Origin of the sequence: Agrobacterium sp. 22094 (assembly GCF_052046015.1) — a bacterium.
GTDB classification, from domain to species: Bacteria; Pseudomonadota; Alphaproteobacteria; order Rhizobiales; family Rhizobiaceae; genus Agrobacterium; species Agrobacterium cavarae.
On the sequence record NZ_JBQEPX010000003.1, the window covers coordinates 398,756 to 455,334 of the forward strand.

General features: G+C 58.3%; 53 protein-coding genes (2 of these 53 running past the window's edge). 26 read left to right on the forward strand and 27 right to left on the reverse strand.

Annotated elements, in window-relative coordinates; translation table 11 throughout:
• Window positions 1–22, reverse strand: partial view of a L,D-transpeptidase family protein gene (locus tag ACTJK5_RS16745; protein ID WP_440612862.1) — the 5' end (the start) only. 1,283 nt of this gene lie to the left of the window's left edge; the window shows 22 of its 1,305 coding nt (coding positions 1–22); the start codon lies at window positions 20–22; its stop codon lies beyond the left edge, outside the window.
• 125 nt (window positions 23–147) lie between these two features.
• On the opposite strand from ACTJK5_RS16745, the gene cls reads away from it, so the two are divergent.
• From cls to ACTJK5_RS16765, 4 genes are all read left to right on the forward strand, one after another.
• Window positions 148–1,608, forward strand: a complete 1,461-nt coding sequence (gene cls / locus ACTJK5_RS16750; RefSeq protein ID WP_062444955.1) for a cardiolipin synthase — start codon at window positions 148–150, stop codon at window positions 1,606–1,608.
• Between the two features lie 104 nt (window positions 1,609–1,712).
• The gene (locus ACTJK5_RS16755; RefSeq protein WP_440612863.1) at window positions 1,713–2,534 is read left to right on the forward strand and encodes an endonuclease/exonuclease/phosphatase family protein; all 822 of its coding nucleotides are present in this window, start codon (window positions 1,713–1,715) and stop codon (window positions 2,532–2,534) included.
• Window positions 2,535–2,852: 318 nt separating this feature from the next.
• Window positions 2,853–3,383, forward strand: a complete 531-nt coding sequence (locus tag ACTJK5_RS16760; RefSeq protein ID WP_062424001.1) for a DUF992 domain-containing protein — start codon at window positions 2,853–2,855, stop codon at window positions 3,381–3,383.
• Window positions 3,384–3,484: 101 nt separating this feature from the next.
• Window positions 3,485–3,871, forward strand: coding sequence for a c-type cytochrome (locus ACTJK5_RS16765; protein WP_440612864.1), 387 nt, complete (start codon window positions 3,485–3,487; stop codon window positions 3,869–3,871).
• Between the two features lie 8 nt (window positions 3,872–3,879).
• On the opposite strand, the gene recX is transcribed toward ACTJK5_RS16765, so the two are convergent.
• From recX to ACTJK5_RS16785, 4 genes are all read right to left on the reverse strand, one after another.
• Window positions 3,880–4,425, reverse strand: a complete 546-nt coding sequence (recX, locus tag ACTJK5_RS16770) for a recombination regulator RecX (RefSeq protein ID WP_440612865.1) — start codon at window positions 4,423–4,425, stop codon at window positions 3,880–3,882.
• A gap of 1 nt (window position 4,426) precedes the next feature.
• A complete protein-coding gene (locus tag ACTJK5_RS16775; protein ID WP_440612866.1) occupies window positions 4,427–5,674 on the reverse strand; it encodes an adenylate/guanylate cyclase domain-containing protein in 1,248 nt (415 codons plus the stop codon).
• Between the two features lie 184 nt (window positions 5,675–5,858).
• On the reverse strand, window positions 5,859–6,089 hold the full coding sequence (locus ACTJK5_RS16780) for a helix-turn-helix domain-containing protein (RefSeq protein WP_062444964.1): 231 nt from the start codon (window positions 6,087–6,089) through the stop codon (window positions 5,859–5,861).
• Window positions 6,090–6,301: 212 nt separating this feature from the next.
• Window positions 6,302–7,195, reverse strand: coding sequence for a helix-turn-helix domain-containing protein (locus ACTJK5_RS16785; RefSeq protein WP_440612867.1), 894 nt, complete (start codon window positions 7,193–7,195; stop codon window positions 6,302–6,304).
• An 86-nt stretch (window positions 7,196–7,281) separates the two neighbouring features.
• Between ACTJK5_RS16785 and ACTJK5_RS16790 the strand changes: the two genes are divergently transcribed.
• The 5 genes from ACTJK5_RS16790 to ACTJK5_RS16810 all read left to right on the forward strand — a co-directional run bounded on the left by ACTJK5_RS16790 (window position 7,282) and on the right by ACTJK5_RS16810 (window position 13,474).
• A complete protein-coding gene (locus ACTJK5_RS16790) occupies window positions 7,282–8,553 on the forward strand; it encodes an ABC transporter substrate-binding protein (protein ID WP_112360378.1) in 1,272 nt (423 codons plus the stop codon).
• Window positions 8,554–8,643: 90 nt separating this feature from the next.
• Window positions 8,644–9,504, forward strand: coding sequence for a carbohydrate ABC transporter permease (locus tag ACTJK5_RS16795; RefSeq protein WP_062600603.1), 861 nt, complete (start codon window positions 8,644–8,646; stop codon window positions 9,502–9,504).
• Window positions 9,501–10,337, forward strand: a complete 837-nt coding sequence (locus ACTJK5_RS16800) for a carbohydrate ABC transporter permease (protein WP_440612868.1) — start codon at window positions 9,501–9,503, stop codon at window positions 10,335–10,337. Before ACTJK5_RS16795 ends, ACTJK5_RS16800 begins: the two co-directional genes overlap by 4 nt.
• 15 nt (window positions 10,338–10,352) lie before the next feature.
• Window positions 10,353–11,435, forward strand: a complete 1,083-nt coding sequence (locus ACTJK5_RS16805) for an ABC transporter ATP-binding protein (protein WP_440612869.1) — start codon at window positions 10,353–10,355, stop codon at window positions 11,433–11,435.
• Window positions 11,436–11,470: 35 nt separating this feature from the next.
• Window positions 11,471–13,474 (forward strand): aldo/keto reductase, encoded by a 2,004-nt coding sequence (locus ACTJK5_RS16810; RefSeq protein ID WP_440612870.1) that lies wholly within the window; start codon window positions 11,471–11,473, stop codon window positions 13,472–13,474.
• 42 nt (window positions 13,475–13,516) lie between these two features.
• Here ACTJK5_RS16810 and ACTJK5_RS16815 read toward each other — a convergent pair whose 3' ends face one another.
• Complete coding sequence (locus tag ACTJK5_RS16815; protein WP_112952980.1) at window positions 13,517–14,557, reverse strand: LacI family DNA-binding transcriptional regulator; 1,041 nt, start codon at window positions 14,555–14,557, stop codon at window positions 13,517–13,519.
• A gap of 136 nt (window positions 14,558–14,693) precedes the next feature.
• Between ACTJK5_RS16815 and ACTJK5_RS16820 the strand changes: the two genes are divergently transcribed.
• From ACTJK5_RS16820 to ACTJK5_RS16845, 6 genes are all read left to right on the forward strand, one after another.
• Window positions 14,694–15,728, forward strand: coding sequence for a Gfo/Idh/MocA family protein (locus tag ACTJK5_RS16820; protein ID WP_440612871.1), 1,035 nt, complete (start codon window positions 14,694–14,696; stop codon window positions 15,726–15,728).
• Between the two features lie 8 nt (window positions 15,729–15,736).
• Window positions 15,737–16,669: a sugar phosphate isomerase/epimerase family protein gene (locus tag ACTJK5_RS16825; RefSeq protein ID WP_440612872.1), complete on the forward strand. Its 933-nt coding sequence runs from the start codon at window positions 15,737–15,739 to the stop codon at window positions 16,667–16,669.
• A 52-nt stretch (window positions 16,670–16,721) separates the two neighbouring features.
• A complete protein-coding gene (locus tag ACTJK5_RS16830) occupies window positions 16,722–17,927 on the forward strand; it encodes an ABC transporter substrate-binding protein (protein WP_440612873.1) in 1,206 nt (401 codons plus the stop codon).
• A gap of 123 nt (window positions 17,928–18,050) precedes the next feature.
• Window positions 18,051–18,953, forward strand: a complete 903-nt coding sequence (locus tag ACTJK5_RS16835; RefSeq protein ID WP_062424015.1) for a carbohydrate ABC transporter permease — start codon at window positions 18,051–18,053, stop codon at window positions 18,951–18,953.
• Window positions 18,943–19,773, forward strand: a complete 831-nt coding sequence (locus ACTJK5_RS16840; RefSeq protein ID WP_156462352.1) for a carbohydrate ABC transporter permease — start codon at window positions 18,943–18,945, stop codon at window positions 19,771–19,773. Before ACTJK5_RS16835 ends, ACTJK5_RS16840 begins: the two co-directional genes overlap by 11 nt.
• Window positions 19,770–20,846: an ABC transporter ATP-binding protein gene (locus tag ACTJK5_RS16845; protein ID WP_440612874.1), complete on the forward strand. Its 1,077-nt coding sequence runs from the start codon at window positions 19,770–19,772 to the stop codon at window positions 20,844–20,846. The genes ACTJK5_RS16840 and ACTJK5_RS16845 overlap by 4 nt, the downstream gene beginning before the upstream one ends.
• 3 nt (window positions 20,847–20,849) lie before the next feature.
• Here ACTJK5_RS16845 and ACTJK5_RS16850 read toward each other — a convergent pair whose 3' ends face one another.
• Together ACTJK5_RS16850 and ACTJK5_RS16855 are read right to left on the reverse strand one after the other, a co-directional pair.
• On the reverse strand, window positions 20,850–21,260 hold the full coding sequence (locus tag ACTJK5_RS16850; RefSeq protein ID WP_144620315.1) for a TIGR02588 family protein: 411 nt from the start codon (window positions 21,258–21,260) through the stop codon (window positions 20,850–20,852).
• 7 nt (window positions 21,261–21,267) lie between these two features.
• Window positions 21,268–22,116, reverse strand: coding sequence for a TIGR02587 family membrane protein (locus ACTJK5_RS16855; protein WP_440612875.1), 849 nt, complete (start codon window positions 22,114–22,116; stop codon window positions 21,268–21,270).
• A 209-nt stretch (window positions 22,117–22,325) separates the two neighbouring features.
• Between ACTJK5_RS16855 and minC the strand changes: the two genes are divergently transcribed.
• From minC to ACTJK5_RS16885, 6 genes are all read left to right on the forward strand, one after another.
• Window positions 22,326–23,057, forward strand: a complete 732-nt coding sequence (gene minC / locus ACTJK5_RS16860; RefSeq protein ID WP_162740995.1) for a septum site-determining protein MinC — start codon at window positions 22,326–22,328, stop codon at window positions 23,055–23,057.
• A 30-nt stretch (window positions 23,058–23,087) separates the two neighbouring features.
• Complete coding sequence (minD, locus tag ACTJK5_RS16865) at window positions 23,088–23,900, forward strand: septum site-determining protein MinD (RefSeq protein ID WP_062424020.1); 813 nt, start codon at window positions 23,088–23,090, stop codon at window positions 23,898–23,900.
• Window positions 23,897–24,157: a cell division topological specificity factor MinE gene (gene minE, locus ACTJK5_RS16870; RefSeq protein ID WP_062424021.1), complete on the forward strand. Its 261-nt coding sequence runs from the start codon at window positions 23,897–23,899 to the stop codon at window positions 24,155–24,157. Before minD ends, minE begins: the two co-directional genes overlap by 4 nt.
• 114 nt (window positions 24,158–24,271) lie before the next feature.
• Window positions 24,272–24,991, forward strand: coding sequence for a GntR family transcriptional regulator (locus ACTJK5_RS16875; protein ID WP_113261543.1), 720 nt, complete (start codon window positions 24,272–24,274; stop codon window positions 24,989–24,991).
• Between the two features lie 139 nt (window positions 24,992–25,130).
• Complete coding sequence (locus ACTJK5_RS16880) at window positions 25,131–26,066, forward strand: dihydrodipicolinate synthase family protein (RefSeq protein ID WP_440612876.1); 936 nt, start codon at window positions 25,131–25,133, stop codon at window positions 26,064–26,066.
• 326 nt (window positions 26,067–26,392) lie between these two features.
• On the forward strand, window positions 26,393–28,591 hold the full coding sequence (locus tag ACTJK5_RS16885; RefSeq protein ID WP_440612877.1) for a methyl-accepting chemotaxis protein: 2,199 nt from the start codon (window positions 26,393–26,395) through the stop codon (window positions 28,589–28,591).
• A gap of 129 nt (window positions 28,592–28,720) precedes the next feature.
• Here the strand turns inward: ACTJK5_RS16885 and ACTJK5_RS16890 are convergent, their stop codons facing one another.
• The 6 genes from ACTJK5_RS16890 to ACTJK5_RS16915 form a co-directional block, all read right to left on the reverse strand.
• Window positions 28,721–29,821, reverse strand: coding sequence for an RHE_PE00001 family protein (locus ACTJK5_RS16890; RefSeq protein WP_440612878.1), 1,101 nt, complete (start codon window positions 29,819–29,821; stop codon window positions 28,721–28,723).
• A 114-nt stretch (window positions 29,822–29,935) separates the two neighbouring features.
• Entirely contained in the window at window positions 29,936–31,249 is a 1,314-nt protein-coding gene (locus ACTJK5_RS16895) for an ATP-binding protein (protein ID WP_440612879.1), read from the reverse strand.
• 37 nt (window positions 31,250–31,286) lie between these two features.
• Window positions 31,287–31,940: a response regulator gene (locus ACTJK5_RS16900; RefSeq protein WP_062424025.1), complete on the reverse strand. Its 654-nt coding sequence runs from the start codon at window positions 31,938–31,940 to the stop codon at window positions 31,287–31,289.
• Window positions 31,941–32,007: 67 nt separating this feature from the next.
• Entirely contained in the window at window positions 32,008–33,663 is a 1,656-nt protein-coding gene (locus ACTJK5_RS16905) for a phosphoethanolamine transferase (protein WP_440612880.1), read from the reverse strand.
• 138 nt (window positions 33,664–33,801) lie between these two features.
• Window positions 33,802–34,818: a DNA topoisomerase IB gene (locus ACTJK5_RS16910; protein ID WP_062600597.1), complete on the reverse strand. Its 1,017-nt coding sequence runs from the start codon at window positions 34,816–34,818 to the stop codon at window positions 33,802–33,804.
• 112 nt (window positions 34,819–34,930) lie between these two features.
• The gene (locus tag ACTJK5_RS16915) at window positions 34,931–36,154 is read right to left on the reverse strand and encodes a PQQ-dependent sugar dehydrogenase (RefSeq protein WP_440612881.1); all 1,224 of its coding nucleotides are present in this window, start codon (window positions 36,152–36,154) and stop codon (window positions 34,931–34,933) included.
• A 183-nt stretch (window positions 36,155–36,337) separates the two neighbouring features.
• On the opposite strand from ACTJK5_RS16915, the gene ACTJK5_RS16920 reads away from it, so the two are divergent.
• Window positions 36,338–36,523, forward strand: a complete 186-nt coding sequence (locus ACTJK5_RS16920; protein WP_062424028.1) for a hypothetical protein — start codon at window positions 36,338–36,340, stop codon at window positions 36,521–36,523.
• Here ACTJK5_RS16920 and ACTJK5_RS16925 read toward each other — a convergent pair.
• Genes ACTJK5_RS16925 through ACTJK5_RS16935 form a run of 3 tightly spaced genes read right to left on the reverse strand, consistent with a single transcriptional unit; the run spans window position 36,520 to window position 38,466 of the window.
• A complete protein-coding gene (locus ACTJK5_RS16925; RefSeq protein WP_440612882.1) occupies window positions 36,520–37,149 on the reverse strand; it encodes a class I SAM-dependent methyltransferase in 630 nt (209 codons plus the stop codon). The genes ACTJK5_RS16920 and ACTJK5_RS16925 overlap by 4 nt on opposite strands.
• A gap of 8 nt (window positions 37,150–37,157) precedes the next feature.
• A complete protein-coding gene (locus tag ACTJK5_RS16930; RefSeq protein WP_440612883.1) occupies window positions 37,158–37,826 on the reverse strand; it encodes an RluA family pseudouridine synthase in 669 nt (222 codons plus the stop codon).
• A 52-nt stretch (window positions 37,827–37,878) separates the two neighbouring features.
• Entirely contained in the window at window positions 37,879–38,466 is a 588-nt protein-coding gene (locus ACTJK5_RS16935; RefSeq protein ID WP_440612884.1) for an IMPACT family protein, read from the reverse strand.
• A gap of 176 nt (window positions 38,467–38,642) precedes the next feature.
• Between ACTJK5_RS16935 and ACTJK5_RS16940 the strand changes: the two genes are divergently transcribed.
• Both ACTJK5_RS16940 and ACTJK5_RS16945 read left to right on the forward strand, forming a co-directional pair.
• Complete coding sequence (locus tag ACTJK5_RS16940; RefSeq protein ID WP_440612885.1) at window positions 38,643–39,854, forward strand: TIGR03862 family flavoprotein; 1,212 nt, start codon at window positions 38,643–38,645, stop codon at window positions 39,852–39,854.
• A gap of 140 nt (window positions 39,855–39,994) precedes the next feature.
• Window positions 39,995–42,946: a PAS domain S-box protein gene (locus ACTJK5_RS16945; protein ID WP_440612886.1), complete on the forward strand. Its 2,952-nt coding sequence runs from the start codon at window positions 39,995–39,997 to the stop codon at window positions 42,944–42,946.
• 66 nt (window positions 42,947–43,012) lie between these two features.
• Here ACTJK5_RS16945 and ACTJK5_RS16950 read toward each other — a convergent pair whose 3' ends face one another.
• From ACTJK5_RS16950 to ACTJK5_RS16990, 9 genes are all read right to left on the reverse strand, one after another.
• Complete coding sequence (locus ACTJK5_RS16950) at window positions 43,013–43,957, reverse strand: 2-hydroxyacid dehydrogenase (protein ID WP_440612887.1); 945 nt, start codon at window positions 43,955–43,957, stop codon at window positions 43,013–43,015.
• 124 nt (window positions 43,958–44,081) lie between these two features.
• A complete protein-coding gene (locus tag ACTJK5_RS16955) occupies window positions 44,082–46,430 on the reverse strand; it encodes a Wzz/FepE/Etk N-terminal domain-containing protein (protein WP_111847489.1) in 2,349 nt (782 codons plus the stop codon).
• Window positions 46,431–46,501: 71 nt separating this feature from the next.
• Window positions 46,502–47,494, reverse strand: a complete 993-nt coding sequence (locus ACTJK5_RS16960; RefSeq protein ID WP_440612888.1) for a glycosyltransferase family 2 protein — start codon at window positions 47,492–47,494, stop codon at window positions 46,502–46,504.
• Window positions 47,491–48,423 carry a glycosyltransferase gene (locus ACTJK5_RS16965; protein WP_440612889.1) on the reverse strand — a complete coding sequence of 311 codons (933 nt, stop codon included), beginning with the start codon at window positions 48,421–48,423 and terminating at the stop codon, window positions 47,491–47,493. The genes ACTJK5_RS16960 and ACTJK5_RS16965 overlap by 4 nt, the downstream gene beginning before the upstream one ends.
• On the reverse strand, window positions 48,420–49,436 hold the full coding sequence (locus ACTJK5_RS16970; RefSeq protein ID WP_440612890.1) for a glycosyltransferase family 2 protein: 1,017 nt from the start codon (window positions 49,434–49,436) through the stop codon (window positions 48,420–48,422). The genes ACTJK5_RS16965 and ACTJK5_RS16970 overlap by 4 nt, the downstream gene beginning before the upstream one ends.
• On the reverse strand, window positions 49,433–50,632 hold the full coding sequence (locus ACTJK5_RS16975; protein WP_440612891.1) for a glycosyl transferase family 1: 1,200 nt from the start codon (window positions 50,630–50,632) through the stop codon (window positions 49,433–49,435). The genes ACTJK5_RS16970 and ACTJK5_RS16975 overlap by 4 nt, the downstream gene beginning before the upstream one ends.
• 41 nt (window positions 50,633–50,673) lie before the next feature.
• A complete protein-coding gene (locus ACTJK5_RS16980; protein WP_062600105.1) occupies window positions 50,674–51,462 on the reverse strand; it encodes a glycoside hydrolase family 16 protein in 789 nt (262 codons plus the stop codon).
• Window positions 51,463–51,465: 3 nt separating this feature from the next.
• Window positions 51,466–52,575: an acyltransferase family protein gene (locus ACTJK5_RS16985; protein WP_440612892.1), complete on the reverse strand. Its 1,110-nt coding sequence runs from the start codon at window positions 52,573–52,575 to the stop codon at window positions 51,466–51,468.
• Window positions 52,576–52,968: 393 nt separating this feature from the next.
• A complete protein-coding gene (locus ACTJK5_RS16990) occupies window positions 52,969–54,453 on the reverse strand; it encodes a lipopolysaccharide biosynthesis protein (protein ID WP_113225269.1) in 1,485 nt (494 codons plus the stop codon).
• 120 nt (window positions 54,454–54,573) lie between these two features.
• Here ACTJK5_RS16990 and ACTJK5_RS16995 point away from each other — a divergent pair, with 120 nt between their 5' ends.
• Entirely contained in the window at window positions 54,574–55,539 is a 966-nt protein-coding gene (locus ACTJK5_RS16995; protein ID WP_113225250.1) for a glycosyltransferase family A protein, read from the forward strand.
• A gap of 52 nt (window positions 55,540–55,591) precedes the next feature.
• Complete coding sequence (locus ACTJK5_RS17000) at window positions 55,592–56,545, forward strand: polysaccharide pyruvyl transferase family protein (protein ID WP_440612893.1); 954 nt, start codon at window positions 55,592–55,594, stop codon at window positions 56,543–56,545.
• A gap of 23 nt (window positions 56,546–56,568) precedes the next feature.
• Here ACTJK5_RS17000 and ACTJK5_RS17005 read toward each other — a convergent pair whose 3' ends face one another.
• A protein-coding gene (locus tag ACTJK5_RS17005) for a glycosyltransferase family 2 protein (protein ID WP_440612894.1) crosses the window boundary here: on the reverse strand, window positions 56,569–56,579 show its end. The gene runs 979 nt beyond the window's last position; only the last 11 of its 990 coding nucleotides appear in the window; the start codon falls outside the window, past its right edge; its stop codon occupies window positions 56,569–56,571.

A 56,579-nucleotide genomic window follows, 5' to 3' on the forward strand; every position in this document is an offset into this window, starting at 1 on the left:
GAGCGATGTGTCTCAAACGCATGGGCGTCATACCGATTTGCATGATGTCTAATGCTCGTAAGGTAAATTGAATTTGATTACAAGTCAGTTGTTTTCTCTCGTGATTCAGGTCGTTGCGGCTTTGCTCTTGATCGCTATATTCAGGTCATGATCGCATTGTTCGAAGCCTACTGGCCCCACGTTCTCGCACTGCTCTCGCTTGTCATGGGGACCGTGGCTGCGGTCCATGCCACAATGACCAAACAGGAAGTGCGCTCAGCGCTGGGTTGGGTCGGCGTGATCGTGCTGTCTCCCATCATTGGCGCGTTGCTCTATGCCATTGCAGGCATCAACCGGATCAGGCGCAGCAACCTTGGGCAACAGCGGTCTTTGATGCATGGCACGATCATGGACAGGGTGGCGCGGTTCGACGCGGACAACGCCCTTGTCGTCGAGCGTTTCGGCCGACGCTTTGTGGCAATGAAGACCGTGGGTGACCGGGTGACGCGTGCGGCGCTGACCACAGGCAATACCATTGAGACCCTGTCCGATGGAGACGAGGCCTATGCGGCCATGCTTGACGCCATCGGTCATGCGCGCCGGTCGATCATCCTGGAAACCTATATTCTTGATCACGACCGGATCGGGCTTCGCGTCGTCGCGGCACTCGCCCGCGCCAAAGAACGGGGTGTCGAGGTTCGTGTGCTGGTCGACGCTGTCGGCGCGCGATACTCAGTACCAAGCATCCTCTCCAAACTGCGGCTGGAAGAGATCAAATCCGCGGTCTTCAATGGCAATGTGATCATGGGGCTGCGGCTGCCCTATGCCAATCTGCGCACGCACCGAAAGATCCTGATCGTCGATGGCAAGATCGCCTTTACCGGCGGCATGAATATTCGCGAAGGCTTCACCCGCGAGTTCCATGGAGACAAGCAGTCGCACGACACGCATTTCAAGGTCCAGGGCCCGGTGGTCGCCGATCTTTTCACGGTCGCAGCGGAGGACTGGCGCTTTGCCAGCGGCGAGCGTCTGGACGGACCTGTGTGGGATATCACCATTCCCGATGGCGTTCCCGGTCAGCCGATCCTGATGCGTGCGGTGGCCTCCGGACCGGATAACAGCATTGAGACGAGCCATAAGATGCTGATGGGTGCGTTCTCCATCGCCCGGTCCTCGATCCGCATCATGTCGCCTTACTTCCTGCCGGATCGCGAACTGATCTCCGCCCTGACGACGGCCGCGCGTCGAGGCGTCGCGGTCGACATCATCGTTCCGGCGACCAACAACCTGATGCTGGTCGATCGCGCCATGACGGCACAGTTCGATCAGTTGCTGAGGAGTTACTGCCGCATATGGCGCGCCACCGGCCAATTCAATCACTCCAAGCTTCTGGTGATCGATGATCGCTGGTCCTATGTTGGCTCGTCAAATCTCGATCCGCGTTCGCTTCGATTGAACTTTGAGGTGGATATGGAAGTTCTGGATGAAGGCTTTGCGAACACAGTGTCGGAGCGGATAGGTCTGGCACTCGAGAATGCAACGCCGGTGAAGCTGGAAGAGTTGAGGGCAAGGCCGTTCCTCGTTCGTCTGACGGAACGGATATTGTGGTTGGCCTCGCCTTACCTTTGACATCGGCATCGGCTTGAACCCATGACGCGACCACGCGTCAATTGAAGGAACTAGAGCGTCCCTTGTGCGTCCCAAAGACGCACGGCGCTTACGACAGGAAAACGATGCGACCGAAAAACGATAGTCTCCCTGCAGTTTTCATTTCGTCGCTGCGCAACCGCAAGAACCGGCGCTGTATAGACGAGGTCTCGATCGAGGAGACCTCTCCGGTCGTTGCCTCCTACAATGTGCACAAATGCATCGGTCGCGACGGCAAGTTTGACCCCGATCGCATATGCAGGGTCATTCACGAACTGCGAGCCGACGTGGTTGCGCTCCAGGAGGCCGATAGTCGATTTGGCGAGCGGACGGGCCTGCTCGATCTCGGGCGGCTCGAACGTGAGTGCGGGCTGACGCCGGTGCAGGTGGCAGGTGCCAGCAAGGCGCATGGCTGGCACGGCAATGTCGTGCTGTTCCGTGAAGGCGCGGTCCGCGATGTTCACACGGTCAAACTGCCTGGGTTAGAGCCGCGCGGCGCACTCGTAGTGGAGCTGGACCTGAAACTCGCGGGGACACTCCGCATTATCGCTGCGCATTTCGGCCTGCTGCGGCATTCCCGCGCTCAGCAGGCTAAGGCCCTGGTGGAGTTGCTGAACAAGCGCGAAGCGCAGCCAACGGTGTTGATGGGCGATTTGAACGAGTGGCGGCTGGGCAATGGCTCATCGCTCAATACCTTCCGCGAGGCCTTTGGGACCTTGCCGCCCGCGGTGCCGAGTTTTCCCTCCGGACTTCCCGTTCTTGCGCTCGATCGCATCATTTCCAATCGCGAAGGCATGATCGAGAAGGTTGAAGCCCATGATAGCGCGCTGGCGCGTGTTGCCTCCGATCACCTGCCGCTGAAAGCGACGATCAATACGGATCTTCTCAAGATGTCGGCTGCTGGCTAGATCGCTGCACTCCTTCGAACGTGCAACGATGCGCCCGCTCCGTGACGCTGGGCGCGATGCTTTGCCAACACCACGTTCAACTCCCCGGTCGACACGATAGAGCCGACTGACGCTTCCCTCTGAGATGCGGTATCTGGGTGCCATCATCCCGCCCAATTGGACTTCTACTCCATCATCTGTGCTGGGGCGATGGACGAGATTCTCTACCTGCTTGAAGGCTTTGGATCAAATCGTTGGAACCATTTTGGGTGTGCGCAATTGAATGTCCGACAAAGACTTCAGGGCTGTTGGGTCACAGAATAAAACAGGAGAAAACAGATGAAAAAGACTTTTGCCGTTACTTTTGCTGCCATGACACTTGGATTGAGCGGTCCGATCAGCGCAGTCGCAGCCGATCTGGCGCCGTACCGCGAAACCTACCAGGACAGCGACGACCGTAATGGCGTTAAGATCGGCTATCTGACCTGCGACGTTGGCGGCGGTGTTGGCTACGTGATCGGTTCGGCCAAGGAACTGGAATGCACGTTCAAGTCCACCGTCGGCGCGCGCCGCACCGACAGCTACACGGGCGTCATCCGCAAGATGGGGGTAGACCTCGGCTTCACCACGCAGGGCAAGCTGGTCTGGGCAGTGTTCGCCCCGACGGCTGGTTATCACCGCGGTTCGCTGTCCGGCCTCTACCAGGGCGCAACGGCTGAAGCCACCGTTGGCCTTGGCGTCGGTGCAAACATCCTGGTCGGCGGTACTGCTGGCTCGATCCAACTGCAGACCGTCAGCGTCACCGGCCAGGTTGGTCTGAACCTTGCTGCGACCGGCACATCCGTGACCTTGACGCCAGCTAACGGCTGATCGGCATCATCTCGGCCACGTCAAAATGCCGCATGAGCAACAATCGCCCTCTTCGCTATATAGCGGGGAGGGCGTTTTCGTTACCGGACCAGAGAAATCCCATGAAGCCAATCGTGTCGCTTGCCGTTTCGCTCGTCTTGCTTTTTACCACGGGGGCGTATGCCGATGGCGATCCGGCGGCGGGTGAACGCGCCTTTGGCAAATGCTCGAACTGTCACAACGTCGATACGCCCCGGACGCGTCTTGGACCACATCTGATGGGCGTTGTGGGAAGGCCGGCCGGTTCCGTTGCAGACTATCCGCATTACTCGCAGGCCATGAAGGATGCTGGGGCAGGTGGTCTTGTCTGGAATGAAGAGGCGTTACGGGAGTTTCTCTCAAGCCCGAAGAAGAAGGTGCCGGGCACTGCGATGCGTTTCTTCGGCCTCTGGAGTGAAACGGAGATCGACAACATCATCGCCTATCTCAAGACAAAACCGGCTCCCTGAGCCAGTTATCAACGCGAGGCGAGAATGTCTTCCGCCTCATCGAGAGCCATGGAATAGACACGGCTCGCCAACTCGAAGCTGTAACCGCCTCTGGCAAAAGCCGAGATCTCCTTGTTCATACGCTTCTCGTCCACCTCGTCTTCACGCCGGAACGGCCCGAACCGTCTCTTCCGTGCCAGCACGACGGCCGCGTAGAGATCGTCGCTCGCTTCAAGAGCGTGTTCTACAATGTCCTTGCTGACACCTTTCTGATTGAGCTTCTGCGCGATCGCCCGCCTGGATTTTCCACTCCGCACAGCGGAGCGAGTAGTGATTTCGGCAAAGGCATTATCGTCCAGTGCCTTGATCTCATAGGCAAACCGCACCGCGGAGTCGGCCAAAGCGCGGATCTGTTCTGCGGAGATGTCGTCGAATTTCTCTTTGGCCTTGCGGGAAATGGCATCGAAAAGCTGCCGCTCCGTCATCATCCGTCTTTCTAGACGGTAGATCGTGGAGTTCCTGGCCCATGTCAGCATGCGGCTTGTGGGAGCGGTCTCGGTCGGCTCGTCACTCATCTCAGGTCTGCGACGCCTCGTGCGGCAGGTTCTTCAAGGCGTAGACCCCCACCGGATGCTCAAGGCCGCGCAGCAGTTGCGGCCCGATGCTGTCGAATTCGCTCTCGTTGTCGATCATTGCGACGAAATCTTCGGAGAGCAGAACCTGCCTGCGAACCGTCTTGGTCAGGGTTTCCAGGCGCGAGGCAATATTGACCGCCGGGCCGATCACCGTGAAATCGAGCCTGCTCTTGGAGCCTATATTGCCATACATGACATCGCCGACATGAACGCCGATACCATAGCCGAACGGCTCGTGGCCCTTGTCGATATTGCTGGTGTTCAATTCCTCAAGCGCGGTCTGCGCCTCGCGAATGGCGGCGATAAGGTTTGGTCCTGCATCGGCATTGTTCAACGGAAAGATGGCCAGCAGACCGTCACCCATGAACTTCAAAATTTCGCCACCGTGCTTCTCGATCGGCTCCGCCAGCGCATCGAAATAGCCGTTGAGCAATTCGATGACATCGTCACGCGGCCAAAGGTCGGAGATGCGCGTAAAGTCGCGCAGGTCGCAGATCATGATCACCGCGCTCACCGTATTGCCGCTACCCCTTCGCGTCGCGCCCTCGAGAATTTCCTGGCTGGCATGCGGGCCGACATAGGTTTCCAGCAATGTGCGGGCCATGCGGTTCTTCAGCCGTATTTCCGAGACGAGAGAGATGGCCGGCACCAGGCTTTTCAACTGCTCGATTTCCGATTCAAGAAATCCGCTCGCACGATCGCTGGCAAAGGTGACCACGTGGCGTTTGCCGAATGTGTGCTCAAGCGGCCAGGCGACATATTCCGTCAGGCCTTCTTCGCGCAAATCCCGATAGATCTGGTAGTCCGGATCGATCGGGCCTGGCAGATAAAGCGCCTGTCGGACCTCGTCTGCGCCCTTGTGGATGTCATAGAGCGGGCTGTTCAGATATTCTGCCGTGGTTTCGCTGCCATAGGCATAGGTCGCAAACTCCGCTTCCTTCTCGCCCCGGTTCCACAAGATGCGCGCGCCGCGCCATTGCGGGTGTTGCACGAGAAAATTCATCGATGCCCGCGCAATCGAGATGCCCTGGCTTCTCAATCGCCCGCACATCTCGACGAAAATATTGTCGATGTAGCGGTTATCGCTCGTCCCAGTCACCAGCCAGTCGAGCACATCGCTTCGCTGATGTGGCCACAGCGCGTTCTCTTCGACAGGGTTTGGAATATCTACGGTTTCCACAAGAGCCATGTGCTCGCCTCTCCGCCTTTGCGTGATTGAAGAGGCGGCAGCGCTCCCACTTCAATGCAGGGCATTTGGTGCATCATAACGGAAAATGGAAGGGCGGGGAGGATAAGAAATATTGGATATAAAAAAGGGCGCCTGCATGCGGCATCCGCCGGCAGGCGCCCTTTTTCGATCTTGAAGGATCGTTTTAGAGAACGGCGGTCAACGGAAGCTGAAGCGCGTTCGCAACGCGTCTCAGTCGCGAGGGGTCGCTGTCTGCGCCCGTTTCGAGAGCCAGAATTTCCTGCGAGGTCAGCCCGCAGGTCAGGGCCAACTGATCGACCGTATAACCTGCAGCGTTACGCGCCGAGGCGATTTTGCCTGCAAAAGGGGCGCTGGTTTCATGTCCTGTAAAAGGTGTCGAGACGGAAATCGTCATGAATAAATCTCCCTAGAAGAATGGACACTGAATGTGCCGGCGGCGAATGCCGTCGCGTTGAATTGCATGCGACTGCGCTGCAAAGGAGAGATGAATGTTGCAGCGCAGCAGGGAAAATAGTCATCTTTGCCGCGCTTGCAATAGTTAAATTGCGATTAACGAATATGCCTTTGTCAGATTGTCGCACGCCTGCAATGGCGATGTCTGGTAACTCATTGGAAGTAGGCACTAGAGCCGCGGCGAAATCCCGATGGCGGAATGCCGGCAATCTGGCGGAAGGCCTTGTTGAAGGCACTCACCGAACCGAAGCCACTTTCCATCGCGATGCTGAGAATATTGTCCTTACCGTTGACGAGCATGGCCTGGGCGCGGGAGAGCCGGAGAAGTGTCAGATACTTCATCAGCGTCATGCCGGTCGACTTGCGAAAGACGTTCATCGCGTATTTTGGGTGCAGGTTCGCCACCCGGGCGATGTCCGTCGCATCGATATCTTCCAGAAAATTGGCGGCGATGAAATCGCACATCCGTGCCACGGCAACGGATGCGGCATTGTCCTGACTGGTCGTCTTCGAGGCCGAGGAGGCTGGGGAAATGACATCGTAAGGCTCCATGAACATGCGCTCGACGCGCAGGATCAGCTCCTGGACAGCATTCTCGGCCTTGGCGATGTCACCGGATTTCGCATAATCCCGCCATCGGGCGAAGTTCTCATCATCTGCCTTTCCCGTCACCTCCGTCAGCATGGTGGCACCGCCCATCAGCATGGCAGAGACGGCGGGTGGAAGACGCATGCGGAAGAAGTGGAAGAGCGGCAGATGTGCGCCGGCGTAAAAGGAATCGTCAGAGGATTCGTCCATCTGATGCGGCTGTCCGCCCCAAAACAGGCACATCTGTCCCGCGCTCATACGGAACGTGTGGTCGCCCATGCGATAGTGAACGCTGCCGGACATGACGTAATTCACTTCCACCTGCGCGTGCCAGTGGGGCATCAGCATGACGGGTGGGTGGGCGTAAAAAAACTGCAGAGTCGTCGGCCAACCCTCGATGCTGCTCGCACCCGGCTGATAGACGGCTTTTTCCTCGATCTTACTTTTCGACAAATTCACGTTCCCATTTTACGAGACAGATTTCGCCACCCCGCTACTCTGCACATGTTCGCTTAAGAACGGCAATTGAAAAAGGGAGGTTTTCAATGTGCTTTAAAATCACGGGCGTGGCGGTATCGCTTGCCCTGCTTGCGGCTGCACCCGCGTCTGCCCAAACCACCATCACAATCTGGAGCTGGAACGTCGCCGCATCGGCGTTGAAATCCACTCTGGAAGGCTTCAACAAAGCCAATCCGGACATCAAGGTGGATGTCCAAGATCTTGGCAACAACCAGGTTTATGACAAGGCGCTCGCCGCCTGCGCCGCCGGTGGCGAAGGCTTGCCGGATATCGTAACCGTTGAAAACTTTGAGGCGGAAGTCTTCTGGAGCCGTTTCCCCGATTGTTTCACCGATGTAAAGGCACTTGGCTACACGCCTGAAAAGCAGGCGCTTTTCCCCGAATTCAAGCGTACCGAACTGGAAGTCGATGGCGTTGCCTACGCCGTTCCGTGGGACTCCGGTCCGGTTGCCGTTTTCTACCGTCGTGACTTCTACGAGAAGGCCGGCGTCGATCCGGCCACCATCAAGACCTGGGACGATTTCATTGCCGCCGGCAAGAAGGTCATGGAGGCCAATCCCGGCGTGGTCATGACGCAGGCCGACTTCAACGGCGACAGCGAATGGTTTCGCATGATCTCCAACGAACAGGGCTGCGGTTACTTTTCGACAGATGGCCAGTCCATCACCATCAATCAGCCGGCCTGCGTTGCGACCCTCGAAAAGCTGAAACAGATGAAGGATGCGGGCATCATCACCGCCGCGATCTGGGATGAAAAGATCCAGGCCAATACCGCCGGCAAGGTCGCAAGCCAGATGTATGGCGGCTGGTATGAAGGCTCGATCCGCTCCGGCTCTCCGGACCTTTCCGGCAAGTGGGGTGTCTATCCGATGCCGAGCCTGACGGCAGATGGTCCACGTGCGGCAAACCTTGGCGGCTCGTCGCTCGCCATCAGTTCCGTTTCCCAGAACAAGGAAGCGGCCTGGAAGTTCGTAGATTATGCGCTGACGACGAATGAAGGCCAGGTCATGATGCTGAAGTCGTTCGGTCTCGTTCCCTCGCTTCTGTCTGCCGTCAACGATCCCTTCGTCAAGGAGCCGCAGCCCTATTGGGGCGGCCAGGCCGTGTGGACGGATATTCTGGCGACTCTGCCGAAGATCAAGCCAAGCAGAGGCACGGCCTACCAGTCCGATGCGGAAGGGATCTACCGCGCCGTCCAGACGAAATATCTGGCAGGCGGCTACCCGGACGCCAAGACGGCACTCGATGATGCCGCCAAGCAGATCGAATCCGCAACGGGTCTTCCCGCTGCACAGTGATCTCCCAAGCTGAACCAGAGCCGGGCGCCCCGTGCAAGGGGCGCCCGGATAGGGTCAGCCCTCATGTAAATTATCGTTCGGGAGGTGAAGATGCCCATCAGAACCAGGGTCGCCTATGCGTTTCTTGCGCCCTATCTCTTGATCTTCACGACATTCTGGCTCTGGCCGATCATCAACTCGTTTCTGCTGTCGTTCCAAAACACGCGCGTCAATCCATGGCGTTTCGCGCCGTCGATGAATTGGGGGCGCCTGATCGGCGATCCGGCCTTTTACAATGCGCTCTACAACACGCTGATCATTCTCGTCATTCAGGTTCCGATCATGATCGCACTGGCCACCATCATGGCCGTGCTGCTGAACTCGCCGCTTCTGAAAGCACGGCCGCTTTATCGCTTTGCCTTTTTCGCTCCGGTCGTCGTGGGTGAGGTCGCTTACGCCGCCGTCTTCCGCCTGATGTTCAGTGCCGATTTCGGCATCATCAACAAGATGCTCGTGAATGTCGGTCTCTCGCCCATCTCCTGGTTCGACAATGCGACTGCTGCCATGGCGCTGATCATCATCGCCGTGACGTGGCGATGGGCAGGCTACAACGCCATCATCATCCTGGCTGGACTGCAATCCATCCCCGGCGACGTCTATGAGGCGGCGCGGCTGGACCGGGTTAGCAAACGCCAGCAGTTTTTCCACATCACGCTGCCGCTTCTGAAACCCATCATCATCTTCTGCATGGTGCTTTCGGTCATCGGCACGATGCAGCTCTTTACCGAACCGTTCCTCATCACCAATCGTGGCGGCCCGGGTGGTGGCACGGAGACGCTCGGCATCTTCCTTTACCGCCAGGGCTTCACCTCGCTCAACTTCGGCTATGCCTCGGCGATTGCCTACACGATCGCAGCCCTTGCCATCGTCATATCGCTCTTCAATCTCTGGGTCGGGAGGGAGCAGAAATGAGATCGAAATCGAGATCGCTTCTCTGGCAGAAAATCGCGCTACATGCGGCGCTCACGCCACTTGCTCTGATCTGGCTTTTCCCGCTGTGGATGATGTTCGTCTTCTCGACCATGCCGGATTACGGCATCTTCAGTCCGAATATCGAGCTGATCCCGTCGACGCATTTCATCGAGAACTTCCAGAACCTGCAGGCAGACACCGATTTTCTGCGCGCGATGTTCATCTCGATCACGGTGGCAGTGATCTACACGGTCCTCTCCGTCATGCTGACGTCGATGGCAGGATGGTCCTTGGCACGCTATCGCTTCGCCGGACGCTCGGTGGTGGTTGCGATTATCATCGGCACCATCACCTTGCCCTATGCGGTCGTCGTCATTCCGCAATTCATCATGGTGGCCCGAGAGTTCAAGCTCGGGAATACATGGGTGGCGCTGATCGTCCCGCCTCTCTTCAACTCGCTCGGGGTACTCTTTATGCGCCAGTCCTTTTCTATGATGCCAGGCGAGCTGTTCGACGCCGCGCGTGTGGAAGGGGTGAAAGAGTGGCAAATCTTTCTGCGCATAGCGCTGCCGCTGGCGCGCCCCACCATGGCCGCTCTTTCGATCATCCTGTTTCTCGCCTCGTGGAACAACTATCTCTGGCCGCTGCTCATCAACTCCCGTCCAGGAATGATGACCGCACCCGTGGCGCTCGGCACGCTGATCGGTCTCACCAAGGTTTCGTGGGGCGGGATCATGGCCGGAGCGGTGCTGCTGACCGCGCCCATTCTCGTCATCTTCGTGGTGTTGCAGCGCCACTTCATCGCCGGCATTTCAGCCGGCGCCGTCAAGTAATCCGGGAGGAGCCGCATGGCGGGACTTTCACTTAAAAACGTCGTCAAACGCTATGGTTCGCTGGAGGTTATCCACGGCGCGAACCTGGAAATCCAGGATGGCGAATTCGTCGTTTTCGTTGGCCCCTCAGGCTGCGGTAAATCGACCCTGCTTCGCATGATCGCTGGTCTTGAGGATATCTCGGATGGCAAGATCGAGATCGGCGGCAAAGTCGTCAACGATGCCGAGCCAGCCGATCGCGGCATTGCCATGGTCTTCCAGTCCTATGCGCTCTATCCGCATATGACGGTCGAAGAAAATCTGTCCTTCGGCCTTCGCATGAATGGCAATCCCAAGGCTGATACGGAAGCGCGCGTTCAGCGTGCCGCCGAAATCCTGCAGATCAACGAGTTGATGCTGCGCAGGCCAAAGCAGCTCTCCGGTGGTCAGCGGCAGCGTGTTGCCATTGGACGTGCCATCGTGCGCGAACCGCAGGTGTTTCTCTTCGACGAACCGCTCTCCAATCTCGATGCGGAATTGCGCGTCCAGATGCGGGTGGAAATCTCCAAGCTGCACAAGCAGCTCGGCACGACGATGATCTACGTGACCCACGACCAGACGGAAGCCATGACGCTTGCCGACAAGATCGTGGTGCTGCGCGGCGGCAAGATCGAGCAGGTCGGCGCGCCGCTCGATCTCTATGACGATCCCGAAAACCGCTTCGTGGCAGGCTTCGTCGGATCGCCAAAAATGAACTTTCTGCCGGGCAAGGTCGCTCACGAGGCCGCTGAAGGCGTGACGATCACCCTGGACCACGCGCCGACCTTCTCATTGACCCTGACGGTTGCGGCGCGGCCTGGGATCGGCGCGCCCATCACGCTCGGTATTCGCCCGGAGCATTTCGAGGATGCCGGCAAGGCTGCAGATTTGACGGTTGCCGTCGATGTCGCCGAACATCTTGGCAATACCAGCTACGTCTATGCACATCTGGCGGAAGAGTTGCCGTTGATCATCGAGCGCCCCGAGTCCCGCCATGTGGGCAAGCTCGACCGGCTCACCGTCTCCGTTCCGGCCAACAAGGCCTTCCTGTTCGATAGCGACGGCACGCGCCTGCGCTAAACCCCATTTCACATCCAAAGCAGACGAGGAATATCATGCCCGACCTTCAACCTATCCGCTGGGGCATTATCGGACCCGGCACCATCGCAAAGACCTTTGCCGAGGGCGTTGCCCATTCGACGACCGGCAGGCTTGTGGCGATCGCAACGCGCAATCCGGATCGTCCGGGCCTGAGCGATGGCTTCCCCGGTGCCCGCATTGTCAATGGCTACGATGCGCTGCTGTCCGATGCAGAGATCGATGCCGTCTATATCGCAACACCGCACACCGGCCACGCCGAATGGGCGATCAAGGCGATCCGGGCCGGCAAGCACGTGCTGGTGGAAAAGCCGATTGCGCTTTCCGCTTACGATGCCGACGCCATTTTCCACGAGGCGAAGAAGGCAGGGGTTTTTGCCGGTGAAGCCTATATGTACCGTCTGCATCCGCAGACCGCCAAGATCGTCGAGCTGGTCAAGAGCGGCGCGATTGGCGAGGTGAGGATCATCCGCTCCAGCTTCGGCTTCAGCATGGGCAGCTTCCGCGCCGATCACCGCCTGTTTGCCAATGAGAGTGCTGGCGGCGGCATTCTCGATGTCGGCGGCTATCCGGTTTCTATGGCTAGGTTGATTGCCGGTGCCGTTTCAGGTCAGCCGTTTCTGGAGCCCACCAAGGTTTCCGGCGTAGCGCATCTCGGTCAATCGGGTGTCGATGAATGGGCCTCGGCCGTGCTGAAGTTTCCGAACGAGATCATCGCCGAAGTGTCCTGCTCGATCATGGCGAACCAGGACAACGTGCTGCGCATCATCGGGTCGGAAGGCCGCATTGAAGTGCAGGACTTCTGGTTTGCTTCCGGCCATAAGGGTGGGGTAGGCAAGATCGACGTGATCAAGGGCAAGGACCGCCAGACCATTGAGGTTGCCGAAGATCGTTATCTCTACTCCTTCGAGGTGGATGCGGCAGGCGAGGCCATTCGCAACCAGTCCCAGGAATTCGCCTACCCCGGCATGAGCTGGGCCGACACGCTCGGAAATCTGCGGGTCATGGATCAGTGGCGCGCCTCGGTTGGACTCGAATATGGCGTGGAGAGTGCTGCCAAGCGCGTTCTCAACATTGCAGGCGGCAAGGTTGCGCCGGGCAATTCCGTACCGACGCGTCAAATTCCGGGCGTCGCCAAGCCCGCATCGGTCGTGGCGCTCGGTTTCGAGTTCTTCCCGAACTTTGCTTCCGCATCGCTGACCCTCGACAGCTTCTATGAGGCCGGCGGCAATCTCTTCGATACCGCCTTCGTCTATGGCGGCGGCAAGACGGAGGCGATTTTTGGCGACTGGCACACCAGCCGCAACGTACTGCGCGAAGAGATCGTGCTGATCGGCAAAGGCGCGCATTCGCCGCTTTGCTATCCCGATATGATTGCCAGGCAACTCGACCAGTCTTTGAACCGGCTGAAGACGGACTACGTCGATATCTATTTCATGCACCGCGACAATACCGATGTGCCCGTCGGTGAGTTCGTCGATGCGATGGATGCAGAAGTAAAGCGAGGGCGCATTCGCGGCATTTTCGGCGGTTCGAACTGGACGCGCCAGCGCATGGACGAGGCAATCGCCTATGCTGAGAAGACCGGCAAGACCGCGCCGGGCGCGCTTTCCAACAATTTCTCGCTGGCCGAAATGCTGGACCCGATCTGGGCCGGATGTGTCGCAGCCTCCGACGAGCCTTGGAAAGAATGGGCGAAAGAGCGCCAGATCCCGAACTTCGCCTGGTCCAGCCAGGGCCGAGGCTTCTTCACCGACAGGGCAGGCCGCGACAAGCGGGACGATGAGGAGATCGTGCGCGTCTGGTACTCCGAGCGCAATTTCGAGCGCCGCGACCGGGCAATCGAGCTTGCCAAGGAGCTTGGCCGTCACCCGATCCACATCGCGCTCGCCTATGTGATCGCGCAGCCCTTCCCCGTCATTCCGCTGATCGGCCCGCGCACCATTGCCGAGCTGGAAGACAGCCTGTCGGCGCTCGACATCAAGCTCACGCCTGAGCAGGTGCGCTGGCTGGAAGCTTGATTGATCATAAATATCCGGCCGCGGAAACTGCGCGGCCGGATGTCACCTGGATTTCAGGTTGGTGATATCGCTGTCGCCCGGAATGAGCTGCATCGGCCAGACGATGTGTTTGGGCTGTTGCGGATAGAAGCTGCTATAGGCCGGCATGGTCGACAGCAGGGTCTTGCCGACGGAGACGCCGAGATCGCGCAATGACATACGGAAACTCGTCAGTCTCGGCTCGAGAAACTGGCCGCTCGGGCCCTCGCGAAATCCGATGACAGCGAGATCTTGTCCGGCGCGAAGTTTCACCTCTGCAAGGCGCCGGTAAAGACCGATCGCCATCAACTCGTAAATCAGGATCAGGGCCGTGGGGCGTGGCCGCATCTGCAACCATTCGCTTGCCGCGTGATAGCCACCCTGTTCGCTGGACCTGGCGCGAATGATGAGTTTTTCGTCATAGGGGAGAGACGCGTCCTCCAGACCCTTGCGATAGCCTTCCAGGAAAATGTAGCCGAGATTGATGTCGGTGTCGGGTGCTGCAACAGCGATCGACCGGTGGCCGGCGGCCGCAAGGCGAGCCACGGCGGTTCTTGCCACACCTTCGAAATCGAGATCGATCCAGGCGTGATCGGTGCTTGAGCCCGTTCGCCCTAGGGTGACAAAGGGCAGGCGCGTTTGCTTGAGGAAATCGACGCGCTTGTCGATCCGGCTGGTGGACGAAATGACCATCGCATCCACCATGCGCCTTGCCACCATGCGCTTCAAATATTCGTCGGGATCCTCTTCCGCAGGACAAGGCAGGACGATGAGGTCGAGATTGTGGGTCGAGAAAACACTCTGCAAGCCATCCGTCACGCCCAGGAAGAAGTTGTCGGCGTTTTCGACCGCTTGCGTGTCGGACCCGGTCATCAGGCCGATGACGTTCGTGGCACCCTGTCGCAGGCTGCGCCCGGACTGGTTTGCGACGTAGCCCAGCTTTTCTGCCGCCTCCAGCACCCTGCGACGGGTATCGTCATTCACATCCGGCTTGCCATTCAAGGCGCGGGATACGGTGCCGATAGAGATGTCCAGATAGTCTGCGAGCTGGCGGATACCCTTCATGCATGTCCTCCCGGCTCCAAACCAGAGAAGCCTTTCACTACGGTCTTGACACATCTAGCACCTTAAGCATAGTCTCGTAAACGTTTACGAAAGCTGGTTCCGCAAAGAGGAGTTTGCGGGCAGCAGGGAGGACAATGTGACATTGAATGCCGTTTTGTGCGGGTGCGGAGCTATGGCCAAAGGCTGGCTGCGCGCGATCGCCTCACATCCAGATTTGCAATCGTCGATCCGCATATGCGGTCTTGTCGATCTGAACGAGAACGTCGCCCAGGCGCTGGCCGACGAGTTCGTGCTCCAAGACGTCGTTATCGGCAGCGATCTCAAAGACGTTCTTACCAAGACCAAAGCTAATGTGGTTTTCGACGTCGTCATCCCCGATGCCCGTTTCGGCGTGGTTGCCGCTGGCCTTTCGGCTGGCTGCCATGTGTTGAGCGAAAAGCCGATGGCGCCTTCCCTGGAAGAGGCGAAGACGCTGCTGGAGCTTGCCAAAGGTGCTGGAAAAATCCACGCCATTGTTCAAAACAGACGCTATATCAGAGGGATACGCCGCTTGCATCGCGCCGTTCAAGATGGTGTTATCGGTGAGTTGACTGCTATTCATTGCGACTTCTTTCTGGCGCCGCACTTTGGCGGCTTCCGTGAGGAAATGCAAAATGTGCTGCTGCTGGATATGGCGATCCACACCTTCGATGCAGCGCGTTTCGTCGCCGATCAAAACCCGCTGTCGGTCTATTGCGTGGAGAGAAATCCAGCCGGCTCATGGTACGCCCATGGAGCATCGGCCAACGCCATCTTCGAACTTTCAAATGATGTGGTCTTCACCTATCGCGGCTCGTGGTGCGCTGAAGGCGAGCGGACAAGCTGGGAAAGCACATGGCGGCTGGTCGGATCGAAGGGCATGATCCTTTGGGATGGTGAGGATGGTTTCTCGGCAAACGTAGCGGGAAGCGACGAAGGGCTTCTGCGCGGAACTTCTGCCGTAAACGTTTCTGAAAACGTGAATGAAGAGCAGACGGAAGGGCATGCGAGCGTGCTGTTGTCATTCCTGCGTGCCATCGAAAATGGGACGGTTCCAGAGACCGTCTCCTCCGACAATATCAAAAGTCTGGCCATGGTCATGGGCGCGATTGAAAGCGCCCGCACCGGTCAGCGTGTTCTCATCGAGATTTGAGGTCTAATATGAGCGATCCAGCAAAATCCGTCCGCATCGGCACGATGGTCAGTGCCACAAAAGGGGATGCCGCCGAGCGAATCTCGGAAATCGGCGACCTTGGATTCGAGAGCTTCGAGCCGTTTTTCTGGCAGACGACCAATGGCCAGGATCTTGCGGAACTTGGCAAACGCTGCGTCGAAGCCATCGGCGACCGCGACATCACCATTTCGACGCTTGGCATGTTCGGCAATCCGCTGGAAGAGACGGAGATGGACCTCCAGACCCTTCAAGGCTGGAAGGACTGCATCGACAACGCCCATCATTTCGGCGCCACCTGCGTGGCAGGCTTTACCGGCCGCGTCCGCGGCAAGCCTTTGCCGGAAAGCCTGCCGCGCTACAGGGAAATATGGAGCGAGCTGGCGAAGCGCGCTGCCGACAAGGGCGTGAAGATCGCCTTTGAAAACTGCGCCATGGACGGCAACTGGCAAACGGGTGACTGGAACATTGCCCACAATCCGGATGCCTGGGAACTGATGTTCAACGAGACGCCGGATGATAATATCGGTCTGGAGTGGGAGCCCTGCCACCAGATGGTCTATCTGATCGACCCGCTACCGCAGATCCGCAAATGGGCGCACAAGATTTTCCACGTCCACGGCAAAGACGCGACCATCCGTTGGGATGTGATCAAGGAGCATGGCATCTTTGGCAAGCATCCCTTCGTCTTCATGCGCACGCCAGGCTTCGGCGACAGCAACTGGACCGACATCATTTCCGAGCTTCGGCTGGCAGGCTGGTCCGGCTCCATCGACATCGAAGGCTGGCATGATCCGGTTTATCGCGATCAGCTGGAAATGACGGGCCAGGTTCATGCGCTCAACTATCTGAAGCATAGCCGGGGAGGGTCCTTCGTCGATCTCGCCGCAGAATATGGAGGCGGCGACCCGTCGCTTTTGTAAGACTCAAGCCGGGGGGAACCGGCATCGCAATCATGATCAAAGGAGGAGTATCATGACTATTGCAAAGCTAATGGGTGCAGTTGCACTTGCCGCATTGTCGACGCCCGCATGGGCCGAGCAGGTTCAGATCAATCTTTGGACCGTCGATCGACCGGGCGAATATCATTACAAGATGGCGGAGGAATTTTCCGCCAAGAACCCGGATATCAAGGTCAACGTCCGATCGGTCCAGTTTCCGGACATGGTCAACGAGTTGGCCAAGGCCATGGCGACAGGCGAAGCGCCGGACGTCACCTATATCGACAACCCGGATGTCGCGCTCTTTGCATCGCGCAAGCTGCTGCTCGACATGAAGCCGATGATCGACAAAAGCTCGGTGATCAAGCTCAATCAGATCCTGCCTGGCCCGCTAGCCTCCGTGACCTACAAGGATGGCGTCTACGGCATTCCGCGCGGCGCAAACACCATCGCGCTCTACTACAATGCCGACATGTACAAGGCCGCAGGGCTCGACCCGGACAAGCCGCCGCAGACATGGAACGAGCTTTATGATGCCGCCAAGAAGCTGACGCAGCCTGATAAGGGCGTTTATGGCTTGGCATTCTCCGCCGCAGCGACCGAAGAAGGTACCTTCCAGTTCCTGCCATGGCTGCAAATGGCCGGCGGCGATTACAACAAGGTCAATGTTCCGGGCGGTGTGGAAGCGCTCACACTCTGGAAGAAGTTCATCGATGAGGGGCTTGCCTCCAAGGACACGCTGATCCGTGGCCAGTGGGATTCGACCGGTACCTTCAATGCCGGCAACGCCGCCATGAGCATTTCCGGCCCATGGGAACTGCCGCGCATGAGCAAAGATGCGAAATTCGATTATCGCGTCGCGATCCTGCCTGTTCCCAAGGAAGGAGCACCGCATGCTTCGGCTCTGGGTGAAGGCGACAACGTCATCGTTGCCAACTCCAAGCACCCGAAGGAAGCGTTCAAGTTCATCGAATATATGTATGAGCAGATGCCGCGCGTCTGGAACGACTTCGGCTATGTGCCCGCCTATCCGGTGAAGGTCGAGGATCCGAAATATCCACAGGCGTACAAGGTGTTCGAGGAGTCAATGAAGTTTGCGCGCAATCGCGGCCCCAGCCCCGATTGGTCGAAGATTTCAAAGGCGATCCAGACCGCGATCCAGACGACGCTGACCGGCCAGGCCACGGCGGAAAATGCGCTGACGACAGCACAGAAGTCGATCGACAAGATCCTCAAATAGGCTGGACGATCCGGTCCTTTGATCGAGAGGCTGCGGGCGCGTTCACGTCCGCAGCCAGTTTCCAAACTATGAAGCGCACGGTCCGACCTGGTGGAACGCGCATATGAGATGTCGGGAGGCGAAATGCTCCGTTTCAATCGAGTTTTCCGCGATGGTGGTGGGTTTGACAGCGCGCTCGTTCTGTTCGCGCTCGCCTATCTCGTTACCTTTTCCGCCTTCCCGTTGATCTACAATCTGGTCATCTCGTTCCAGAGCGTCGATCTCTTCACCATTGCCACCTTCGACCGCCCGTTTGTCGGTCTCGATAACTACCGCGAAATCATCGACGATCCGCTGTTCATGCCGATCGTGCGCAACACCTTTCTGTTTGTTTTCCTGTCCGTCATTTTCCAACTGGGGATCGGCCTGGCGCTTGCATTGTTCTTCCGGCTCGATTTTCCGGGCGCATCCTGGCTGCGTGGTCTGTTCCTTGCGGGCTGGATCATGCCGGGACTGGTGGTCGGTGCCATCTGGGGCTGGATTCTGGCCGGTGACTTCGGCGTGGTGAACTGGCTCCTGCAATCACTCGGTATCACCCAGCAGAAAATCTTCTGGCTCTCCGACCCATCGATCTCGATCTACTCCGTCATCATCGCCAATATCTGGCTCGGCGTTCCCTTCAACATGATCCTATTGTCGGTCGGTCTCGCCTCGATCCCCGATGACGTCTACGAGGCGGCGGAACTGGATGGAGCGACACGCTTGCAGCGCTTCTTCACCATCACCCTGCCGATGATGCGGGCGCAGCTCGGTGCCGTCATTTCGCTTGGCATCATTTTCACCCTGCAGCAGTTCGACCTTTTCGCGGCGCTGACACAAGGCGGTCCGTCGAATGCCTCCAACGTGCTGCAATATTGGTCCTGGGAGCTTGCCTTCCGCGAATACCGCATCGGCCATGGCTCGGTCGTTTCCGTCGTGATGACCCTTCTGGTCATCGTCGTCGCCACCGCTTATGTCCGCTCGACGAGGCACGAACATGTTGTCTAGCACCCCCTGGAAACGCTGGCTCCTGCTGGCCATCGCCGTCGCTATCGTCGCGATCTACCTCTTCCCGCTCTACTGGATGTATGTCACCGCGCTGAAGACTAACACCGAGACCTTCGCCAACCCGCCGACACTCTGGCCGCATCATCCCGAGTTGAAGGTTACCCGTGTCTGGAGCGACATGGGCATGGATACCTTCATCCAGAACTCGCTGGTCATCGCCTTCGGTACGGTCTCGCTTGTCGTGCTCTTCGGCACGGGTTGCGCCTACGCTCTGGCGCGTGTCCGCTCGGTCTGGATGGATCTGGCACTCTTCCTCGTTCTGATGCTGCAGGTCCTGCCGCCATCCCTGATGGTGACGCCGATCTTCGTCGCTTTCAGTCAGCTTGGCCTGCTGTCATGGCCGCGCACTGGCGTCATCCTGGCAACGGCTGCCAACAAGCTGCCGCTCTATATCGTTCTGGTGCGGGCAGCCTTTACCCAGGTGCCGCGCGAGCTCGAAGAGGCGGCGCTGGTGGATGGCAACAGCCGCATTGGCGCATTCCTTCGCATCTCGGTGCCGCTTGCCCGCAATGGCATACTGGTTTCGGCGATCCTCATCTTTCTTCAGTCGCTGGGCGAATATGTCTATTCGCGCTCGCTCATTACCGACAGGGCCTTCCAGCCTGCGACTGTCGGCCTGCAGTTCTTCGTCGGGCCGAATGCCTCCGATTGGACCGGCATCATGACCTTCGCGGCGATCTACGTAACGCCCATTCTCATCATCTTCGTCCTGCTTCAGCGCCGCATCGTCAGCGGCCTGACATCCGGAGCGCTCAAATGACATTGCAGATCGAACTGTCCGGCATCCAGAAACACTACGGCGCCTACCATGCGCTACGCGGCATCGATATCGCCATTCCGAAAGGCCAGTTCGTGGCGCTTGTCGGGCCGTCCGGCTGTGGCAAGTCGACGTTGCTGCGCACCCTTGCGGGGCTGGAAACGATCTCGAGCGGCATGATCCGCATCGAAGGCCAAGATATCACCCGCCAGCCGCCGCGCATGCGCGATATCGCCATGGTGTTTCAGTCCTATGCGCTCTATCCGCATATGACAGTGGAAAAGAACCTCACCTATTCGCTGCGGTTGAAGGGTGTTTCCAAGGCCGAGGCACGCCGCAAGGCGGAGGAGATCGCCCAGATCACCGGCCTCACCACGCTCCTTGCCCGCTATCCGCGCGAGCTTTCCGGTGGCCAGCGCCAGCGCGTCGCGATGGGGCGCGCCATCATCCGCAATCCCAAGGCGTTTCTCTTCGACGAGCCGCTGTCCAATCTCGATGCGGCGCTTCGCGTTCACATGCGCGCTGAAATTCGCAAATTGCACAACAGCCTCGGAGCAACGTCTGTCTATGTCACACACGACCAGATCGAAGCCATGACCATGGCCGATCACGTCGTCGTCATGCGCGCCGGCGTGATCGAGCAGCAGGGCGCGCCGCTTGAGCTTTACGATCGACCGGTCAACCTCTTCGTCGCAGGGTTTATCGGTTCTCCGGCCATGAACTTTGTAGCGGCGATCGCTGCGGAAGACGGGCGAACGCTGGTTTTGAATTTTGGTGGAAAGTCTGAACCTCAGACGATCATGTCCCCCGTTGCCTTCACGCCGGGCGCACGTGTCACCGTTGGTATCCGGCCGGAGCATATCACGCTCGCACCGCCCGGATCGTCGACGATTACCCTGCCGGTCGGCATTGTGGAAACCACAGGCTCCGCGACCACCGTGACCACGGCGACGCAACCGGAAATGACGGTGGCGCTTCAGGGAAGAAGCAATGTGAAAGCGGGGGACAGCGTCGGCTTCAATATCGATCCAGCGTCGTTGCATCTGTTCGACCATGAAACCGAACAGCGGCTCTGATCTTCAAGGATCGGTAAAGCCTCCAACGCGCAGATCCAGCGTGCCCGATTTCGGATCGCTCTTGAAGAAGAGCGTCCCGTTGTCATGGGATTCGGCTGCAACATAATCGAAGGTCACATCCGCCGTATCCGTTGTTCCGTCTGCGCTGCGCAGCGTGCCGACCACATGCACCGTTGCGGCGGTTGTCTGGCTGACATTGTGGATATCGAAGTTCACCCTGAAGCCGTTGCTGGCGGGCTCCATGGAGACAACGGACAGTTCGAAATCCGCTTTCGCATCGTCATAGCGATAGATGTCCCATGAGATCCAGCCGAGCAGTGCTATCACGAGCAAGGATGAGATGATGCCGGTGACCCACTCGATCCAGTGGGGCGAGGATGTTTCCATATGGCCGTCTGCGGAGGATTTGGTCATGGCGTTCTCATAGCACGAGGCGGGCCGAAGCAGCGCCGATGGCTGCAGGGAAACTCAAGATGACGACGGCTCCGACGATCTGCGACAGGGATGTTCCCGTCAGTCGTTCGAAGCTCCACAGGCAGTAGAGGCTGATGCCAAGCGCGATGACATAGCCCGGCATGGTAAAGCGGATGAAGGTGTGCCACCAGGCGCTATCTTCTGCATGGCCGTGCCCGCCCTTGAAGTGGAGAGCATAGACAAACCCATGCATCAGAGTGAGCGACAGGAGTACTGTTAGCAGCGTCTGATAGGGCGTGATCTTGTAGGCGATCAGGATCATTTCCTCAGTCGGCGCGACATTGAGTGCGAGGAAGAGGGCGCCGACCAGCATCATGAACAGCTCAATGAAGTAGCTGGTCTCCGTCTGGGCGTCGTCGCCTTCGTCATCGTCTTCGGAATGCATGCCAAGCTGGCTGCGGCCGAGAAGCGCGCCGATACTGGCAGGGACGGCCTGAAGCGCAATCTTTGCCACCGTCGTGCTCGTCGTCGCCTGGTCGTTGATCAAGCCGAAGAGGGCAAGAATGGCGGCGCTGACGATGATTGCAAGGCCGTAGGCCGTCACCGCATCTCGGATGACTTCGATCCAGGAGGAGGTTTTCTCAAAGCCGACACGCTTTGCCAGCACCACCAGAAGCGGGATGTTGAGAACGCAGAGCAGGAGCAGTTTTTCCCGCGACATGTAGAAGCCGAGAAACCACAGCTCCATCGTCATCAGCATGGGAAGCGCAAAGAGAAGCGCACCGCCCACGCCACGCGCGAGGCCAACCAGAAACTCCCGTTCCTTCGATGAATATTGCGTCGCGCTATCGGCCATCTTATCCCCCCGGAATAGGCGTATAACCTTCTGGATTAAGGCCGGTTCCCGCAGCCGCAAACGCAGGCTTTTTCAGAGGGATCGACCGACTCAGTCCGGTGCTTGGTCAAGGGGGTATCGAAGTTAATTTTAGCCGTGGCTAAGGGCGTGCGTTAACCATTTGTTAACCAAATCACCGCTACCTCTCTATCAACGATTTCTTTACCAAGATGACCAAAGTGCTAACAGACTCGCGTTCGATCCGTATCAAGGGCCGCTCATTTCTGGCGGTCGTTCTTTCTCCCGAGTCGCCGCTGGATGTCTGGCTGGAGCGGCTGGACGATCTGGCAGCGCGCTCTGCCGGGTTCTTTCTGTCACGTCCGGTGGTGCTGGATGTGGCGGATCTGAAGCTCGACAAGGCAGGCCTGAAGTCCTTGCTTGCCGAGCTTTACAATCGCAACGTTGCCATCATGGGCATCGAGGGCGCACGCCCTTCGATGATCGAAACCGGCATGCCGCCAGCGCTGAAGGGCGGAAAGCCGGCCTCCGATGTCGAGGTTGAGCCGGTGGCGCTTGCCGAGGTGGAAACGCCGGCGGAGCAAAGAGCACCCGTGACGGAAATCCGCAGCGTCGTGCAGTCGCTGATGATCAGCGAGCCGGTGCGCTCGGGCCAGTCGATCATCTTTCCCGAAGGCGATGTGACCATCGTCGGTTCTGTCGCCTCCGGCGCAGAAGTGATTGCCGGCGGTTCGATCCATATCTATGGCGCGCTGCGCGGACGCGCAATGGCGGGTTCACTTGGCAACGCTTCGGCACGCATTTTCTGCAAGAAGCTGGAAGCCGAGCTTCTTGCCATCGACGGTGTTTACAAGGTTGCGGAAGATATCGACCCGAAGCTTCGGGGACAGGCCGTCCAGCTCTGGCTGGAAAACGATACGATCAAGGCGGACAAACTCAATTAAGCCGTAAGCGGCAGGAAACAGGAGATCAGGATGGGGAAGGTAGTAGTCGTTACCTCCGGAAAGGGAGGCGTCGGAAAGACGACGTCGACCGCAGCCCTCGGTGCAGCGCTGGCACAGAACAAGGAAAAGGTCGTCGTCGTGGATTTTGACGTCGGTCTTCGTAACCTCGATCTGGTCATGGGTGCGGAACGTCGTGTGGTCTATGATCTGGTCAATGTCATTCAGGGCGACGCCAAGCTGACGCAGGCGCTCATCCGCGACAAGCGTCTCGATACGCTGTTCCTGCTGCCGGCCTCCCAGACGCGCGACAAGGACAATCTGACGCCGGAAGGTGTCGAGTGGGTCATCTCCGAACTCAAGAAGCATTTCGATTGGGTGATCTGCGATAGTCCCGCGGGTATCGAACGCGGCGCAACGCTTGCCATGCGGCACGCTGATATCGCCGTCGTCGTGACCAATCCGGAAGTCTCGTCTGTGCGTGACTCCGACCGCATCATCGGCCTTCTCGATTCCAAGACGATCAAGGCTGAACGGGGCGAGCGGATGGAAAAGCACCTGCTTCTGACCCGTTACGATGCCGCCCGCGCCGAGCGCGGCGACATGCTCAAGGTCGATGACGTTCTGGAAATCCTCTCCATTCCGTTGATCGGCATCATTCCCGAAAGCATGGACGTGCTGCGCGCTTCCAACGTCGGTGCACCGGTCACGCTGGCTGACGCCAAGTCGGCGCCAGCCATGGCCTATTTCGATGCGGCACGACGCCTGTCGGGCGAAGACATTCCGGTTTCCATTCCTGGCGAAAAGCGCGGCATCTTTGCCAAGATTTTCGGGAGGGCCGCATGAGCATCTTCAACCTTTTCCGCAAACAGAAGTCCGCACCCGTCGCACGCGAACGGTTGCAAGTCCTTCTTGCGCATGAGCGCACCAATCAGGGTTCGGATCTGGTCGTCATTCTGCGTGAGGAAATTCTGGCGGCGATCGCCAAGCATGTGCAGATCGATAGCGATAAGGTCCATGTCAAAATGGACAGCGACGAGCATATGTCGCTTCTGGAAATCGATGTCGAAATTCCATTGAGCGCGTCGCTTCGCGCTGCCTAACTCGATCAAGATAACGCCGGGCACTGTCCCGGCGTTATCGTTGGGCGGTTTGATCTTTCCATCAGGCGCGATTCTGGACTAAGCCTGTCTTGATCGAGACTGAAGGATGGTTTGATGGCAGAGGTGGAGAAGGCGGACGAGCGGGAAAAACAGACCCACCGAAGAGGCTTTGGCGTTTCCACCGTCTACGAGACGCTACGCAACGAGATCATCGAATTGCGGCTTGCGCCCGGCAGTCCGATCGATGAACTGCAACTCTCCGAACGTTTTTCGCTGTCGCGCACGCCCATTCGTGAGGCGCTGGTCCGTCTTTCCGCCGAAGGGCTGATCACGACGCTGACCAACCGCGCCACCATCGTCTCGCAGATCGATTTTCTCGGATTGCCGGAATTCTTCGACGCATTGACCCTGATGTATCGCGTTACGACTCGGCTTGCTGCGGCCAATCATACAGAGGCTGATATCGCGCAGATCCGCACCCTGCAAAGCGCCTTTGCCTTGGCTGTCGAGCAACGCGACGCGCTTGCGATGATTTCCACCAACCGCGATTTTCATGTCGCGATCGCGCAGGCTGGCGGCAACCGTCACTATGTCGAGCTCTTCACTCGGCTGCTCGACGAGGGACGGCGCATCCTTCGCCTCTACTACTCCTCGTTCAATGATGTCCTGCCCAACCAGTATGTCAGCGAGCATGAAGACATGATTCAGGCGATCATCGACCGGGACGTCGAAAAGGCGGACGCGCTTGCCAGGGCGCATGCCGATCAGATCGTCACACAGATCCGCTCCTACATCACGGCCGATACTCGCCAAAGCGCCAATCTCAGCCTTTAAATTCAAAAAGAGCGCCTTTGGCGGAACGCCCAGCATTTGCGCCCAGATTTCATGTATTTTATTTGTCGACAAGATCGAAATCCAATGCTACAAGGGCTGCATATCAGGCGGCTATGGTGCCGCAAAAGGATTGGAAACCATGGCCAGCACGATCTTCACCGGATGCATCCCCGCCCTCATGACGCCTTGCAAGGCGGACAGAACGCCTGACTTCGACCTGCTGGTGAAGAAGGGCAAGGAACTCATCGCGGCCGGCATGTCGGCAGTCGTCTATTGCGGCTCCATGGGCGATTGGCCGCTGTTGACAGACGAGCAGCGCCAGGAAGGCGTGCAGCGTCTTGCTAAAGCGGGTGTTCCGGTCATCGTCGGCACCGGCGCCATCAACACCAAGTCGGCCGTCAGCCACGCTGCTCACGCTGCAAAGGTGGGCGCCAAGGGCTTGATGGTCATTCCGCGCGTTCTCTCCCGCGGGTCTTCCGTTTCTGCGCAGAAGGCGCACTTTTCCGCCATTCTCGAAGCGGCAAACGGTCTTCCGGCGGTGATCTACAACAGCCCCTATTATGGCTTTGCGACCCGCGCTGATCTGTTTTTCGATCTGCGCTCGCGCTATTCGAACCTCATCGGCTTCAAGGAATTCGGCGGCAAGCAGGACATGACCTACGCTGCGGAAAACATTACCGCCGGTGACGATGATCTGACGCTGATGGTCGGCGTCGATACGGGCGTCTACCACGGCTTCGTCAATTGCGGTGCAGGCGGTGCCATCACCGGCATCGGTAACGCGCTGCCAAAGGAAGTGCTGCATCTGGTCGCTCTGTGCGAAAAGGCCGCGAAGGGCGATGCAGCGGCACGGGTTGAAGCGCGCGAGCTGGAAGAGGCGCTGACGGTGCTCTCGACCTATGATGAAGGTCCTGACCTCGTTCTGCACTACAAGTATCTGATGGTTCTGAACGGCGATACCGAATACACGCTGCATTTCAACGAGACGGATGAATTGAGCGCCTCGCAGCGCCGTCATCTGGAAAGCCAATACACCTTGTTCCAAAACTGGTACGCATCGCGTTATTCGGCGTGACTACTACCGACTTCGACGCATGACGCGATTGCCAAGAATTGCGCTGTGCATCAAGTCTCGTTCTTCGTGCTATACCTTACGGTTCAAACATCTAGCAGGCGGCCAGACAACGGCCGCCTCTTTTTTATTTCAGACCCGGACGCGGAAACTGATTTGCCGATCGCGATGGAATAGAGTTCAAGCAGAGAATCGCGCGTTTCGCTTAAGCTCAGAGGCGATCGTGCAAAATTCCTAAATGCCAGACAGCACTATTCTTTTCGCGGTTTGTTTGCGAATTGTTTAAAATCTTACATTAACGTCGCCCCAAAATTAGAGGGGCTCGTCGCATGAAGAAGATTCTCAATTCCGTTTCCGGAAAGCTTATCTTAGCTACCGGAACAGCTATTGCCGGCATCATGATTGCTTACACGGCGGTTAACGTGATGAACGTGAAGTCAGCGACCGAGCGTGACGTGATGGCGCTCGCAACCGAGAAGGCTGCTTCAGTCAGCGAGAAGATCGCTGGAGACATCTCCGTCGCAACATCCGCAGGCGCAACGCTTGCTGCCACGATCGGTGGTTTCATCGAAAACGGTTCGCGCAGCCGCGCCGACATCGTTTCAATGATCGAGACCGTCGCGCCGCAATATCCGAACGTGTTTGGCGCGTGGATGTGTGAACTGATCGACGGCAAGAGCCCGAAGCCGACGGTCGGCAAGGAAGCTCTGAACGAGGAGGGCATCTTCACGCCCTACTGGACAAAGGACGACAGTGGCAAGATCGGTCTCTCAACCTGGAAGATCAAGCCAGAGGACGAATATTACGGCGGTGTGGTGAAGACCGGTAAACCGCTCATCACCTCGCCCTATCTGACCAACACGAAGCAGCTCGTCACGTCCGTCTCCGTGCCAGTCAAGGCCGCAGGAACGATGGTCGGCATCGCAGGCGTTGATATCAAGCTCGGCGATCTGACGAAGAGCTTGGCGCAGATCAAGCCGTTCGAAGGTGGCGACGTCATGCTGGTCGCGAACAACGGTAAGTGGCTCGCCCACGACAACGCCGACAATCTGATGAAGGATTATTCCGATGTCGGCGCCGATCTCGTCAAGCAGGCCTTGGCCGACGGCAAGATGCGTGTGATCGAGGGTCTCCCGGACGGTTCTGTCCGTCTCGTCTACCCCTTCACGGCACCCGGCATGAACACCACCTGGGCGACGGTCCTGGATGTGCCTTCGGCCGTCTTCTCCGGGCCAGTCTGGCAGCAGATCTATAGCATGCTGATCGGTGGCCTGATCATTCTCGCAGTGACGCTTGGCGTGATCCTCGTTGCCACGCAGATCCTGATCAAGAAGCCTCTGACATCCGTTCTGGGTTCCGTCGGCAAGATGGCCAATGGCAATTACAAGGATCAGGTTGCCCAGACGGGCAAGCAGGATGAACTTGGCAATCTGGCCGCATCACTTGAAAAGTTCCGTTTTGCGCTTGCCCGCGGCGAAGACGTTCAGGCCGAGCAGGAAGAACTCCAGCGCCAGGTCGAAACCGATCGCAAGCGTCAAAGCGACATCGACAATGCCAAGGCTGAAGATCTTCGACACTTCGTCGAGCTGGTTCAGAGCCGCTTGAATTCTCTGGCAAGCGGCGACCTGACGGTTCGCATGAACGAGAAGGTCGCTCCTGAATTCGACACGATCCGCCAGAATTTCAACATCTCGGTATCTGCGCTGGAAGAGACGATCAGCAATGTCGTGAGCGCAGTCTACACGATTCGCTCCGGTCTAAGCGAAATCTCCACCGCGTCGAACGATCTGGCTCGCCGTACCGAACAGCAGGCCGCCGCTCTGGAAGAGACCGTTGCAGCCCTAAGCGAGGTCACTCGTGGTGTGAACGACACCGCCGATGGTGCAACGGATGCGCAAAAGACCGTTAATGGCGCCAGGGCGGATGCTGAAAAGGGTGGCGACGTCGTTGCCCGCGCCGTCGCAGCGATGACCGAAATCCAGGGATCGTCCAGCAAGATCGGCAACATCATCAGCGTCATCGATGAAATCGCATTCCAGACGAACCTTCTGGCGCTGAATGCGGGTGTCGAAGCCGCACGCGCTGGCGAAGCAGGCAAGGGATTTGCGGTGGTTGCGCAGGAAGTGCGTGAACTGGCGCAGCGCTCCGCCAATGCCGCAAAGGAGATCAAGGGCTTGATCTCCACCTCGTCCAGCCAGGTCGAAACCGGCGTTCATCTGGTTGAAGAAACGGGCGATTCGCTTGGCAAGATCGTCAAACAGGTTCTCGGCATGAGCCAGACCATCAACCAGATTGCAGCCGGCGCCCGTGAGCAGGCCGTCAGCTTGAAGGAAGTCTCGTCGGCCGCCGATCAGATGGATAAGGTTACGCAGCAGAACGCAGCGATGGTGGAAGAAACCACCGCTGCTGCTCAAAGCCTGTCGCAGGAAACCGAAAACCTGGCCAGCATGGTGGGACGCTTCCGCGTCAGCGGAGATACGAGGCTCGCCTCGAACCCGTCCCACGCACGCTACGCCATGGCGAGCTGATCTGCGATTTAGAAACGAGAGCCCCTTGCATCCCTTGGGACGCACGGGGCTCTATCTTTTTGACCCGACGCATCGTGCTTTCCAGAAATCGGTTCCGATTTTCGGGCCGATGCCGTAGTGGCAAAGGGCTTACAAAATCCCCCAGGCCCTAAAACGTCCGCGGCCTGTCATTTCGCGCAGCTCCAGCTGGTTGGCAAGGACCATCGCGCCCTGTGGCGTGGTACCAAGTTCCTTGACGATCATGGATGTGGAGACGACTGGGTTTGCCAGAACCAGTTCGACCAGATCCGGCAGTCGCGAATTTGACCGCTTTCCGACCAACCGTCTCTCCATCCGGCTCTTGCCGTTCAAAAGACGGTCGTGTTCCTTCATGCCGAGTTCGGCCGCTTCGATCATTCCATCGAGGATCGCGACCAGTCGTTCTTCCTGATCGCGCGAATGGCGCCGTTCTCTGTGAATGGCGCGAAGTCCGCTGTTGAGCGTCGGCAGGATTGTCAAACCATTGGCGCGCAGCGATGCGGCTGCGAGTTGCCGACCCAGCCACGGGCTTCGGTCCGACACCTGGATATCGCGCCAGGCATCGAGGAGAATGGCAGCCTGCAGCGGCGCCGGATAGTTGGAATAGCGATCGACAAGCTTCCGCCACAGATGCAGTCTTTCTTCCTCGCTATATTCATCGGAGTGTTCGACGGCAGGGCTGTGGATCGACGTCTCCGACTGACTGCGATAGCTCAAGGCATCTGCGACAAGGGCGGTGCTGCGTGACAGCACGGCGTCCATCTGAGCCAACTCATCGGCAAGAGCTTTGTCCGCATCGTCTGGCTCTTCGAAGTCCGCCTCTTCGCCATCCGAAACCAGGTTTGATGGGGCGGCCTGCGGCTGGACGTTTTTCCCGCGGAGGAGATCGATGCCGTGATCGCTCAGCGCCCATTGCGCCGGATGACTTTCCATCAGCCGCCTTGCCCTCAGAATACGGTGGGCATTGACGATCTCGTTCGTCGGAGCGCGAATGTCCATACGTGCATCGTGCAAGACGAGATCCTCGACATGGACCAGTTCCCCATCGACCCAAAGCGAGGAAACGGCATCGTGGAAATTCTGTCGCTGCAGAAATCCGTCTCTGATCGGAGATCGGCTGACCCTTTCATCGAGACGCGCCAAAGCCTCGCCAGCCCGCGTCAGGGACTGCAGGAGCCTTGTGGCTTTCAATAAAGAGAACTCATAGGTCATTGGAATCACTTAAAGGACAGACCGGAATGAAAGCAATCCTGGCTGTTCACTTTCAACCGATGTTTACATCCAAGAAGATTAAAGTCTAAGAGGCTTGGAGCTGTCTCCAGGGCCTCACGCCTGCTTCGGCAGATCGATCTTCGCTTCGAAGCCCTGTTCCCGACCTGGGGCGGGCGAGGATAGAGTGAGCAGCGCATTCATCCGCTTTGCCAGATTGTCGACGATCGCAAGGCCAAGGCCAGACCCAGACGCCTGGGTTTGGCCGCGCATGAAGCGGGTTGTCAGTCTCGGCAGAAGTGCTGGATCGATCGCCGTTCCGTCATTGACGATCCGAATGGACCTGTTCTTATCGACATAGATATCGACCGGCGAATCTTCGGGACTATGCGTCAGCGCATTTTCCAGGAGATTTCGAATAACGATACCGAAAGCGTCCGGATCGACCTTGGCTTTCAGCGGCCCGTCCTCTGGAAGATGCAAGTGAATGCGTCCGGCGCCAAGTTCTGAGCGGCTCATATCCTCCACCACGAGTTCCAGCACTGGGAGAAGATCGATGATCGTATCGGAGATGCCGATACCGGCCTCCGCGCGCGACATCTGCAAAAGCTTCTCGGACAGTTGCGCGAGATTGGAGAGCGACAATTCGATCTGATCGACGCGCGGGGCAAGGTGCGGTGGAATATCCGCCTTCAAGCGTTGCGCCTGGGCAAGCGCTCCGGCGATCGGCGTTCGCAATTCATGCGCGCTGTTGGAGGCAAAGGAACGCTCTGCTTCCAGCGCTGAACGCAACCTCTCCAGCAGCAGATTGACCGAGCGGGCGATCGGATCCAGTTCGGTCGGAAGGCAATCGGAATCGACCGGCGCGAGATTGCCGCCATCCTTGCGGGCAATGTCGTCTCTCAGCGTCTGGATCGGCACCAACGTACGACGGATGACGAGAATGACGGCAATGATGCTGGCCGGGATGAGGACAAGGACGGGAAGAATGAGTGCTGTGGATGCTTCCTCAATCGCTTCGCGGCGATTGGCGAAAGCGTCGGCCACCTGAAGATAGAGATCCCCCTCCGGCGTGACCACGGTGTAGATTCTTTGGGTATCCGTATCGGCAAAACCCGGCCTCAGTGGTACATCGAAGCCTTCTCTGGCGCTCTCATGAGAGTGCAGCAAAACAGCACCGTCGCGATCGCGCACCTGATAGGTCAGATATTCCGAGCCGGTCGTCGGCTGGCCGAGACGCCGTTGCGCTTCTGGGCTGCGTTCGCGAAGATCCTCTGCGACGAGCGGCAGCAGCCGGTCGGCTGTTTCCTGGACGCCGCTGTCGAAGATTTCCGCAAACTCTTCCTCCATGACCATCACGCCAAGGGCAGATGCGACCATCCAGGAAATAGCCAGCACGCTGACCAGCGCGAGCACCATCCGGCGCGTCATGCTCGTTTTACGAGGCCCCGTTCTAAACGGTATGAGATCAGCGAATTGTATAACCAAGCCCTCTTACGGTTTCCACGCGATCCGAACCGATCTTCTTGCGCAGCCGACTGATATAGACCTCGACTGTGTTGCTCTCGATTTCGGCACCGAACTCATACAAGGTTTCCTGCAGCTGCGCTTTCGAGATCAGTGCGCCCGGTCTCTCGACGAGCTTTTCCAGCACCGCCCATTCCCGCGCACTCAGTGTCAGTGAGCGGTCGTTGACCGTAATACTTTTCGCCGCCTGATCGATTTCAATACCGGGCAATCTGACGATCGGCGTCGAGCGTCCCTCATAGCGGCGGGACACGGCAAGCATCCGGGCTGTCAGTTCGCCAAGATTGAACGGTTTGACCAGATAGTCGTCCGCCCCGGCATTCAGGCCCTCGATCCGGTCGGAGACCTGATCATGGGCAGTCAGGATGATCACGGGGACGGCATTGTTCGCTTTGCGCAATGCCCGCAAGAGGCTGAGCCCCTCGCCATCGGGAAGACGCAAGTCCAGCAGGATGAGACCATAGCTCACGGTCTCGGTCGCCGCCATGGCTTCGCCCAATGTCTTGAACCAATCCACGGCATGCCCTGCTGCCGCCACGTGATCCCTTAGTGCTTCTCCCAGCACATGATCGTCTTCAACCAGCAGAACGCGCACACCGACCTCACTCCCGAACTGCCAATGCGTATCGCTTCGTGCGGTTCGTCGTCAAGGCACAGGCGCATCATGTCGTGGGCTTCGACTGGCAGGCGTGGAACACGTCGAGCGACGAGTCGTAGACGGAGGTGGAGACGTTCATCATCCCAAGAATACTATGGAAGAAATTGTCGTGGGACTTGCCACCAGCCTTTGCCTCATCGGCAAGGCAGGCCCGGTCCACACCCATGGAACGTGCGAAGTCATTGTCCATCCATACCAGGAAGGGCACGTGGGTCTGCTCTGCCGGTGCCAGCATGTAAGGCGCACCATGCAGATAGAGACCGTTTTCGCCAAGCGACTCGCCATGGTCGGATGCATAGAGCATTCCGGTCGCAAGCTTGTCGGAGCGGGCCTTCAGCTTGTCGATGATGGCAGAGAGGAAATGGTCGGTATAGAGAATCGTATTGTCGTAGGCGTTGACGATCTCTTCGTCCTTGCAATTGCCGAGTTCCGAAGTGCGGCAATCCGGCGTGAATGTCCTGAACTGGTCGCCATAACGGAGGTAGTAGGACGGACCGTGGCTGCCAAGCTGGTGGATCACGATGACGCTGTCCTTGGTGACGCGGTCGAGCCAGCTGTCGAGCCTGTCGAGGAAGATATCGTCACTGCATTCGCCGGTCTTGCAGAAGGTGGGATCGCGGGTGGCGCTGAGGTCGAAATAGGGAATGCGATCCGCTACGCCCTTGCTTCCAGTATCGTTGTCCAGCCACTGCGCGTCGACCCCGGCATGCACCAGAACATCCATGAGGTTCTCATTGGAGAGCGCCTTGCTGTGAGTATATTCCGAGCGCGTGAATTTCGAGAACATGCAGGGAAGTGAGATGGCCGTGGAGGTGCCGCAACTGACCGTGCTCGGAAAATAGAACACATCTCTCTTTTTGAGTTCGGGGTTGGTTTCGCGGCCATAGCCATTCAGCGAGAAATTGGCAGCACGCGCGGTTTCCCCTGCCACAACCACGGTCACGCGCGGCTTGCCGACCGCAACGACGGGAGGCTGTACCTTCGCGTCGAGACCGGTCTGCGTTACCGTCAACTGCGCTTCCTTATTAGCGATCTGGAAGTAATGCGCCGTGGCGAACATCGGCGAAATTGGATTGAGGCTTTTGACGATATCCCGGTGCTGACGGATCGCTGTGGTAAAGGTCTTAGAATTCATCGCGGCCATGCCGCCAATGATGAGGAGGCAGGCGATGACGCTCAGCGTATTCCAGAACAGCTTCCCAAGGATCGGCCGGTGGCGGATGCGCACGAAAGCAAGAAGGACGATGGGAAGCAGTGCGTAGATCGCCATGTGCAGAAGGAAGGCGGAGGTGATCAGATTGTTTGCTTCGCCGGTGGTGGTCTCGAAGGCATTGCGCACCATGTCGCGGTCGATCACCGCACCGAAGCGATCCATGAACCAGGAGCAGAGCGCGGAAATGACGATCACCACCATCAGAACCGGCTTCATGATGTACTTCGCCGAGAAGGTGATGAGGAGCGCGGCAAAGAGCGCTCCCATGGCCACATAGAGCGCGTAGATCGCGACGGGATAGGCAGACAGATGGGTGTTCACCTTCGACCAGAATGTCTGGTTCATGAAGAACAGCAAATACAGAGCGGTGATAATGCTCAATGTAATGCTGCCAATTTCAGGACGGCGAAGTTTGCTGCTGTCCAGGTGATCCGTCAATGGTGCCACGCGCCCATTCTCCTCGTGCCAATCAGTGTACCGGGCGCGCATGAGCGCTTTTTACTTTTCCGGCTAATGAAGGCCTTCTGGAGAGATTTGCTGACACGAGGCTGAACGGTTCAACCTGGTTATCAAGATAGTGCTTAATTAGGTGAGGTAGGAGATAAGCCGACGCTCGTCTGCCCTTAGCCCCGATATGGCTTTTGTCGGCGTTTCCAAAACGGTCTCAAGCCGTTTGATCGCTTTCGGCTCGGTGGCAAGATCCAGTACGGATGGGTGGACATAGCTTTTGCGGCAGATGGCTGGCGTGTTGGAAAGCTCTTCTGCCGCTGCTTCGCAGATGCTCTTGATGGTCGGCGCGCTGCCGCTCGCGAGGCGCTCTGCAGCGTGGCAAAAGCCAGCCAGCGTGCCGCCCCAGGTGCGGAAGGTCTTGGCTGAAATGCCTTCGCCCGCTGTTTCGGACAGGTAGCTATTGAGTGCGCTGGAATCGATGGGATGGACCATGTGGTTTTCATCCTGCCAAACGAAAAGCTGTTTGCCGGGCAGATCAGCGATCTCTTCCAGAATCTTTTGCAGCTTTGGGTGCCGAAGGCTGCGGCGCACCTTCTGTCCACCCTTGGCGATAAAACGAAGTTCAATCGTCTCGCCGAGCGACACATGGCGCTTCAGAAGCGTCGTTGCACCATAGGTGCCGTTGCTTTCAAGATAGGTCTTGTTACCAACGCGCAGGTAGGCCGCGTCAAGAAGAAGAACCAACGCTGCGAGCGTTCTGTTCTGGCTGTTGATGTCCTTCTCGATATCGGAGAGCGCCCGGCGGCGAATGGCGGGCAATGCCTCGCCGAACGACTTCAACTGGAAGAACTTGGTTTCACCGCGAAATGCGTGCCAGTCGACATGATAGCGATACTGCTTTCGCCCTCTCGCATCGAAGCCGGTCGCCTGAAGATGGCCCGAGGGCTCGATGCAGATCCAGACGCGTTGATAGGCGGGCGGGATGGCAAGTGACCGTATGCGTGTGATTTCGATCTTGTCGGAAAGCAGCGTTCCGTCTGGAAGCCGGTAGGAAAATCCCTTGCCACGCCGCTCACGGGCGATGCCGGGTTCCTGGTCGCTGACATAGGTTAAACCGATTTTCTTGAGGAGCCGGGCGGGATGCTGGTTCATGATTTTGGCGCTGCCTTCGAGTTTTCTCAAATAACTGCGCTGAACAGGTGTCCGTTCCAGAAAAAGGAGCGGGACATGCCCGCTCCTGTGAATTTGATCAGACTCCGGGCGATCAGGCGTCCGGCGCCAGACGGATGATCTGTGACTTGCCGCCGCCGCGCTCTTCGGTTACGGCGTAGATTGCGCCGTCCTTGCCGAGCTCGACATCGCGGATGCGCGCTTCCAGCGGCAGACGGCCTTCCGACACGACCTTGTCGCCCTCCATCTTCAGCACCACGAGACCCTGGGTGACCAGGCCGCCGATGAGGAACGAGCCCTTCCATTCCGGAATGGCATCGCCATTATAGTAGACCATGCCGGAGGGGCCGACGACCGGATCCCAGTAGTAGGTGGGCTGCTCCATGCCCTCCTTGGCGGTCGCGCCTTCGCCGACCTTGTCGCCGCTATATTCGATGCCGTAGGTGATGACCGGCCAGCCATAGTTCAGTCCGGCCTTTGGAAGGTTCAACTCATCACCGCCCTTCGGACCGTGTTCGACGGTCCAAAGACGTCCTTCGCCGTCGAGGGCTGCAGACTGAATGTTGCGGTGGCCATAGCTCCAGATTTCGGGCAGGGCGTTTTCGCGGCCGACGAAGGGATTATCCTGGAGCGCCTTGCCGCTGGTGTCGATGCGGAACACCTTGCCCAGTCCGCTGGAGAGATCCTGCGCCTGGACGCGTGGCTCCTTGTCGGAACGCTCGCCAACGGTGACATAAAGCTCGCCATTATTTCCGAAGACGAGACGAGAGCCGAAGTGCTTGTCTCCGTCATAGGTGGGCGTTTGACGGAAGATGACTGCGGTGTTCTCAAGCGCTGCCGTGCCATCCTTCTCCACCAGCTTTGCCGAAGCCACCGACGTGCCGTTGCCGCCATCGCGTGGCTCTGAAAAGGAGAAGTAGATCATTCCTGACGTTTCGAAATCAGGCGCCAACGCAATGTCGAGAAGACCACCCTGGCCGTCAGAGGCGACTTCGGGCACGCCCTCGATCGCAGGTCCTGCCTTGCCATCCTTGACGATGTGCATCGCACCTTCCTTCGCCAAGACGAGCATCCGGCCATCTGGCAAGAGAGCCATCGACCAGAGATGGGGAAGGTCATCGGCAACAACGGTCTTTTGCAGCGACGGCATCTTGTCCGGCTGTGGTGCGCGTGTCTGTCCTTCAAAAGCGGGCTTCTGGTTCGTCCCATGCGGTGGGTTCGTTTCTACAGGGCTCGCAGATTGCGCCAAGGCGTAGCCGGGAACGGCAAGGATGGCAGACAGAAGTGTGGTGGTCAGCAGGTGTCGAACGCGCGGCATGGAACTCCCTTCCGGTTTAATTGAGCCGACCGGGAACATTTCGGCGCTTTTTAAGTTGCATCAACGTCCGTCAAGAAAACTTGATCGGCGCGTGTACAGTCTTATGTAATTTCTCGTCCACACGATTTACCTTGGAACGTTCTTCTGCGAGCGGCGTTTAGCTGCGTCGGTTAGGAGGGCATTATGCAAAGATTGGACAAGGACGAGCTTGACACTACCGAGGTCAAGCCAATTTTGAGCGTGATGGAGTTTTGCCGTCGCTATCGACTGGATGAGACCGAAGAGAAGCGTCTTCGCAAACTTTTCGGTGATTTTGCCTCGCGTCACGAGCTTTTGATGAACGCGCAGCGCAAGCCGGTGTTCCGTTAATCGTCGGAAATCTCAGCTTTGAACACCATGAACACGTCATAGCGCGTGTTCTTTCCGCAAATCTGATGGGAGGGCTTTTGAAGCCCCTCCATAGGCGCCGCCCGAAGCGGCCACTTCAGGACCACTCTTTTGTTTGCGGACTGCAAAGCCGCTTCCATCAGTTCCAGCTGGTCCGGGTCTGAACCCACCACATCGCGCAGCACCCGCATTTCTTTTTTGACCAGCGCGCTGTTGTGGCGGGGCGGATGCATCGGATCGACCACCACCACGTCCGGCGACAAGGTCTTCAGCAACTCTCTGGAGTCCCCGTGAAGAAGCGTCATTCTGCAGGCGATCTCTTCATATATGCCGCCTGCAGCAAGCGCTCTGGCAATTCCATCTTGCAGATGGGCATGCATCTCCGGCGACCGCTCGATCAGCGTGACCTGCGCGCCAAGCGAGGCAAGCAGAAACGCGTCGCGGCCGAGACCCGCCGTCGCGTCGACGATTGTGGGCGTGCGGCCTTTGGTGAAACCGGCGGCCTTCGGCAAAGCCTGTCCCCGCCCTTCACCCGAGCGCAATCGGTGACCAACTGCTCCGCCGACGAAATCAACGACAAATTCTCGACTTTCATCTTTCCTTGCCATGGCTCGTCTCAGAAGGGCGCGGGGACGTGAAAGGTCACATCGTGACCGTCCGGATGTTGGAAGCTCAGTTCTTCGGCGTGCAGGAGAAGCCGCTCCGATGCGGCAAGGGCCTCGCCGCTGGCGTAGAATTCATCGCCAAGAATAGGATGACCAAGCGCCTTCAGATGCACCCGCAGCTGATGCGTGCGGCCGGTCAGAGGACGGAGTTCCAGACGTGTTGCGGGCAGCGGCAGGCGTTCCAGAACGCGCCACTGTGTCTGTGACGGACGTCCATTATCCTGGTCCACCCGGTGCCGCGGCTTATTATCCGGGTCGATCGCCAGCGGAAGATCGATCTCACCACTTTCGCCCGTCACTTCGCCCCAGACGATTGCCTGGTAGATTTTTTTCGTCGTCCGGCTTTCGAACTGGCTCGCGATGGCAGCATGAGCTTTTTTGTTCAACGACATCAAGACAATGCCGGAGGTATCCTTGTCGAGCCGGTTGATCATCAAGGCAGAGGGGAACTGTTTTTGAACGCGAGTTGCGAGGCTGTCGGCAAGTGCGGGATCTCGCCCTGGTACCGACAGCAGACCGCTCGGCTTGTCCAGCACCAGCAGGCTCTCATCCCGGTGAATGATCGAGATATTGGGTTCCAGCGGTGGATTATAGATCGGGTTGTGCAATTGGCCAGCCATGCGAAGCCTCATAGCATGATTTGCGCCACACGCCAGCGCGGCGCGAGATGGCCTATTCCGGCAGCGGCAGAAGGACACGCCCACTGGTGATGTCCTGGATCATGCGCGCAACGCGTTGCGCCTCGCTTGATGGTACACTGACGCTGAGGTCTGCCCCCGAGCCCGTGAATGTCTCGGCCTCGATGACCAGATGCTCAACGGATAGAAGGCGGGACTTGACCAACGCGAGGTCGGAAAAGCCGCAGGTCAAAGTCAGTTGATAGGCAGGAATGATGGCGGTCTTCTCGGCATCCTTCAGACAAGACGCCGCCGTTCCGCCGTAGGCGCGCACAAGTCCGCCACTGCCCAGCAGAATTCCGCCGAACCAGCGTGTGACGACGACCGCGATGCTGTCGAGTTCGTTCCCGTCGATCGCCTGGAGGATTGGCTTGCCCGCTGTTCCTGACGGTTCGCCATCATCGTTGAAGCGATAACTTTGGCCGATGCGCCATGCCCAGCAATTGTGGTTGGCTGCCGGGTCCGAATGGTCGGCGATGAAGCGTCTTGCGGCTTCCTCATTGGCAACAGAACCTGCCGTCGCGATAAAGCGGCTCTTCTTGATGTCCTGTTCGAAAGTTTCCGTCCGGATAAGCGTGAACATGACGCCTCAATAGCGCATATACGCGTTGCGGCAAACGTTCGAAAGCACGTGGTGATCTGTGAGATTCACCCCTCACGCCTTCGTTGTTTTGTCGCATGTCGTTCTCGCAAAACCGCTGCACAGTTTTGCGCGACATGCTTTAAGAGGGCCGAACGGGCGAAGGATATTAGTTGGCAATGCAAAGAAAACAGATTGCGATCATCGGTGGAGGCCCGGCAGGTCTGATGGCTGCCGAGGAACTATCCACGTCGGACATGGACGTCACTGTTTATGAATCGATGCCGACCGTCGCACGCAAATTTCTGATGGCTGGAAAGTCCGGCCTCAACATCACCCATGGCGAGGATTACGCCCGCTTCACAACGCGCTTCGGCGCTTCAGAAGCCCGCCTTAAAAGCGCGCTGGACACGTTCACACCGCAGATGCTGCGCGATTGGGCGGAGGGGCTGGGACAGGAGACTTTCGTCGGAACCTCTGGCCGTGTCTTTCCGAAGGCGATGAAAGGCTCGCCTTTGTTGCGGGCGTGGCTCAGCCGCCTCACAGAGCGGGGCGTCGCGATCAAGGTGCGCCATCGCTGGGCCGGGCTGCGTGACGGCGCGCTTCTTTTCGATACGCCGGATGGGCAAATCGAAATCAAGCCGGATGCTGTTTTGCTTGCGCTCGGTGGCGCAAGCTGGCCGAGGCTTGGCTCGACGGGTGAGTGGGTGCAGGGTTTGCGGGAGGCAGGCGTGGATATTGCGGATTTCCAGCCGGCCAATTGCGGGTTCGACGTCGCCTGGAGCGAGCATTTTCGCGAGCGCTTTGCCGGCGAGCCGCTCAAATCCGTTGTCACCTCGTCCGATGCGGGGCGCTTCGAAGGGGAGTTTGTCATCACCCGGCATGGGGTGGAGGGTGCTCTTATCTATGCGCACGCGGCCGCCTTGCGAGACAGTCTGCGAGAAGGCTGTCGGACTGTCCTCACGATCGATCTGGCCCCTGGTCGCTCGGAGGAGCGCATCGCGCGGGATCTGGCGCCGGCATCCAGCAAGGACAGTTTCTCGAACAGGCTGCGTAAAAGCGTGGGGCTGTCTCCCGTCAAGGTCGCGCTGTTGCGCGAATGCGCATCACCACAGCAGATGTCCGCCAGCGAGCTGGCTCGGTTGATCAAGGCGGTTCCACTTGCTGTTTCCGCACCTCGTCCAATTGCCGAGGCGATATCAAGTGCTGGTGGGATTCGCTGGGAAAGTATCGATCAGAATTATATGCTGAAATCCTTGCCGGGATTCTTCGTCGCAGGCGAGATGCTGGACTGGGAGGCAACCACTGGTGGATACCTCCTAACAGCCTGTTTTGCCACAGGAAAGGCGGCAGCCAGAGGTCTGCTGAACCGGTTGACAGACATCGGTTAGTCATATGATCGTCATACCTCTTGCATCGCACATGAAAAAGCGCTTGATAAGTCCATTCAAATGGATAAGCGAAAGCCTGCTTCCATTTCCTGTGTTCAAGACTTGGCGTGGCAAGTCGAAGTTCTTGTTGGTGAATTTGCATGACTGATATGGGTGCGTTTGCGAGTTGGCCTGTCGGCGGCGGAGAGGCGGGTGCCTTGGTACGCGCTTTTGACTGGTCGAAGACGTCGCTCGGGCCGATTGCCGAATGGCCGCAGATCCTTCGCCTGAAGGTGAACTCGGTGGTCAATTCGCCCATCCCCCAGGTTTTGATGTGGGGGCCAGATCATGTGATGATCTATAATGACGGCTACACTGAAATTGCCGGGAACTATCATCCGCACGCACTCGGCGGCACGGTCAACGGCATATGGCCGGAAATCTGGGACTGGAACGAAAAGATCCTGGAGGCAGGTTTTCGCGGAGAGGTGCAGTCCTTTCGCGATCAGAAAATGGTCCTTAACCGCAACGGTATGCCGGAGGAGGTCGTCTTCGATCTCTTCTATACGCCGATCTATAATGACGTCGGCATCGTCGAAGGCGTCCTGTGCACTGTTCTTGAAAACACCGAGAAGGTGAAGACCGTTCAGGCACTGGCCGCTAGCCGCGAAGAACTCAGCCGTCTCACCTCTGCCTTGCCGATCCTCGTCGGTTTTATCGACCTCAACTACACCTATCGCTTTGCCAATCAGGGCTATCTCGAATGGTTCGGCTGGGCACCGGAAGACGTGCTTGGCAAGCGCGTCGTGGACGTCGTGGGCGAGGCATTCTTCAACGAGCGCAAGCCATTTATTCAGCGCGCCATGGCTGGCGAGCATATCGTCTCCGACACCAGCATTCAGCGCCCGGATGGGGCGCGGCATGCGGCTGAAATCCGATACGTGCCGAGACGCGACCACAGGGGCGAGGTGGACGGCTGTTACATCCTCATCATCGATATCGAGACGAGGAAGCGGGCGGAGCGCGAAATCCTCCTCAGCAACAGTCGGTTCAAGGCTGCCGTCGAGGCCGTCCACGGTGTTCTATGGACGAACAGCCGAGAAGGCCGGATGAGCGGCGAACAGCCTGCCTGGTCCCAACTGACCGGTCAAAGCTACGACGAATATCAAGGCTTCGGTTGGGCAGAAGCAGTTCATCCTGGAGATCGTGAAGGATCGATCGACAGCTGGAACCGCGCCGTCGCAGCCAAGGCAACTTATGTCTGGGAGCATCGCGTCCGCCGGCGTGATGGCGTCTATCGCACCTTTGCCATTCGCGGCGTGCCGATCATCGATGCGCATGGCGAGATCACCGAGTGGGTGGGCGTTCATACCGATATTACCGAGCAGCGCAGCGCCGAGGTGGCGCTGAAGGAGCATGCCGCCAGTCTTGAGCGCGAAATCCGTCACCGGATTCGCGCCGAAGACCAGCTTCGTCAGCTGAACGAAGGTCTTGAGGCACGCGTCGAAAAGGAAATTGCCGAGCGTCGTCAGACGGAACTTGCGTTGCAGCAGGCGCAGAAGATGGAAGCGATCGGCCAGCTGACCGGCGGCGTCGCGCATGATTTCAACAACCTGCTGCAGGTCATTGCCGGAAATCTCCAGCTTCTTGCCAAGGATGTGGCCGGCAATGAAAGGGCAGAACGCCGCGTCGGCAATGCGCTTGCTGGCGTCAGCCGCGGTGCAAAGCTTGCAAGTCAGCTTCTGGCCTTCGGTCGTCGTCAGGCACTTGAGCCACGCGTCATCAATGTCGGTCGCTTCGTCGCTGGCATGGACGATCTTTTGAGACGCTCGCTCGGCGAGGCCGTCGAGGTTGAGGTCATCACCGCTGGTGGCCTGTGGAATACCTATGCCGATCCGACCCAGGTCGAAAACGCACTTCTCAACCTTGCGATCAACGCGCGCGACGCCATGGAAGGGACAGGCAAGCTGACGATCGAAGTTGGCAATGCCTCGCTTGATATGGACTATGCGCGCAACCATGCGGAGGTGGAGCCTGGCCAGTATGTCATGCTTGCGGTGACCGATACCGGCTCCGGCATGAAACCGGAAATCCTTGATCGCGTCTTCGAACCCTTCTTCTCCACCAAGCCGGAAGGCAAGGGCACGGGCCTTGGCCTCTCGATGGTCTATGGGTTCGTCAAGCAGTCGGGCGGCCATGTGAAGATCTATTCGGAGCTGGGGCAGGGCACGACGGTGCGCATCTATCTGCCGCGCTCCATGGCGGACGAAGATAGAGAGATTGTCGTTCACAACGGGCCTGTCGTCGGCGGCTCGGAAACGGTGCTTGTCGTGGAGGACGATGACGAAGTCCGCGGCACCGTCGTCGAGATGCTGACCGATCTGGGGTACCGGGTTCTGACAGCGCGCGACGCGCAGGCCGGTTTGACGGTTGCCGAAAGCGGCGTGCCGATCGACGTCATCTTTACCGATGTGGTCATGCCTGGGCCGTTGAAGAGCAGCGAGATGGCGCGCCGCGTCAAGGAGCGCATGCCGCATCTCGCCATCCTCTTTACCTCCGGTTACACGGAAAACTCCATTGTCCATGGCGGCAAGCTGGATCCTGGCGTCGAGCTCCTCTCAAAGCCCTATACGCGCGAAGCACTAGCACGCCGACTGCGCCACGTGATTGCGAACCAAAAGCAGAGAGCCGAATCCACCCGTGACCGAGCTCCTGATCAGGCGGTGGCGAGCGAGCCGACTGCCAAGGTAGAGCCCAAGGACGCGTTGCGTGTCCTGCTGGTCGAGGATGACGACCTGATCCGCATGAACACCACGGACATTCTGACCGAAGTCGGCCACGCGGTGGTCGAAGCCGCGAATGCAACGCAGGCGCTCGACCTGCTGGATCGGGAAGAGATCGACATTCTGGTGACCGATCTCGGGCTGCCGGATATGGGCGGTGCGGAGCTTGCCGTGCTGGTGAAACAGCGCAAGCCGGAAATCGCCGTGGTCTTCGCCACGGGGGACAATTTCCTGCCGAAGAATGCGCCAGCGGGTGCGGTCCTGCTTTGCAAGCCTTACAACGAAAACGATGTGCGCTATGCCATCGGTCAGGCGATGAGCAACTCCTGATCCGTCATGAGCGCGTATCGCGGTCTTTCAGATCGCGATACGCTTGAGGCCGATGCCTTGCCTGCGTCAGTAGCCTTTTTGCATATCGACCGTCGTCGGCAATTCCCCCGTCCTCCGCCAGGTGCGAATATTCTGCGCGACGATTGCGGCAGAGGAACTGCGGTCGGTCGGTGCCGAGATGTGGGGGAGGACCGTAACGCTCGGATGGCTCCAGAACGGTGAACCTTCGTCGAGCGGTTCTTTCTCGAAGACATCGAGCACGGCATGCGCGACATGACCGCTCTCAAGCGATGCCAAGAGATCATCGGCGACGAGAACGGCGCCTCTGGCAAAGTTGATGATCGATGCGCCTGCCTTCATGCGCTGCAAACGGTCGGCATTGATGAGGCCGCGGGTCTCGGAGGTCAACGGAACGAGGCAGATGACGATATCGCTTTTTTCGAGAAGCTCGTTCAGCCCATCTTCACCAGACAGTGTTGTCACACCTTCCAGGTCTTTGAGCGAGCGGCTCCAGCCCATGACATCAAAGCCGGCGCCCCGCAGACGTTTTGCAGATTCGGTGCCGAGCAGGCCTAGCCCGATAAGGCCAACCGTCACGTCTTTCGGATGGCGGTATTCTAGATCTTTCCAGACCTTCTTTTCCTGCTGCCGGCGGTAGGCGGGCATGTCGCGATGCAGGTAATAGGTCCATGCGAGCACCGCCTCTCCCATGACGCGCGCCAGTTCAGGATCGGTCAGACGCACAATGGGCGGCGCTGTCGGTCCGAGTTCCGAAACAATCCGCTCCACGCCCGCCCACAGGCTGTGGATCCATGTCAATCCGGGGAGCCTGGCGATATCGGCTGGATCAGGATTGGCGACGATGGCGACCTCGGCGGCTTGACGTTCGGCGTCCGTCATCTGTCGAATGGAGACGATCTTTTCGTTCGGCATTGCCTTCGCCAAGGTGTCGATCCAAGTCGCCTCCTCGTCATCGGCTGCGCGAGAAACGTAAGCGATAGGGGAGGTCATGGTCATCATCCTGCGTGAGATCGGCTGAGCCGACATAAAGTCGAAAATAACTAGAAATCCACCCCGCGATAGCGCTTGGAAACAAAAAAATGCCCGCTTGAGGGGCGGGCATCTTGTTGCTTGATCAGACCGTTTCTGGCACTGGTTTTTTGGCGTCGCCATAATAGGCGCCGAACTGCTCGTGGTAATGTTCCGAGCCGCCCGGGTCCGCATAGCGCTGAAGCTCTGTCATATCCGTCTTGTTCAGAACGATGCCGAGCGTCTTGCTGGCGATTTCCGGTTCGTGGTTCATCAGGTTCTGAACCATCTGGATTGGCGTCTTGCCCCATTCGGTGACGAAGACGAAGCCATCCACCTGCGAGGCGAAGGCCTTGGCATCGATCACCGGAACGACAGGCGCCAAGTCGACGATGATATAATCGCAGGCTTCGCGCGCAGATTCCATGAATTTACGCATGCCCGCGGATGCCAGCAACTCGCTCGAATGGGCAAACTGGTTGCTGACGGAGACTGGCAGAATGCCCATCTTCGTGCGGCTATCGACCTTGACGGCTTTGGTCCAAGGAACGTCATCGAGAACCACTTCGACAAGACCGGCCGACTGGCGCGTGGTCAGCATACGGCTGAGACCAGGATTGCGAATATCGGCATCCACCACCAGCGTGCGCTTGCCAGTGGTGGCAATGAGACCCGCGAGATTGAGTGCGACGACCGACTTGCCTTCATTCGGCAGGCAGGAGATCACGCCGATCACGCGGCACTGCCGCTCCTGGATCACCACATCGGCTGTCAGTTTCACGTTGCGCAGCGTCTCGGTGAAGCTGGAGCGCGGGCTGTCGACCGCAAGCCTCAGCATCTTTTGGAAAGAGACCTGCCCGTTGTCTTCGATATTGGTATCAGGCACATCCGGTGTGGCGGCGCCCGTTTCCGACTTTCCGGTCTCGACCCCCTTCTCACCAATGAACGGCAGGTAGCCTAGGAAGCGCATCCGCAGATTGTCACGCACGTCGGCGCCGGTGTGGAAATAGCGATCGCGGAATTCCAGCACCGCCGCCAGACCGCCACCCAGCATCAGGCCCAGCACGATAGAAAGCGCCATCGTCATGGTCTTCTTCGGGCTGGAGGGCGATGTCGGCAGACCGGCTTCTGAAATAACGCGCGCCTTGGCAATCGGGAAGGATTGCTTCTGCGATGCCTCTTCGAAGCGACCGAGATAGGACTCGTAGAGTGTCTTCAGCGCGGTTGCCTGCTGTTCCAGTTCCCGAAGCTTGACCATTGTCATATTGGTCTGGGAGTTGCGGCCGGCAACGCGGTCGATGTTATCGCGCAGCGATTGTACACGTGACTGGGTGACATCGAATTCGTTCTTGAAGCTACCAGTCAACTGCTGAAGTTCCTGGTAGATCTGGCCCGCCAGATCCTTTTTCTCGGCTTCGAGAGCGATGGCCTGCGGGTGATCCTTGCCAAATTGCTGGATCACGCCGCGCTCTCGATCCGAAATGCCGATGTAGCGTTTGCGCAGATCCTGAATGACCGTGTTGTCCGTGTCGCGTGCCGAGACCACAGCGTTATTGACCGCATTGTCCGGGCCCTGATCGATGATCGACTTGTACTGAGAGTAGCGGGCCTGTGCCGTCGCCGCATCGGCCTGGGCAGCAATGAGTTGCCCATTCAAGTCGGCAAGTTGACCCTCCGACATCAACTCCCCGCGTGAGGATACAATGTTGTTGTCGGCCTTGTATTTCTCGACCGCCAGAGAAGCGGCCTGTGCGCGCTGGTTGAGATCCGTCAGACGTTCCTGCAGCCAGACCGAAGCGCGTTCCGAAGCATCGAAATTGGCGTTCAATTGCTCGGTCAGATAGGAATTCGCATAGGTCTTTGCGATGTTGGCGGCAAGCTGGCGGTCCGTGGAGCGGATCGAGATTGCGATGACCGAGCTTCGGCCGACGCGCTCCACCGTCAAAGCCTGCTGGATCACGGCAGCCGCCTTTTCCCGTTTGCCGTTACGGATCGCCTCTTCCGACGCGGGGGTGTCGCTCGGTGTCACGAGATCGACCACGGCCTTGACGGAGGATTTGACGAGATCGACCGGGCCGGTCGGCGGGTTGACGATGGTGTCGTTCTCGTCAAGCCTTGCCTTGTCCACGACCGTCAGAGCCATCTCTTTCGACTTTAGGATTTCGACAGCGCTGGCAATCCGGTTGTCGATCACCTGGGCCGCAGGGACAGGGCTTTCCTCCTCGGCATAGCGAGACAGGCTTTCGTCGAGAAGGACCTGAGTCATCGCGGTATAAACAGGGGTTGCCAGAACGAGATAAAGCCCAGCCAGCACCATGCTTGCAACGACGCAAGCGCCAATGATATTGGCCCGGCGCACCACAGCAGCCCATAGGCGGTCGAGGTCGATAAAGGTGTCGGAATCCTTTGCAGGGTCCGGGAAATGGCCGTTCGATCTAAAGGTTTTCTGGTTCATGGACCTACCTTGTCATTTTTATGGGCGCGGGACGCGCGGCATTTTGTTGCCTCGCTTGGTCACCGCAGCGTTCAGTTTCTGGCCGGCGTTGCCGAAGATAAGGCTGAAGGAAGAAGCGTTTTCTTGAGCTTTTGCAGTCTGACGGAAATCGGCATGCGGAGGTGTTTGAGTGCGGCAGGGTCGCGAAGCGCGATCCTGATCGTGTCTGAGACGGAGCGCCGTTTGATGCTGTCGACCAGCATCAGGAAGTGCCTCGCCTGAATAAGACTTTTTGTTCGCTCGGCCTGCGCATCCCTCGCCGCCGGCAGAAGCGTGAACTGACGCAGGAATTCCTTGTCTGCGGCGATCATCGCATCGACATGATGGAGTTCGAGCACGCGCGAAATGGAGCCCTGCCGGATATTATAAACATATCCCGGCATCGGCTCGATGACACAGGAGGCACCGGACGCGAGCGCTGACGCCAGAAGAAGGTAATCCTCGCCGATGCGCAGGTCATGGCGGAAGCGAAGGCCGTGGTCGTTGAGGAAATCACGACGGAAAATCGGCTTTATGTAGCCAAAATTGAAAGTGGACTTGAAGAGGATGTTGGAGCGGATGAAGTCTTCAAGTGTGAGGACCCGTTTCGCTTCAAGAAAGGCGGGTTCGAACATCGTCTCGCGCGGGCGTCCGTCGCTGTAAACGACATCCAGGTTATCGACGGCGATATCCGCATTGGCTTTTTCAGCACGCATGATCATCTGCGCCATGCGATCCGGATAGACCACGTCGTCGGAATCGAGCACCGCAATCCAACGCCCCTGCGCAGCATCGATCCCGGCATTGCGCGCGCCGCCGGGGCCAAAATTGTTGTCGAGGGCAATCAGCTTGACACGGGGATCGCGCTCGACAACTGCCTGTACGACAGCGCGCGTATCGTCCGGCGAGCAGTCATCCACCACGACGACCTCAAGCGTGACATTGTCTTGCGCAAGAGCGCTGTCGATGGCAGCGACAATCGTGTCGGCGGCGTTGTAAGCCGCGATGACGAAGGTCACATCAGGTTCGGTTTGCAATGCGCTCATGCAGCCTCCACGGCGCCGTATTGGCGGATTTCACGAACGCCAAAGATGCCGCTCAGCGATCCGGCATGAAGTGCGGTGCGCAGAGCCGAACGGCTGCGACGGACGGGATCAAAAGCGGTGACCAGCGTGGCGGCGGCGCAATAGGTGATCTTCGCCGCCGTCGAAACGATCAGCGGCAAGCGCCGGAGCCCTGTCTTCTGCTCCGCTTGCAACCGTCCATGCGTCTGGCCCGAGCGAAAACGCCGCTTCGCAAGCCACATGAAGCTGGCACGGCTTTGGGGCACGGGTTCTGTCAGCAAGGCGTTTTCCGAGTAAGCGATACGTCCACCGTCCAGATGCATATTCGTGAAAAAATGCGTGTCTTCCCCGCCGCTCTGCCCGAGCGACAGGGCGAAGCGCCGACCGTTCACCGCAGGAGACGCCATGCGCAGCAGTGTGTTGCATGTGTAGCCGGTGATGATCTCCCCACTCACCCAGACAGGCCGGGTGGAGTGGAAGTCGCCCTTCTTCATCCAGCCCGGCGCATCATCGGCATAGAGCGCTGTCACAGGACCGAGCACGGCATCGGCTTGCGTCTCATGCGCCGTCTTCAAAAGCTCGGTCAGCCAGTTTGCCGGCGCCGTTTCATCGTCGTCGATGAAGGCCAGAAAATCGGCTTCGCATTCGGAGAGGCAGGCATTGCGGGCAATGGAGATGTTGGACTTCGGGCAATGGACGTAATGGATCGGGAAGGGTGAACGCTCGCGCAACGCGTCTATCAACGCGCGCGCCGAGGGTTCGGCGTCATTATCCGCCACGATCAGGCGCACCGACACGCGCTGCGGAACGTCAAGCCGAAACAGCGAGAGCAGCGTATCCATCACCGTCGGGCGGCGATAGGTGCAGATGCCAATATCGACTTTTACAGGAGTTGTGGGATCATACGTCACGAGACAGCCTTTCCTGCCAGTGGCTGGGGCGTGGTGATGGAGCCCAGAAGCTCACGCCAGAAACCTGTCGACCAGGCCAGATGCATGGTCATAGCCGAGACGGCCGCAAGCGGCCCGTAGGGGTTCTTCTCTGCAATTGCCATCCACACCCCATAAGCCAGACATGCGGCAATCCAGAGGCAAAGCGGGATAAGGGCGATCCAGTGGACAAAGCAGAAGAGCGCAAGGGCGGCACAAGGCAGCACCGCAAGCGGGATCATCTGGCGGATTTTTGGAATGGTGCGGTGCTTCAAGAGGTTCTTCGCCCTGCCTCGGCCATAGGCCATATATTGGCGGAAGAGCGGACCGATGCTGGCACGCGGGTAGTAGGTCATGCGCGTCTTGTCGGTCATCCAGATACGAAAGCCCGCCTTGCGCAAGCGATGGTCCAGTTCGGCGTCTTCATTGTGACTGAAGCTTTCATCATAGCCGCCGACGGCCTTGAACGGCTCGATCCGCATCAGGGCATGGTGGCCGTGGTCGATCCAGCGACCCTTGGCGCCTTCGCGATGCTTCGAACCGCCATTGCCGAGCTTGGAATTCTGCGCAACCGCCGTGGCCTTCTGGAACGTGCCATGGCCGACCGTATCCATGGCTACAACAACGGAATCCGCACCCGTCGCGACGGCATCTTCCAGCAGTCTATGGCAATAATCGTCAGGGTAGTCGCCATGCGCATCGATACGGATCATATAGTCGTAGCCCTCTCCAAAGACTTCGACCGCAAGGTTGATGCCCGCGCTCTGGATGCGCTTTGGGTTGGCAAGCAAAATGACGCGCTGATCCTGCCGGGAAAAATCGGCAACGATGTCACGCGTCCCATCCGTGCTGCCGCCGTCTGCGACGATGATGCGATCTTCCGGATGGTTCAACGTGCTGGAAAATTTCAACAGCAGATCATCGATCGTTCGTGCCTCGTTGAGGCAGGGAATGACGATCAAAGTCTTCACACCGGGAATAGAGACTGATTTCATGGTGTCCTCCCGCTTAAAGCCATCGAAGGAACTGCATCGACCGGCCGACCGTCGGTTCGCATGGTCAAGGATTGAAGCACGCGGACAAGCTCGCGGCAGTCGTTTCGATCCGTGATCCATTGCTGCCGGTCGATTGCTGCCAGCGTTTGGAAGCTTTGGAGATAGGAGGCGTCGCTCAATTCGGAAAACAGCGTTTCAAGCGAGGCGACGTCGGCCGTCTCGAGAACATGCCCGATCTTTCGCTGCTGCAAAAAGCGCGCGGTTTCGGTACCGGCGACCGCAATTGGCAGGGCACCATGGAGACAACCTTCATAAAGTCTGTTCGGCAAGAGCCAGCTTGAATTCTGCCCTTCTTCGAAAAAATCGATGGCCCATGTGAACTGGACATCGTTGTAGATCAACGCCAGATCCTCCGGATTTCTGTAGGGGCCATGAAAAGAAAGATGAGGCGCGCGTTCAACGAAGCCGTCGAAGTCATCGAATTCGGAATAGGCCGGGCGGCCGCGCAAGACCACTTCGACCTTGCCGTCCATCTTTGCGGCGAAGTCGGCCAGGATCTTTAGTGATTTGCGGCAGCGCAACGCCCCGAACCAGCCGATCTTCCACGGTTCTCCCGCTTGCGGCAGGCGCGGGGAGGGGGCGCTCATGTCGTCGCCATCCAACGCCAGGACCTTGTTTTCCTGCAAAAGGACGGGAAGGTTAAGACCGGAACGCGGCTTGAAATAATTCTCCATGAATGCCGGTGAGCTGGTGATGAGGAGTTTGACGTTCCGGCCAAGCGCACGCTGAACAGCGTTCAGCAGTTTGCCAGGCAGCCCGTCGTTCAAAAGAAGCCTGTGGATGTCGAGACACTCGTAGACGACCGGGACATCCGCACCGAAATGGCTCACGGCGCGCCGGGCAAGCGCCAGCATTTCCAGATTGCGGGCGATGATGACGTCGGGCTTTTTTACGGACGATAGTTTGCTCGCAAGCGTAAGGCTTGCTTTTGCCACGCAGGCGATCCGCTGGGCAAAGCGGCCATCCGCCGTTTGTCCGAGATCGATCGGGGCAAGGCCATCGACGTCGGCCAGCCCGTTATCCGCGCGCTTGAAACCCGCGAGGCTGACGGTCGCGCCACCGGCCCGCAGCGTCATGACGCGACGACGGATGGCAGGGTCTGCCAGATCATGCGCAAAATAGAGAATGTGGGTCATGTCCGATCCGTTCAGCTTCGTCTGACTTTGGGCAGTCTGCATCAGTTGGTTTGGCAGGCGACGGATTCCGAAAACTGGCACTTGTCGCCGAGCGCGGTGAAGGCGAAGCGATCGACCTGCATGGTCACCGGACCGGAATAGTCGAACTTGCCCATCCAGCTTTTCAGCGTATCGGTACCCCATAGGCTGAAGAAGATTTTCTGGGCGTTTTGCGGGATCTTCGATGGGTCTGTGACCTCGTGAACCATCTTTCCGTTCACGTAGTAGCGCAGTCGCTGCGGCTCCCAGACGAAGGCGTAATCATTAAAGCCCTTGTCGGCACCACCCGGCACATCCACCAGCTTTTCGTTGCCGCCCTTTGCCGAGATATACTGGTTCAGCTGGACCTGATTGCTGTTCTTGCCCAGGATCTCCATGTCGATCTCGTCGTGCGGCTTCTTATCGGTTGGCCCGATATAGGTGAAGAAAGCCGAATTCAGGCCGGAGCCCGGCGCGGTCTTGATGCGCGCTTCGTAGGTGCCGTAGCGATAGCGGCCCTTGGTCTGGATTTCTCCGCAGGAATAGTTGCGGTCCCCGGCCTTTTCATTGCTGAAGCCGAGTTCCAGATGGCCGCTTTCGAAGGCGACCAGCTTCTTGGACCACGTGCAGTTCTGGTGCGGGCCGTTGTTCCAGCCATCGGAAACGTACCAGAAAGAGCGGTCCATGCTGTCGAAGTTCTCGATGAAGGACTTGCCGTTCTCTTCCTGGGAAAAGGCGGGAGATGCGCCGAACGTGATGGCGATCAGTGCGGCAGCCACGATGCGCGGCTGAGATAGGGCGGGGTAGGTCATGTGTTACCTCCGTCGTTGCGTATAGGCGGGATTGGCAGAAGATTGGCGAGCGGTGGCAGCTTCCGTCGCGTCGTTATAGGCAAGGGGCTTCGGCTTGCCGCTACGGCTGCCGGTCAGGACTGCATAGAGCGAGGGCAGCCGGGCGCGGACCTGCGCATTGCTGATGATCAGCAGCACGAAGGTCAAAGCCACTGCGCCGATATAGAAGGCGGGATAGAAGTCGAGATCCCCCTTGTTCCACACCATCCAGAGGATGACGAGGAGGGGATAATGGGCGCAGAAAATCCAGAAGCTCAGGCTGCCGGTTTGCGATAGACGCTGGCCAAGACGGTTCTGCACGAGCAGGGACGAGGCGACCCAGAAGCCCAGCACGCCGAACACCGCCAGCAAATTGCGCATGAGATTGAGGCCGAACGTAAATTCCGGGCCGGTCCAATAGAGCGCGGTGGCAAGCGCGGCGGCGACGATCAGCGTGACCACCGTCAGCGGCTTGGCATAAGGATCGAGCATCTTCAGGTCGACCTTATAAAGCGCAAGCGCAATGCCGAGCGTGAAGCTGAACAGAATAGATTTCTTCTGTACGATCAGCAGACTGAGATCCGGGATCGCCGTCAGGAGCAAGAGAATGGCAAGCGTCGGTAGCGCAAACCGACGAACCAGCAGCGCCAAAAGCGGCGACAGCAGAATGCAGACGAAAAGATCGCGCAGGAAGTAGAGCGGCACGTTGACCGGCAGCTCCTCCACCGCAACGCCATGGCTCAGCATTTCGCGCGGGCTGGCGTTCCACAGGTCAGGAAAATAGCCAACGCCAATACCTGCACGCTGAAGCAGCATGACCGCAATGAAAAGCCCGCCATTCCACAGCAGGAATGGCAGAAGCACGGTCTTGGTCTTGGACTTGATCGTCGCCGGATAGCTGAAGGCATTCCAGCCGCGTCGGAACAGCAGATAGCCCGAGATCGCGCTCAGGCACGGCACACCGATGCGGAACAGGGCATCACCAAGAAACACCCGGACCCAGTCGAAAAATCCATAAAGACCCAGAAACGGACTTGTCTCCGGATCGTGCGGCACGTGAACGAACACGATGCCGGATATTAAAATTATGCGCATCAAATTGATACGGGAAGATAGGTTCTGATCAACAGTCACATCAGTTACCCTAGTTGGGCGGTGTCTCCCCTCACCGCGTTTCACACAGAGCGAACTTGAAGCCCGTGCGCAAAAGTCTGGTTTTCACTTAAGGGCAAAATGTGGCAGCGCGGGAAAATCGCGCCGCAAGATATGAGGGGTAAATGTCTGGATGCTACTTTACTAAAACAAATTATTTTTCTTAAGTATATGATTTTGTTTCACTTATTTTTCTTATCGTGCCGCTGTCATGAGTGTGTCCTGAGGCTGAGAAGAAAAGAGCCGCAATGCTGCATTGCAAAATAAACTCGCGAGTTCGCCGTATTTTCTCACGGCAGTGCGGACAGAATCGCCTCGACAGCCCGTGCCGCCCCGTCAGCTGGTGATCGGGGCAGGGGCGCCTTGGTCCTTGCGCGATCTCACAAGACCGATGATTTTTTGCAGCAATGCGCGTTCGGTCAGCAGGATCAGGACGCCGTAGATCACACCGCCAGCGACAGCGCCGACGAGCACCTGCATGTATGCGTGCGGCAGCGCGTCGCCCGTCCATTGCAGAATGTAGCGGACCGCAAGAGCCATGACGAAGGCCGAGATCATCGGCCGGCTGCTGACATAGAGGCCCGAAAAGAAGGGGGTTTCGCTCGCCTTGAACACGGCCCAGGAATAGGCAATGAGCGTCGCCGCATTGACGATGCAGAGCCAGATCATCGCGTCGATAAGCGAGCCATAAACCGCGGCAGCCCAGACAGCAGCGGTGGTCACGACGGCGCGGATCGTGGCTGACCAGAACAGCACGCGCCCATAGCCGGCACCCTTCAGATAGGGGATGAAGGTGCTGCATGGGGTGAGGATGGCTTTCGACAGAGCGAGAAGGCCGAGCACAGGCCACGCATAGGCCCAGTTCTGGCCGAAGATCACCAGCATTGCCGGTTCTGCAACGGCCCAAAGGCCGAACATCATCGGTGCCAGGATGACGGTCAACACCTGCGTACTGAACATCAGCGCTTCGCGCCGCCGCTGCCGGTCGTCCATCATGCGGCTGAAGGCCGGGAAAAGAACGCCCATAACGGCAGAAAGCACGACCTGGTTGGGAATGCTGGCAAAACGGTTTGAGGCGGAATAGGCGCCAGCATCGGCAAGCCCGAGATAGCGGGCGATGATCACCATCGGCGACTGGAAGGTGACGAAGTTGGCGATTTCCGAGCCCATCAGGCCGGAGCTGAAGCCGAGCAACGGGATCAAGCGTCTCGGCTTCATGACGAGGCGCGGCGTATAGCGCGACACGGCATAAAGCCCGACAAGCCGGATGAGGGCTGCGGCGAAAAGCTGGATGATCAGAGCCCACACGCCGAAGCCGGCAAAGGCCAAGACGACGGCGAGGATGGCTGCAGCACTTTCCGACGTCATGCTCCAGATGGCGTCCTTGCTGAAGTTCATCCGCCGCGCCAGAAGCGAATAGGCAACATCGCCTGCCAGTTGCAGCGGAATGAGGAAGGCCATGATGCGCAGCAGATAGGCGCTTTCCACGGCACCCAAGAGGCCGCCGAAGAACTCTGCGCCAAAGTAGAGGATGGCTGCCATGGTGCAGGAAATCGCCAGATTGGCCCAGAAGACCGTATGGATCGTATCCATATCCTCTTCCTTTTCCACAATCAGAGCGGAGGTCAGACCAGCGCCTGCAATCATCGTCAAAAACTGCACAACAGTGAGCCCGACAGCGACAACGCCGAATTCTTCCGGTGTCAGCAAACGTGCAAGAATCGGGACTGTGACAAATTTAAGCCCGAATGTGCCTGTCTTTGAGAGCACGCTCCAGCCGACATTGGCCGTGATGGTTTTGACGCTTGGGGCTGGAGGCATGGGTCCATCCTGTGTCTGGAGGCCGGCGAAAATCGTGGAGCCGGCGGGAGGGTTGCCACTCATCGGGGCCGTGAGTCTACGGCGGGCCCGACACTTCTTGATGAAACAAGGGGCGAAACAATGGCGAAATTTACAGTCGTTATTCCTTACTACCAGAAGAAGCATGGCATACTCGGTCGAGCGCTCGCATCAGTTTTTTCTCAAGCGTGCCAGGATTTCGATCTCGTCATTGTCGACGACGAATCGCCGTATCCCATTGAAAATGAACTGGCGGAGCTGGCTGAAGAGCAGAAAAACCGCATCAAGATGGTCAAGCAGGCGAATGCCGGTCCAGGTGGTGCGCGCAATACCGGGCTCGATCATGTGCCCCCCGAAACGCGCTATGTGGCCTTTCTTGATTCGGACGATATCTGGACGCCGGAGCACCTGAAAAATGCTGAGCTCAGCCTCGATCGGTTCGAAGGCGAATGCTACTGGGCGTCCATGCAGGCAAGCGATGAGTTCTATTATCACTTCGCCATGTCGGAGCTCGAAAAGAACGAGGGCGCAGCCCGCTTGAGCGAATCACCGCGTGTCATCGAGCTGCCGGATCTCGCCAGCGTCATGCTGCGCAACTGGAGCTTCCTGCATCTTTCCTGCATGGTCATCGGCAGGCCGCTCTTCGAAAAGATCCGTTTCGATCCCGCCCTTCGGCTGGCTGCAGAGGACGTGCTCTTCTTCTGCGACTGCATTCTTGCATCCAGGCGCACCCTTCTATGTGACGATGCCGGTGCTGCACGCGGCATGGGCGTGAACATCTTCCACAGCATCGACAACACCTCGCCGGAATTCCTGCGCCAGCAGTTCAACACCTGGGTCGCGCTCGACACCTTGCAAAGTCGTTTCTCCAAACGTCCCGCCGATGTGGCTTCCATCGCCTCCTACAAGAATACGGCGCGCAGACAGGCGCTCTGGAGCCAGGCCGGCAAGCTGAAGCGTCGCAAGGCGCCGGAGCTTGGCCTTCTGTTCAAATGGATGATGCGTGATCCTGCGATCTTGCGTGCAGCCTTCGAACTTGGGGCCGGCAAGATCGTCCGCTCGAAGTGATCGTCTCTTTCGCGGCTTTCTTTCAGGCCCTTTTTTCACTCAGGAGAAATCCATGAAACCTTACCATTGGGAATCCCATCACGGGAATTTCGGCGACGACCTCAATCTCTGGCTCTGGGATTTCCTGCTGCCGGGGCTTCGCGACGTTCATCCGGATGTTCTGCTCGTCGGCGTCGGCACCGTTCTCAACGATGTGCTCTTCCCTCCCGGCCAGCGCAAGCTGGTGATCGGCAGCGGATATGGCTACGGGGCCGTGCCCGATACATCGAACCCCGATCTTTGGGATATCCGTTGCGTGCGTGGTGAAATGACCGCTGCCAAGCTTGGACTGGCGCCCCAGAAGGGCATCGTCGATCCCGCCGTGATGGTGACGGAGATGCCGGAGTTCCAGAACCTGCAGAAGATCTACAAGAAGACCTTCGTTCCCCATTGGGAATCGGCGGAGTTCGGCATGTGGGACACTGTGTGCGAACCGGCTGGTCTCACCTATCTCGATCCGAGAGGAGAGGCGAAATCGGTCATCAAGCAGATTGCCCAGTCGGAAATGATCGTGGCCGAATCCATGCATGGCGCGATCCTTGCCGATGCGTTTCGGGTTCCCTGGGTAGCGGTCAGCACCTCGCAATCGATCAACAGCTTCAAGTGGAGTGACTGGGCAGGAAGTGTCGGCGTCACCTACGAGCCTCGTTACATTCCCGTCTCCACACGCGCAGAAGCTGCAAAGAAGGGTTCGAAGTTCTGGGGCATGAGCTTTCCGCCTCCGCCCCCGCCGGTCATCGTCGAACACACCTCTGCAGCGCCGCATGACGATGGCGATGTGCTTGTCCGTGCCGAGACCCAACGCCCGCTGCGCAAACTCGCAAAGCAGGTTCTCGCCGCTCCGTCGATTCTGGCGCTATGGCAGGCAAGCCGTGCGGAACCAAGATTGAGCCCAGACGGACGGCTGGAAGAACGTAAGGAGCGCTTTCAGGCGGTTCTGGAAACGGTCAAGCGCGACTACTTCTGAAACAAAACACGCCGCTTTTTCCTTCAGGAAGACA

Excerpts from the sequence above, each read along its gene's own strand:
- cls (WP_062444955.1), top strand. The coding sequence starts at position 148 with ATGATCGCATTGTTCGAAGCCTACTGGCCCCACGTTCTCGCACTGCTC.
- ACTJK5_RS16755 (WP_440612863.1), top strand. The coding sequence starts at position 1,713 with ATGCGACCGAAAAACGATAGTCTCCCTGCAGTTTTCATTTCGTCGCTG.
- ACTJK5_RS16760 (WP_062424001.1), top strand. The coding sequence starts at position 2,853 with ATGAAAAAGACTTTTGCCGTTACTTTTGCTGCCATGACACTTGGATTG.
- ACTJK5_RS16765 (WP_440612864.1), top strand. The coding sequence starts at position 3,485 with ATGAAGCCAATCGTGTCGCTTGCCGTTTCGCTCGTCTTGCTTTTTACC.
- recX (WP_440612865.1), bottom strand. The coding sequence starts at position 4,425 with ATGAGTGACGAGCCGACCGAGACCGCTCCCACAAGCCGCATGCTGACA.
- ACTJK5_RS16775 (WP_440612866.1), bottom strand. The coding sequence starts at position 5,674 with ATGGCTCTTGTGGAAACCGTAGATATTCCAAACCCTGTCGAAGAGAAC.
- ACTJK5_RS16780 (WP_062444964.1), bottom strand. The coding sequence starts at position 6,089 with ATGACGATTTCCGTCTCGACACCTTTTACAGGACATGAAACCAGCGCC.
- ACTJK5_RS16790 (WP_112360378.1), top strand. The coding sequence starts at position 7,282 with ATGTGCTTTAAAATCACGGGCGTGGCGGTATCGCTTGCCCTGCTTGCG.
- ACTJK5_RS16795 (WP_062600603.1), top strand. The coding sequence starts at position 8,644 with ATGCCCATCAGAACCAGGGTCGCCTATGCGTTTCTTGCGCCCTATCTC.
- ACTJK5_RS16800 (WP_440612868.1), top strand. The coding sequence starts at position 9,501 with ATGAGATCGAAATCGAGATCGCTTCTCTGGCAGAAAATCGCGCTACAT.
- ACTJK5_RS16805 (WP_440612869.1), top strand. The coding sequence starts at position 10,353 with ATGGCGGGACTTTCACTTAAAAACGTCGTCAAACGCTATGGTTCGCTG.
- ACTJK5_RS16810 (WP_440612870.1), top strand. The coding sequence starts at position 11,471 with ATGCCCGACCTTCAACCTATCCGCTGGGGCATTATCGGACCCGGCACC.
- ACTJK5_RS16815 (WP_112952980.1), bottom strand. The coding sequence starts at position 14,557 with ATGAAGGGTATCCGCCAGCTCGCAGACTATCTGGACATCTCTATCGGC.
- ACTJK5_RS16825 (WP_440612872.1), top strand. The coding sequence starts at position 15,737 with ATGAGCGATCCAGCAAAATCCGTCCGCATCGGCACGATGGTCAGTGCC.
- ACTJK5_RS16830 (WP_440612873.1), top strand. The coding sequence starts at position 16,722 with ATGACTATTGCAAAGCTAATGGGTGCAGTTGCACTTGCCGCATTGTCG.
- ACTJK5_RS16835 (WP_062424015.1), top strand. The coding sequence starts at position 18,051 with ATGCTCCGTTTCAATCGAGTTTTCCGCGATGGTGGTGGGTTTGACAGC.
- ACTJK5_RS16840 (WP_156462352.1), top strand. The coding sequence starts at position 18,943 with ATGTTGTCTAGCACCCCCTGGAAACGCTGGCTCCTGCTGGCCATCGCC.
- ACTJK5_RS16845 (WP_440612874.1), top strand. The coding sequence starts at position 19,770 with ATGACATTGCAGATCGAACTGTCCGGCATCCAGAAACACTACGGCGCC.
- ACTJK5_RS16850 (WP_144620315.1), bottom strand. The coding sequence starts at position 21,260 with ATGACCAAATCCTCCGCAGACGGCCATATGGAAACATCCTCGCCCCAC.
- ACTJK5_RS16855 (WP_440612875.1), bottom strand. The coding sequence starts at position 22,116 with ATGGCCGATAGCGCGACGCAATATTCATCGAAGGAACGGGAGTTTCTG.
- minC (WP_162740995.1), top strand. The coding sequence starts at position 22,326 with ATGACCAAAGTGCTAACAGACTCGCGTTCGATCCGTATCAAGGGCCGC.
- minD (WP_062424020.1), top strand. The coding sequence starts at position 23,088 with ATGGGGAAGGTAGTAGTCGTTACCTCCGGAAAGGGAGGCGTCGGAAAG.
- minE (WP_062424021.1), top strand. The coding sequence starts at position 23,897 with ATGAGCATCTTCAACCTTTTCCGCAAACAGAAGTCCGCACCCGTCGCA.
- ACTJK5_RS16875 (WP_113261543.1), top strand. The coding sequence starts at position 24,272 with ATGGCAGAGGTGGAGAAGGCGGACGAGCGGGAAAAACAGACCCACCGA.
- ACTJK5_RS16880 (WP_440612876.1), top strand. The coding sequence starts at position 25,131 with ATGGCCAGCACGATCTTCACCGGATGCATCCCCGCCCTCATGACGCCT.
- ACTJK5_RS16885 (WP_440612877.1), top strand. The coding sequence starts at position 26,393 with ATGAAGAAGATTCTCAATTCCGTTTCCGGAAAGCTTATCTTAGCTACC.
- ACTJK5_RS16890 (WP_440612878.1), bottom strand. The coding sequence starts at position 29,821 with ATGACCTATGAGTTCTCTTTATTGAAAGCCACAAGGCTCCTGCAGTCC.
- ACTJK5_RS16895 (WP_440612879.1), bottom strand. The coding sequence starts at position 31,249 with ATGACGCGCCGGATGGTGCTCGCGCTGGTCAGCGTGCTGGCTATTTCC.
- ACTJK5_RS16910 (WP_062600597.1), bottom strand. The coding sequence starts at position 34,818 with ATGAACCAGCATCCCGCCCGGCTCCTCAAGAAAATCGGTTTAACCTAT.
- ACTJK5_RS16915 (WP_440612881.1), bottom strand. The coding sequence starts at position 36,154 with ATGCCGCGCGTTCGACACCTGCTGACCACCACACTTCTGTCTGCCATC.
- ACTJK5_RS16920 (WP_062424028.1), top strand. The coding sequence starts at position 36,338 with ATGCAAAGATTGGACAAGGACGAGCTTGACACTACCGAGGTCAAGCCA.
- ACTJK5_RS16925 (WP_440612882.1), bottom strand. The coding sequence starts at position 37,149 with ATGGCAAGGAAAGATGAAAGTCGAGAATTTGTCGTTGATTTCGTCGGC.
- ACTJK5_RS16930 (WP_440612883.1), bottom strand. The coding sequence starts at position 37,826 with ATGGCTGGCCAATTGCACAACCCGATCTATAATCCACCGCTGGAACCC.
- ACTJK5_RS16935 (WP_440612884.1), bottom strand. The coding sequence starts at position 38,466 with ATGTTCACGCTTATCCGGACGGAAACTTTCGAACAGGACATCAAGAAG.
- ACTJK5_RS16940 (WP_440612885.1), top strand. The coding sequence starts at position 38,643 with ATGCAAAGAAAACAGATTGCGATCATCGGTGGAGGCCCGGCAGGTCTG.
- ACTJK5_RS16945 (WP_440612886.1), top strand. The coding sequence starts at position 39,995 with ATGACTGATATGGGTGCGTTTGCGAGTTGGCCTGTCGGCGGCGGAGAG.
- ACTJK5_RS16950 (WP_440612887.1), bottom strand. The coding sequence starts at position 43,957 with ATGACCTCCCCTATCGCTTACGTTTCTCGCGCAGCCGATGACGAGGAG.
- ACTJK5_RS16955 (WP_111847489.1), bottom strand. The coding sequence starts at position 46,430 with ATGAACCAGAAAACCTTTAGATCGAACGGCCATTTCCCGGACCCTGCA.
- ACTJK5_RS16960 (WP_440612888.1), bottom strand. The coding sequence starts at position 47,494 with ATGAGCGCATTGCAAACCGAACCTGATGTGACCTTCGTCATCGCGGCT.
- ACTJK5_RS16970 (WP_440612890.1), bottom strand. The coding sequence starts at position 49,436 with ATGAAATCAGTCTCTATTCCCGGTGTGAAGACTTTGATCGTCATTCCC.
- ACTJK5_RS16975 (WP_440612891.1), bottom strand. The coding sequence starts at position 50,632 with ATGACCCACATTCTCTATTTTGCGCATGATCTGGCAGACCCTGCCATC.
- ACTJK5_RS16980 (WP_062600105.1), bottom strand. The coding sequence starts at position 51,462 with ATGACCTACCCCGCCCTATCTCAGCCGCGCATCGTGGCTGCCGCACTG.
- ACTJK5_RS16985 (WP_440612892.1), bottom strand. The coding sequence starts at position 52,575 with ATGCGCATAATTTTAATATCCGGCATCGTGTTCGTTCACGTGCCGCAC.
- ACTJK5_RS16990 (WP_113225269.1), bottom strand. The coding sequence starts at position 54,453 with ATGCCTCCAGCCCCAAGCGTCAAAACCATCACGGCCAATGTCGGCTGG.
- ACTJK5_RS16995 (WP_113225250.1), top strand. The coding sequence starts at position 54,574 with ATGGCGAAATTTACAGTCGTTATTCCTTACTACCAGAAGAAGCATGGC.
- ACTJK5_RS17000 (WP_440612893.1), top strand. The coding sequence starts at position 55,592 with ATGAAACCTTACCATTGGGAATCCCATCACGGGAATTTCGGCGACGAC.